The 57,671-nt window shown below is 38.9% G+C and carries 45 protein-coding genes, 1 tRNA gene, 2 pseudogenes and 1 other annotated feature (1 of these 49 running past the window's edge); of the genes and pseudogenes, 36 read left to right on the forward strand and 12 right to left on the reverse strand.

The genetic code is table 11. From position 1 onward, the window contains the following. Positions 1-120 precede the first annotated feature (120 nt). Positions 121-1,215 carry a hypothetical protein gene (locus N3I35_14030; GenBank protein ID MCX8131204.1) on the reverse strand — a complete coding sequence of 365 codons (1,095 nt, stop codon included), beginning with the start codon at positions 1,213-1,215 and terminating at the stop codon, positions 121-123. 197 nt (positions 1,216-1,412) lie between these two features. Here N3I35_14030 and N3I35_14035 point away from each other — a divergent pair, with 197 nt between their 5' ends. The 9 genes from N3I35_14035 to N3I35_14075 all read left to right on the forward strand — a co-directional run bounded on the left by N3I35_14035 (position 1,413) and on the right by N3I35_14075 (position 11,889). Continuing rightward, entirely contained in the window at positions 1,413-1,706 is a 294-nt protein-coding gene (locus N3I35_14035; GenBank protein ID MCX8131205.1) for a hypothetical protein, read from the forward strand. Positions 1,707-1,809: 103 nt separating this feature from the next. Beyond that, positions 1,810-2,054 (forward strand) — a binding site (T-box leader). 156 nt (positions 2,055-2,210) lie between these two features. Beyond that, the gene (ilvB, locus tag N3I35_14040) at positions 2,211-3,839 is read left to right on the forward strand and encodes a biosynthetic-type acetolactate synthase large subunit (GenBank protein MCX8131206.1); all 1,629 of its coding nucleotides are present in this window, start codon (positions 2,211-2,213) and stop codon (positions 3,837-3,839) included. A 105-nt stretch (positions 3,840-3,944) separates the two neighbouring features. Continuing rightward, complete coding sequence (ilvN, locus tag N3I35_14045) at positions 3,945-4,457, forward strand: acetolactate synthase small subunit (GenBank protein ID MCX8131207.1); 513 nt, start codon at positions 3,945-3,947, stop codon at positions 4,455-4,457. Between the two features lie 8 nt (positions 4,458-4,465). Continuing rightward, positions 4,466-5,461 carry a ketol-acid reductoisomerase gene (gene ilvC, locus N3I35_14050; protein MCX8131208.1) on the forward strand — a complete coding sequence of 332 codons (996 nt, stop codon included), beginning with the start codon at positions 4,466-4,468 and terminating at the stop codon, positions 5,459-5,461. 299 nt (positions 5,462-5,760) lie between these two features. After that, positions 5,761-7,296 carry a 2-isopropylmalate synthase gene (locus tag N3I35_14055; GenBank protein ID MCX8131209.1) on the forward strand — a complete coding sequence of 512 codons (1,536 nt, stop codon included), beginning with the start codon at positions 5,761-5,763 and terminating at the stop codon, positions 7,294-7,296. Positions 7,297-7,481: 185 nt separating this feature from the next. Continuing rightward, complete coding sequence (cimA, locus tag N3I35_14060; GenBank protein MCX8131210.1) at positions 7,482-9,053, forward strand: citramalate synthase; 1,572 nt, start codon at positions 7,482-7,484, stop codon at positions 9,051-9,053. 179 nt (positions 9,054-9,232) lie between these two features. After that, complete coding sequence (locus tag N3I35_14065) at positions 9,233-9,490, forward strand: hypothetical protein (GenBank protein ID MCX8131211.1); 258 nt, start codon at positions 9,233-9,235, stop codon at positions 9,488-9,490. A 533-nt stretch (positions 9,491-10,023) separates the two neighbouring features. Next, positions 10,024-11,397: an NAD(P)/FAD-dependent oxidoreductase gene (locus N3I35_14070; protein ID MCX8131212.1), complete on the forward strand. Its 1,374-nt coding sequence runs from the start codon at positions 10,024-10,026 to the stop codon at positions 11,395-11,397. A 78-nt stretch (positions 11,398-11,475) separates the two neighbouring features. Further along, positions 11,476-11,889 (forward strand): DUF3795 domain-containing protein, encoded by a 414-nt coding sequence (locus N3I35_14075; protein ID MCX8131213.1) that lies wholly within the window; start codon positions 11,476-11,478, stop codon positions 11,887-11,889. Between the two features lie 10 nt (positions 11,890-11,899). Here N3I35_14075 and N3I35_14080 read toward each other — a convergent pair whose 3' ends face one another. After that, entirely contained in the window at positions 11,900-13,771 is a 1,872-nt protein-coding gene (locus tag N3I35_14080; GenBank protein MCX8131214.1) for a sensor histidine kinase, read from the reverse strand. A 1-nt stretch (position 13,772) separates the two neighbouring features. Next, complete coding sequence (locus N3I35_14085; GenBank protein MCX8131215.1) at positions 13,773-15,104, reverse strand: ABC transporter substrate-binding protein; 1,332 nt, start codon at positions 15,102-15,104, stop codon at positions 13,773-13,775. A gap of 296 nt (positions 15,105-15,400) precedes the next feature. On the opposite strand from N3I35_14085, the gene N3I35_14090 reads away from it, so the two are divergent. The 14 genes and pseudogenes from N3I35_14090 to N3I35_14155 all read left to right on the forward strand — a co-directional run bounded on the left by N3I35_14090 (position 15,401) and on the right by N3I35_14155 (position 34,223). After that, a complete protein-coding gene (locus N3I35_14090) occupies positions 15,401-17,041 on the forward strand; it encodes a response regulator transcription factor (GenBank protein MCX8131216.1) in 1,641 nt (546 codons plus the stop codon). A 544-nt stretch (positions 17,042-17,585) separates the two neighbouring features. Then, positions 17,586-18,470 (forward strand): sugar ABC transporter permease, encoded by an 885-nt coding sequence (locus N3I35_14095; GenBank protein ID MCX8131217.1) that lies wholly within the window; start codon positions 17,586-17,588, stop codon positions 18,468-18,470. Then, positions 18,470-19,300 (forward strand): carbohydrate ABC transporter permease, encoded by an 831-nt coding sequence (locus N3I35_14100; GenBank protein MCX8131218.1) that lies wholly within the window; start codon positions 18,470-18,472, stop codon positions 19,298-19,300. Before N3I35_14095 ends, N3I35_14100 begins: the two co-directional genes overlap by 1 nt. A 65-nt stretch (positions 19,301-19,365) precedes the next feature. After that, a complete protein-coding gene (locus N3I35_14105; GenBank protein MCX8131219.1) occupies positions 19,366-20,670 on the forward strand; it encodes an extracellular solute-binding protein in 1,305 nt (434 codons plus the stop codon). Between the two features lie 145 nt (positions 20,671-20,815). Beyond that, positions 20,816-23,113 (forward strand): family 65 glycosyl hydrolase domain-containing protein, encoded by a 2,298-nt coding sequence (locus tag N3I35_14110; protein ID MCX8131220.1) that lies wholly within the window; start codon positions 20,816-20,818, stop codon positions 23,111-23,113. Between the two features lie 10 nt (positions 23,114-23,123). Continuing rightward, entirely contained in the window at positions 23,124-23,786 is a 663-nt protein-coding gene (pgmB, locus tag N3I35_14115) for a beta-phosphoglucomutase (GenBank protein MCX8131221.1), read from the forward strand. Between the two features lie 298 nt (positions 23,787-24,084). Next, positions 24,085-24,783 (forward strand): RNA polymerase sigma factor SigI, encoded by a 699-nt coding sequence (sigI, locus tag N3I35_14120; GenBank protein MCX8131222.1) that lies wholly within the window; start codon positions 24,085-24,087, stop codon positions 24,781-24,783. A 20-nt stretch (positions 24,784-24,803) separates the two neighbouring features. Then, positions 24,804-26,147 carry an anti-sigma factor domain-containing protein gene (locus N3I35_14125; GenBank protein ID MCX8131223.1) on the forward strand — a complete coding sequence of 448 codons (1,344 nt, stop codon included), beginning with the start codon at positions 24,804-24,806 and terminating at the stop codon, positions 26,145-26,147. Between the two features lie 418 nt (positions 26,148-26,565). Then, positions 26,566-28,629, forward strand: a pseudogene (locus tag N3I35_14130) (PA14 domain-containing protein). Positions 28,630-28,665: 36 nt separating this feature from the next. Further along, positions 28,666-28,935 (forward strand): annotated as a pseudogene (locus N3I35_14135) (fibronectin type III domain-containing protein). 27 nt (positions 28,936-28,962) lie between these two features. Further along, the gene (locus tag N3I35_14140; GenBank protein ID MCX8131224.1) at positions 28,963-30,066 is read left to right on the forward strand and encodes a PA14 domain-containing protein; all 1,104 of its coding nucleotides are present in this window, start codon (positions 28,963-28,965) and stop codon (positions 30,064-30,066) included. A gap of 495 nt (positions 30,067-30,561) precedes the next feature. Beyond that, complete coding sequence (gene spoIIE / locus N3I35_14145; GenBank protein ID MCX8131225.1) at positions 30,562-32,970, forward strand: stage II sporulation protein E; 2,409 nt, start codon at positions 30,562-30,564, stop codon at positions 32,968-32,970. A 100-nt stretch (positions 32,971-33,070) separates the two neighbouring features. Beyond that, positions 33,071-33,415 (forward strand): hypothetical protein, encoded by a 345-nt coding sequence (locus N3I35_14150; GenBank protein MCX8131226.1) that lies wholly within the window; start codon positions 33,071-33,073, stop codon positions 33,413-33,415. A 196-nt stretch (positions 33,416-33,611) separates the two neighbouring features. Further along, positions 33,612-34,223, forward strand: a complete 612-nt coding sequence (locus tag N3I35_14155) for a hypothetical protein (GenBank protein ID MCX8131227.1) — start codon at positions 33,612-33,614, stop codon at positions 34,221-34,223. 8 nt (positions 34,224-34,231) lie between these two features. Here N3I35_14155 and N3I35_14160 read toward each other — a convergent pair whose 3' ends face one another. The 3 genes from N3I35_14160 to N3I35_14170 form a co-directional block, all read right to left on the reverse strand. Then, the gene (locus tag N3I35_14160) at positions 34,232-34,717 is read right to left on the reverse strand and encodes a DUF2726 domain-containing protein (protein MCX8131228.1); all 486 of its coding nucleotides are present in this window, start codon (positions 34,715-34,717) and stop codon (positions 34,232-34,234) included. A gap of 252 nt (positions 34,718-34,969) precedes the next feature. Beyond that, complete coding sequence (locus N3I35_14165; GenBank protein MCX8131229.1) at positions 34,970-36,763, reverse strand: RnfABCDGE type electron transport complex subunit D; 1,794 nt, start codon at positions 36,761-36,763, stop codon at positions 34,970-34,972. Further along, on the reverse strand, positions 36,763-37,188 hold the full coding sequence (locus tag N3I35_14170; protein MCX8131230.1) for a CoA-binding protein: 426 nt from the start codon (positions 37,186-37,188) through the stop codon (positions 36,763-36,765). The genes N3I35_14165 and N3I35_14170 overlap by 1 nt, the downstream gene beginning before the upstream one ends. A 238-nt stretch (positions 37,189-37,426) precedes the next feature. Here N3I35_14170 and N3I35_14175 point away from each other — a divergent pair. Further along, positions 37,427-37,501 (forward strand) — tRNA-Arg (locus N3I35_14175). Positions 37,502-37,631: 130 nt separating this feature from the next. Here the strand turns inward: N3I35_14175 and N3I35_14180 are convergent. Together N3I35_14180 and N3I35_14185 are read right to left on the reverse strand one after the other, a co-directional pair. Beyond that, a complete protein-coding gene (locus tag N3I35_14180) occupies positions 37,632-38,375 on the reverse strand; it encodes an MBL fold metallo-hydrolase (GenBank protein MCX8131231.1) in 744 nt (247 codons plus the stop codon). Between the two features lie 404 nt (positions 38,376-38,779). After that, complete coding sequence (locus N3I35_14185; GenBank protein ID MCX8131232.1) at positions 38,780-39,025, reverse strand: hypothetical protein; 246 nt, start codon at positions 39,023-39,025, stop codon at positions 38,780-38,782. 195 nt (positions 39,026-39,220) lie between these two features. Between N3I35_14185 and N3I35_14190 the strand changes: the two genes are divergently transcribed. Then, complete coding sequence (locus N3I35_14190; protein MCX8131233.1) at positions 39,221-39,580, forward strand: LysM peptidoglycan-binding domain-containing protein; 360 nt, start codon at positions 39,221-39,223, stop codon at positions 39,578-39,580. Positions 39,581-39,653: 73 nt separating this feature from the next. Here the strand turns inward: N3I35_14190 and N3I35_14195 are convergent, their stop codons facing one another. Next, a complete protein-coding gene (locus tag N3I35_14195; protein MCX8131234.1) occupies positions 39,654-40,793 on the reverse strand; it encodes an AAA family ATPase in 1,140 nt (379 codons plus the stop codon). An 828-nt stretch (positions 40,794-41,621) separates the two neighbouring features. On the opposite strand from N3I35_14195, the gene N3I35_14200 reads away from it, so the two are divergent. Together N3I35_14200 and dusB are read left to right on the forward strand one after the other, a co-directional pair. Further along, positions 41,622-42,068: a PilZ domain-containing protein gene (locus N3I35_14200; GenBank protein MCX8131235.1), complete on the forward strand. Its 447-nt coding sequence runs from the start codon at positions 41,622-41,624 to the stop codon at positions 42,066-42,068. A 160-nt stretch (positions 42,069-42,228) separates the two neighbouring features. Further along, positions 42,229-43,194 carry a tRNA dihydrouridine synthase DusB gene (gene dusB / locus N3I35_14205; protein ID MCX8131236.1) on the forward strand — a complete coding sequence of 322 codons (966 nt, stop codon included), beginning with the start codon at positions 42,229-42,231 and terminating at the stop codon, positions 43,192-43,194. Positions 43,195-43,203: 9 nt separating this feature from the next. Here the strand turns inward: dusB and N3I35_14210 are convergent, their stop codons facing one another. Further along, positions 43,204-44,019 carry an N-acetylmuramoyl-L-alanine amidase gene (locus N3I35_14210; GenBank protein ID MCX8131237.1) on the reverse strand — a complete coding sequence of 272 codons (816 nt, stop codon included), beginning with the start codon at positions 44,017-44,019 and terminating at the stop codon, positions 43,204-43,206. Between the two features lie 269 nt (positions 44,020-44,288). Here N3I35_14210 and N3I35_14215 point away from each other — a divergent pair, with 269 nt between their 5' ends. The 4 genes from N3I35_14215 to N3I35_14230 all read left to right on the forward strand — a co-directional run bounded on the left by N3I35_14215 (position 44,289) and on the right by N3I35_14230 (position 50,408). Next, a complete protein-coding gene (locus tag N3I35_14215) occupies positions 44,289-46,562 on the forward strand; it encodes a DEAD/DEAH box helicase (GenBank protein ID MCX8131238.1) in 2,274 nt (757 codons plus the stop codon). Positions 46,563-46,669: 107 nt separating this feature from the next. Then, complete coding sequence (locus N3I35_14220) at positions 46,670-47,968, forward strand: ribonuclease H-like domain-containing protein (GenBank protein MCX8131239.1); 1,299 nt, start codon at positions 46,670-46,672, stop codon at positions 47,966-47,968. Then, on the forward strand, positions 47,961-48,467 hold the full coding sequence (locus N3I35_14225; protein MCX8131240.1) for an acyl-CoA thioesterase: 507 nt from the start codon (positions 47,961-47,963) through the stop codon (positions 48,465-48,467). Before N3I35_14220 ends, N3I35_14225 begins: the two co-directional genes overlap by 8 nt. 87 nt (positions 48,468-48,554) lie before the next feature. Then, positions 48,555-50,408 (forward strand): hypothetical protein, encoded by a 1,854-nt coding sequence (locus N3I35_14230; GenBank protein ID MCX8131241.1) that lies wholly within the window; start codon positions 48,555-48,557, stop codon positions 50,406-50,408. Positions 50,409-50,473: 65 nt separating this feature from the next. Here N3I35_14230 and N3I35_14235 read toward each other — a convergent pair whose 3' ends face one another. Continuing rightward, positions 50,474-51,874 (reverse strand): amino acid permease, encoded by a 1,401-nt coding sequence (locus N3I35_14235; GenBank protein ID MCX8131242.1) that lies wholly within the window; start codon positions 51,872-51,874, stop codon positions 50,474-50,476. Positions 51,875-52,089: 215 nt separating this feature from the next. Here N3I35_14235 and spoVB point away from each other — a divergent pair, with 215 nt between their 5' ends. From spoVB to N3I35_14250, 3 genes are all read left to right on the forward strand, one after another. Continuing rightward, complete coding sequence (gene spoVB, locus N3I35_14240) at positions 52,090-53,658, forward strand: stage V sporulation protein B (GenBank protein ID MCX8131243.1); 1,569 nt, start codon at positions 52,090-52,092, stop codon at positions 53,656-53,658. Between the two features lie 210 nt (positions 53,659-53,868). Continuing rightward, on the forward strand, positions 53,869-54,321 hold the full coding sequence (locus tag N3I35_14245; GenBank protein ID MCX8131244.1) for an Hsp20/alpha crystallin family protein: 453 nt from the start codon (positions 53,869-53,871) through the stop codon (positions 54,319-54,321). Between the two features lie 107 nt (positions 54,322-54,428). After that, positions 54,429-54,626 (forward strand): hypothetical protein, encoded by a 198-nt coding sequence (locus tag N3I35_14250; protein MCX8131245.1) that lies wholly within the window; start codon positions 54,429-54,431, stop codon positions 54,624-54,626. A 71-nt stretch (positions 54,627-54,697) separates the two neighbouring features. Here N3I35_14250 and N3I35_14255 read toward each other — a convergent pair whose 3' ends face one another. Further along, positions 54,698-56,197, reverse strand: a complete 1,500-nt coding sequence (locus tag N3I35_14255; GenBank protein ID MCX8131246.1) for a PLP-dependent aminotransferase family protein — start codon at positions 56,195-56,197, stop codon at positions 54,698-54,700. 320 nt (positions 56,198-56,517) lie between these two features. Between N3I35_14255 and N3I35_14260 the strand changes: the two genes are divergently transcribed. Together N3I35_14260 and N3I35_14265 are read left to right on the forward strand one after the other, a co-directional pair. Beyond that, the gene (locus N3I35_14260; protein ID MCX8131247.1) at positions 56,518-57,405 is read left to right on the forward strand and encodes a class I SAM-dependent methyltransferase; all 888 of its coding nucleotides are present in this window, start codon (positions 56,518-56,520) and stop codon (positions 57,403-57,405) included. A 38-nt stretch (positions 57,406-57,443) separates the two neighbouring features. Further along, on the forward strand, positions 57,444-57,671 hold the beginning of the coding sequence (locus tag N3I35_14265; GenBank protein MCX8131248.1) for a glycosyltransferase family 39 protein. It continues 1,026 nt past the right edge of the window; only the first 228 of its 1,254 coding nucleotides appear in the window; the start codon lies at positions 57,444-57,446; the stop codon falls past the right edge of the window.

Here is a 57,671-nt window from a genome sequence, read left to right on the forward strand (position 1 = left end):
CCTGATATAATATCTCATAGTTAGCTCCTTTACTAATTTTGGGATTGTATCGGTCGGGACACAAACCTAATCTTAGCCAAAGGAGTTTTATTTTTCTACCGTAAATGTTTTCCTATAAATTTAATGCAATGTTACTGAGTAAATATATTTTTTGGATTTATCCAAAAGACTGTCATAGGCATATATATTACCTTTTTCATAGTACCCAACCACCGCTGTGCGGTTTTGGTCTTTATCATACACGGTTTTAATCGGATATGCATGGCTGGCATCTATTGAATCGGTATATGCAACGAGTGTGTACTCAAGATTCTTGGAAGAGTCGTCCACACTTTTTGTCCACTTGAGGATATATGTATACATTTCCTTTCCGTCATCAAGGAAGGCTTCTTCAGCTTGATTGACAGTATCAACGTATACATAGGCCGGAGAAGGAGGACTGTCTAAAACGGGACCTTTATAGCCTATCGCGTTCAGCCAATATTGTTTGGCTTTAGGTACATTGGATGCTACCTGTATTTCACTGTTTTCCTGTGGTGAGAAATTATAAATATCTGTGCTGATGACTGCTTTGGCGGAAGAATTCTGTGAAAAACCCGAGATATCATGAAATACCCTGCTGGTTTTTCCTGTTGAAGAGCCGAAATAAGCCACATAGTCTTCTGCAGCTATTTCTGCAAGACTCCATTTATGTTCTCCGTTGTTGATCTTTTTATGATTTAAAAGACCGCGGACCTTTTGGTATTCAGTATTTTTATAGCCCGGAAGTTTGTTTTCCTTTTGAAGCATGTAGTAAATGGTAAAGTGGTGTCCATATTCATGGGAGAGGGTGCGTGCGATTTTGGGGATGGTATCCTCGGTGTTGCAATTATATAAGTTGATATAATTATTTGACTGGAGAGTTATTTTTCTATTTTGCCCCTGGGTATAACTATACCTGTAATCCCCGGATGCAGAGCCGTGTTGGTCGGGGTAAAGATAGATTTCCTTTAATTTGTCCATTTCATGACCGTGAAAGTTTTTATGAAGTTCGTCAACAACCGATTTTAGCTTTCCCACAGTATTCCATTTGGAGGAAAAGCTAATCACCTTTATTTTACCGCTGTCATAGGAAGCTACTTTTTTGTACCCATAATAGTCCTGCTTTGCGTGTGCTGCAAGTGAAGTAAGTACAAGGCATGCGGCTATAGACATAAGAAAGAGTAGTTTTTTCATAGTATTAAGCCCCCAATGCTAAGACATGTATCTTTATTTTAATATGATTTCATAGGATAGTAAATAATCGGATAAATTTGTCTTATTCTAAAGTAGGTATTCTTTCATTGTAAATTTTTACGAAAAAGTATAGTTTTTAATGGAAATAGTTAAAAATATAAATATGGTTATGAAATATGGAAAAAGAGGGGGATATTATGGCAAACAATAAAAAGTTTTATCAGCATAATGACTTTGAAAAGGTATTAAAAGAATACCTGAAATACGGGAGAGAAAGATTAGAGTGTGACTTGACAGGTACAAGAGAGGCGATAAAACTTATCGCCCGGGATAAAACAAGGGAATTTATTCAGACGATGGACAGGGGACTAAACAAAGAGGAGCGGATCTTTCTAAGTGCTTTGTTTATATCCTGTATGCATAAATCCTTTTGCTACGGGTATGGAATTGGAAGGATTGAAGGAAAGCGCTGCAATAATATTTATTTATAGTTAAAGGATTACGTATACTCAGAAAAATCTACACAATTCTAAAAATATTATTGACATGGCAAAAAAATGCTGATACAATTTAATACAATTATATGTTTATGATCTATCTGCAATGAAGGAATCAAAGATATATTCGATTGCTAAAGAGAGTCGGTGGTTGGTGAAAACCGATGCATGAGGTATATGTATAACTCATTCCGGAGCTCTACTGCCGAAAGTATAAAGTAAGTAGTAGCGGTAACTACGTTACAGTTTGAGTATTGAAGTTTAGTACTCTTAAAGTGCATATATTTGAATATATGCGAAATCAGGGTGGTACCACGAATGAGATACCCCTTCGTCCCTGCAAACAAATTTGCAGTGATGAAGGGGTTTTTAGTTTGTTTTTTCCATAGATGTGCATAATATACCTATTGGATTTTTTAAGGGTTATTCCATAAGGACCTTGATTCAAATTTTGAATATGTGATTTAAAATTTCAATTATCCGGGAGGAGGAAAATCAATGAAAATTTCAGGAGCACAGGCAATGATTAAGGCATTGGAACTTGAACAGGTTGAAGTAATATTCGGCTATCCCGGAGCGGCAATTTGTCCATTTTATGATGCCTTGTTAGAGTCAAAAATCACTCATATTCTTACAAGACAAGAGCAGGGAGCGGCACATGCTGCAAGTGGATATGCCAGAGTAACCGGAAAGGTAGGCGTTTGTGTTTCAACTTCCGGCCCGGGTGCTACCAATCTTATTACCGGAATAGCAACAGCATATATGGACTCCATACCTATGGTTGCCATTACGGGGCAGGTAGCAACTGAACAGATTGGAAAAGATGTTTTTCAGGAAGCAGATATCACCGGGGCAACAGCTCCATTTTGCAAGCACAGCTATCTGGTGAAAAAAGCGAAGGATCTGCCCAGAATCATCAAGGAAGCTTTTCATATTGCTTCTACAGGCCGGCCAGGTCCGGTTGTAATTGATATACCCATCGACGTGCAAACAAAAGAAATAAAATTTGAGTATCCCGAAGAAGTTGATATAAAGGGCTATAAGCCTACGTATAAAGGACATCCTGTGCAGATCAAGCGGATTGCCGATGTAATTCAAAAGGCCAAAGCTCCTGTTATCATTGCAGGAGGTGGCGTGGTCAATGCCAATGCATCCGAAGAACTTGTACGGTTATCGGAAAAATGCAGTATACCTGTCGCAACTACCCTGATGGGGATCGGTGCAGTGCCTTCCGCTCACGAGATGCATATCGGAATGATAGGATCTCATGGGGTTTATACGGCAAATTATGCACTTAACAATGCGGATTTGCTTATCATTATGGGTGCGCGTGTTGCGGACAGAGCCATGAGCACTGCAAATAAAATTGCGCAAAAGGCACACATTGTCCATATTGACATCGACCCTGCTGAAATCGGTAAAAATATTGAAGCAGCAACCCCTGTTGTGGGAGATGTCAAACTCATCTTAAAAGATTTGGTGGAGATTATAGCAAAAGGGGATGTAGAACCTTGGGCAAACACCATTAAAAAAATTAAAGCAGAGAAAACCCAGAAAAACCTTGAGGAAGGCGGGGAAAGCTTTGTTAGGCCCCAATACCTGTTCTCAATACTTTCGGAGGTTGTTGGCGAGGACACCATTGTTGCTACCGAAGTGGGACAAAACCAAATATGGGCAGCTAACTACTATAAGGTAAAGAACCCAAGGACATTTATTACCTCCGGCGGTATGGGGACCATGGGATATGGACTTCCCTCCGGAATCGGTTCAAAAATCGGAGCTCCGGATAAAAAAGTAATTGTTGTGGCGGGGGATGGGAGTTTTCAGATGTCCATGCAGGAATTGGGAACCATGAAGCAAAGCAAAGTGGATGTAAAAATTATTGTTTTTAACAACTCAAGGCTGGGTATGGTAAGAGAGCTGCAAAAAAACAAGTACTGCGGCCGGTACTCCCAGGTCTATTTGGAAAGCAATCCTGACTTTGTAAAATTAGTTGAGGCATACGGTTTTAAAGGAGAAACCATCCGAAGCAATCAGGAAGTCAAAGGCGCACTGGAAAGAATGCTGGCAGACGATGGGCCATACCTTTTGGAATGTATCGTAGATCCGGAAGAGCCTACGTTATAAAGAATAAATTGTTGTAGATTTGAAGTTAAAGCGGCATGAGGAATTTTGAATCCATAATGCCTAAAACATAAGATTGCATCACCTTAATGAGGGGAGAGAAGAATTATGGCGAAGCATACACTATCTGTACTTGTTGAAAACCATGCGGGAGTATTATCTAGAGTCGCTGGTTTATTCAGCCGAAGGGGATTTAACATCGACAGCCTGGCAGTGGGGGTTACGGAAAATCCTGAAATATCCCGTATTACCATTGTTGTTGAAGGGGATGACTATACCGTTGAACAGGTGAGCAAGCAGCTCAATAAACTGATTGATGTTATCAAGATCAAGCAGCTTGAAAAATCGGATTCAGTTAGCAGGGAACTGGCACTTATCAAGGTAACCGCTACAGCTTCTACCAGGGCTGAAATTATTCAAATTGTAGAAATATTCAGAGCTAAGATTGTTGACGTTTCAAAGAATACATTGACAATTGAGATATCCGGCGGTACCGAAAAGGTTGCAGCACTGGAAGATATGCTAAAACCTTTCGGAATTAAAGAAATTGTAAGAACGGGGACCATTGCCATCGAAAGAGGCAATAAGTATATAAAAGCAACCAATAATAATGAGGAGTGATTTTTAAAATGGCTAAAATGTATTATGACAGTGATTGTAATTTAGGATTATTGAAAGGAAAAACCGTAGCAATTATCGGTTATGGCAGCCAGGGGCATGCACATGCACAGAACCTTCATGATAGCGGAGTTAACGTAATTGTAGGCTTGCATCCTGCATCGGAAAAAAGACAGCAGGTTGAAGCAGATGGATTAAAGGTGCTTGATACTGCTGAAGCTGCTAAAGCAGCAGATGTAATCATGATACTTGTTCCTGACCAGATACAGCCTGATGTTTATGAGCAAAGCATCAAACCGAACCTTAAGGAAGGAAATGTATTGATGTTTGCTCACGGCTTCAGCATTAATTACTTCCAGATAGTACCACCGAAATTTGTTGACGTTATTATGGTGGCGCCAAAAGGGCCTGGACATACTGTTAGAAGCCAGTACAAGGAAGGAAGAGGAGTTCCTGCATTAATTGCTGTATATCAAGATGCTTCAGGAAAAGCAAAGGATTATGCACTTGCATATGCTGCAGGAGTGGGAGCAGGAAGAGCAGGAATACTTGAGACTACTTTCAGGGAAGAAACAGAAACAGACTTGTTTGGTGAGCAGGCAGTTCTCTGTGGCGGAGTTACAGAGCTGATGAAGGCCGGTTTTGAAACACTTGTAAATGCAGGATATCAGCCGGAAATTGCGTACTTTGAATGTGTGCATGAAATGAAGCTTATAGTAGATCTGATTAATCAGGGCGGCTACGCCTACATGAGGTATTCAATCAGTGATACAGCCGAATATGGTGACTATGTAACCGGAAAGAGAATTATTACTGAAGAAACTAGAAAAGAAATGAAGAAAGTACTTGAAGAAATTCAAGACGGGAAGTTTGCAACTAATTGGATTACGGAAAACAAATCCGGCGGAAGATCCAACTTCCTAGCTATGAGAAGAAAAGAAGCAGAACATCAGGTAGAAAAAGTAGGGGCAGAGCTTAGAAAAATGATGAGCTGGCTGAAGAAATAAAGCCTTCGGCCCGGCAACAGGCTATGGCTATTACGATAAGTAGTAAAAGATAAATATAGACAAAACCCTCATCTCCGGCCCTTCTCCCTATATAGGGGGAAGGGTGGAGGATAGAAGGGTATAAGCATGATAATAGCTTTGCAGGCCCGGCGTGATTTATCCGGTAGGTTAAGTTGATTCAACCCGGCCGCAGCGTAGATATTTATGAATATGAGATTGAAAACATAGAAAAGGACATACCTGAAGATTAGATAATAGAAAGCGGGTACAAAATGTCCATTCATGGTTAGGAGGTTTTTATGACCAGACAGATAAAAATATTTGATACAACTTTAAGAGATGGGGAGCAAACTCCCGGAGTAAACCTGAATATACAGGAGAAGCTGGAGATAGCAAGGCATCTGGTACGATTGGGCGTAGATGTGATAGAAGCTGGTTTTGCTATTTCTTCCCCGGGTGATTTTGAGGCTGTAAAGGCAGTAGCAGAAAACATAAAAGGGGCTACGGTAGCAAGCCTTTGCAGAGCAGTTGAGAAGGATATCGACAGGGCGTGGGAGGCAGTTAAAGGTGCTGAAAGCCCCAGAATCCATACATTTATAGCTACATCGGACATTCATATGAAGTATAAGCTTAAAATGTCTGAAGAAGAAGTACTTGCTAGGGCAGTAGCTATGGTCAAATATGCTAAAAAATACTGTACTGATGTAGAATTTTCTGCTGAAGACGCAAGCAGGACAAGAGTAGAGTTTTTATACAGGGTTGTAGAGGAAGTAATAAAAGCCGGGGCTACAGTAGTTAATATCCCGGATACGGTGGGTTATGCCGCTCCTGTAGAGTTTGGCAAGCTCATAAAAGGTATTAGGGATAATGTCAGCAATATAGATAAGGCGGATATAAGTGTTCACTGCCATAATGACCTTGGCCTGGCAGTGGCAAATACCCTTGCAGCTATGGAAAATGGTGCAACACAGCTTGAATGCACAGTTAACGGTCTTGGTGAAAGGGCGGGCAATGCGGCGATTGAAGAAATCGTAATGGGTATAAACACCAGAAAAGATTATTATGATATATTCCATAAAATCGATACCACCCAGATATATAGAACGAGTAAGCTTGTAAGCAGCCTCACAGGTGTAAATGTTCAGCCGAACAAGGCAATAGTAGGAGCAAATGCTTTTGCTCACGAGTCCGGAATACATCAGCATGGTGTATTGTCAGAAAAGAGTACGTATGAGATAATGACTCCCGAGTCAATAGGGCTGGCCCAAAACAGGATGGTACTTGGAAAGCTTTCCGGAAGGCATGCTTTTGAAGACCGTTTGAAGGAAATGGGTTATACGACTCTTACTTCAGATGAAATACAAAAGGCTTTTGAAAAGTTCAAGAGTCTTGCTGATAAGAAAAAGGTTGTTTTGGACAGGGATATTGAGGCACTTGTAGAAGAAAAAGTATCTCAGGTACCCGAAATTTTTGAGCTTGACAGCTTTCAGATAAACAGTGGAAACAAACTGGTTTCTACATCAATGGTGAGTCTTATCAGAAACGGTAATGCAATTACAGAAGCTGCAACAGGCGATGGTCCTGTAGATGCTGCTTTTAACGCTATAGAAAGAGCTGTAGGAATCAGCCTGGAACTGGAAGACTACGGTCTGAGAGCTGTTACCGAAGGAAAGGACGCTCTTGGAGAGGTAACAGTCAGGGTCTTGAAAGATGGTAAGATTTTCGTTGGAAGAGGCGTAAGTACGGATATTATTGAAGCCAGTGTAAAGGCATATATAAATGCTATCAACAGAGCGATAAGTGAGCTTGGTGAAGGTATAATCAACAAAGATTGACAGAAGGAAATAAATTATTAATTATTGTTAATAACTATCTGTTTAAAGCTTAGAGAAAACAAGTGTAGCTGCTCTAAGCTTGCTTTGTAATGAGTAAGAAAGTATGATTGTTCTTTACTTGTCAGGCTAACCAGGAAGGTAAATTAATTGTGATCAGCAGTTGAATTAATAGGGGAGGGGATAAAGTGAGTAAAAAGATATTCATATATGATTCGACTCTTCGAGATGGAGCTCAGGCTCAAGGGATTTCATTTACGGTCGAGGATAAGCTGAAAATCGTGGAGAGGCTTGATAAGCTGGGTGTAAGCTATATAGAAGCTGGAAATCCGGGGTCTAACCCCAAGGATCTGGAATTCTTCGACAGAATTAAGAAAATAGAATTTAAGAATGCAAAGGTTATTGCTTTTGGCAGCACCAGAAGGGTAAACATAGCGGTAGGTGAGGATGCAAATGTAAAATCGCTTCTTAAAGCTGATACACCTGCCATAGCAATATTCGGGAAAAGTTGGGATTTCCATGTGTCCGAGGTTTTAAAGACTACTTTGGATGAAAACCTGAAAATGATTTATGATACTATTAATTTCTTTAAAAATAAGGGGAAAGAAGTGGTTTTTGATGCTGAGCTTTTCTTCGAAGGCTATAGGTCAAACCCTGAGTATGCTATTAAGACACTCAAAGCTGCCTACGATGCAGGCGTGGATAGTATCTGCCTTTGTGAAACTACAGGAGGCTCCCTGCCGTCGGAGATTTATGATGTTACATTGAAAGTGGTAAAAGAATTTGATATCCCTATAGGAATTCATTGCCATAACGACAGCGGAATGGCAGTGGCAAATTCAATAATGGCTGTTCAGGCCGGTGCTACTCAGGTACAGGGAACAATTAACGGATATGGCGAGAGGTGCGGTAATGCAAATCTGTGTACACTGATACCTAATCTACAGCAGAAGATGGGGTTTGATTGCATACCGGAAAAAAATGTTGCATATATAACTTCAGTTGCCAGATATGTGAGTGAGATAGCAAATGTCATACTTGATGAGAGAGCTCCATATGTAGGAAGATGTGCCTTCGCACACAAGGCGGGCATGCATTCCGATGCAGTCAGTAAAAATCCAAAAACTTACGAGCATCTGGATCCTGAATCTGTGGGCAACGAAAGGACATTCCTGATGTCAGAGGTTGCCGGACGCAGTGCTGTGCTCAGCACGATAAATCAAGTAGATGAGAGTATTACGAAGGATTCTCCGGAGACCAGACTTATACTGGAAAAGCTAAAGGAAATGGAGTATCAAGGGTATCAATATGAGGGGGCAGAAAGCTCTTTTGAACTCATAATCAGGAAAGTCCTGGGGCGGTATGAGCCTTTGTTTGAACTACGGGAATTCAAGGTTATTGTAGATGAGCCATCCCTCGAAGGGGTAAATTCATCGGCTATGATAAAAATCAAGGTTGACGGGCAGGATGAGATTACTGCGGCGGAAGGCGACGGTCCTGTAAATGCTCTTGACAGGGCAGTAAGAAAGGCGCTTGAAAGATTTTATCCTAAGATAAAAGAAATGAAATTAACAGATTACAAGGTTAGGGTTTTGGATTCGGATCAAGCTACTGCAGCAAGGGTTAGAGTTCTTATTGAATCTACGGACGGATGCGAAGTATGGACTACGATAGGTGTATCAACTGACATTATTGATGCCAGTTGGAAGGCACTTGTTGATTCTATTGAATACAAACTTTTAAAGGACAAGGGAATGTAAGTTAGATTTTAATAAAGGATAATACCTGCTATACCTGGCAGTTTGTTACTGTCAGGTTTTTTGTTTATATATGTGCTTATTGCTAATAATATTTATATAAACGAGGTTGTTTATATATGCTGTTAATACTATAATTAAAGAAAGATGTGGTAGCAAATCTTTTTTAAGGAGAAAAGCTTTTGAGGTTGACTGGGAGAATAGTAAAGGACAGGATAACATTAAAAGAAGCGGTTGTTGAGAGTAAGGATGATAGTCTTAGCTATAGAGATGCATTGGAATATTGTCTGATACATCTTTGCAGGGAACTCGACATACAGGTTCCAATGTGGCTACGGAACAATACTGCAGAATTTGTAAATTACAGGAGAGCGATTTTTACAGAGGAGCACTTTGTTGAAAAAATCAACTTTGATAAATTTGAGATAAAAGTGATGTAAAATAAAAAATCCTGTCGGGCTTTCCTTTAAGTACTCCCTACAGGATTTCTTACATTTTTGTCTTTGTTTTTTCATATCTCTTTTGATATTGTTGTCATGAACCCTGGTTTTGGGATTTATTTCCCAGGTTTTTCTTGTTTCCAGCATGAGATAGATACTGCTTCTGAACTTTTTCATGGTAATACCCCCAATTTTATTAAATTTGTTATATTATAATATTAACACATATTTCGATAGGCTAAAAGCTCTGACATATAAAACGCGCGGTTTTCCAATCTGGATTGCAAGAAAGGCTTTTATCCCATACAAAAACAAGCCGGATCAAATGCCAGGATTATCTTTTTGAAGTGGCTGGAATGGAACTTTAAGCTAACCCTTTTCAAGTCCGATATTCTGTGCTATACTTAACAAGGTTTTGTTCAATTACATCAATGTGCGCGTATGCATAGATTTTACTCTAAAGTTGGAGCTGGTTTTGACTTTAGAGTTTTTAATGTGTAAAAACCAATGAGTAAAGATGGGGGTATAAAGATATGTATGATGTAGTAATTGTAGGAGCAGGAGCAAGCGGTATCTTTACTGCTTATGAATTAACGAAGGTAAATCCCGGCTTAAAGGTATTAATGATAGAAAAAGGACATGCCCTTGAAAAAAGAAAGTGCCCCATTGATGGTAAGAAAATAAAAGCGTGCCTGGATTGTAAGTCCTGCAGTATAGTAAATGGCTATGGCGGAAGCGGAAGTATGTCCGACGGTAAATATAATATTACAAATAACTTTGGCGGAGAGCTATATAAATACGTGGGTAAGGAAGAAGCACTAAATCTCATGAATTATGTTGATGAGGTCAACTGCAGCATGGGAGGCGCTGGTGCAAAGCTTTACTCCACAGCTAATTCCAGGCTGAAGACCGAAGCGCTTAAAAATGACCTACACTTGCTTGATGCACAGGTCAGACATTTCGGTACCGACAGAAACCTGGTCATACTGGAAAATATGTATAATCACCTGAAGGATAAAATTGAGATACTTTTTGATTCAGGAATAGAAGATATAGAAAAGACAGACAATGGATTTGCAGTATACACTAAAGATAAAAGTTTTAACTGCAGGGACTTGGTTTTGGCGACAGGCCGTTCAGGATCAAAATGGATTTCCAGCATCTGTGCTAAGCTGGGTATAAAAACCAGAAGCAACAGGGTTGATATAGGTGTACGTGTAGAATTGCCTGCTGCTGTGTTTGCACATATAACTGATGATGTTTATGAGAGCAAGATTGTATATAGAACCAAGAAGTATTCCGACCTGGTCAGAACTTTCTGCATGAATCCTTACGGGGAAGTGGTAACAGAGAATACCAATGGAATTGTTACGGTAAACGGGCATAGCTATTCAGACCCAAAGCTTCATACTGAGAATACAAACTTTGCGCTGCTTGTATCAAACAATTTTACCGAGCCGTTCAAGGATAGTAATGAATATGGTGAATCCATAGCCAGGTTGAGTAATATGTTGGGCGGAGGGGTACTGGTACAAAGATTTGGTGATCTCGTAAAAGGCCACAGGACAAATGAGCATAGGCTGATGCAGAGCTTTACTGTTCCTACACTTAGTGCAACACCGGGAGATCTGAGCCTTGTTATTCCGAAAAGGCAGCTTGACGATATCATAGAAATGATTTATGCATTGGACAAGATAGCACCCGGTACTGCAAATGAAAGTACTTTATTATACGGGGTTGAGGTTAAGTTCTATAATTCAAAGGTAGAGGTAGACAAAAACCTTGAAACGCAAGTAAGGGGTCTGTACATTCTGGGAGACAGCTCAGGTGTTACGCATTCACTGTCACAGGCATCAGCAAGCGGGGTACATGCTGCAAGGGTCATAGGAGATAAATACAATAATTGATTTTGAACGGTATGCCGAACAGGAAAAAACGGTATACCGTTTTAAAGTATGATAAGTAAGAAAAGAGAGGCAAATAGTATGAAAATGCCTGATAAAATCGGAAGTCAGATGTTTGCACCATGCGGAATAGATTGTATGGTCTGCTACGTACACCTCAGGGAAAAGAAACCCTGCAACGGATGTTTGGGCAGTGATGAAAACAAAACGGAGAGGTGCAGGCGTTGTGCAATCAAAGAATGTGCAAAAGAAAAGGGAATAACATACTGCATGAAATGTGGTGAATTCCCTTGCAGACAAATAAAGAATCTTGAAAAGAGCTATGTGAAAAGATATAAGACGAGCATTGTTGAAAACAGCATAATGGTGCGTGAAAACGGGTTTGATGCTTTTTTCTCAAGGGAAAGGCTGATTTGGACGTGCAAGGAGTGTGGCGGAGTATTATCCCTACATGATGCTGAATGCAGCGAATGTCATGACATGATAAGACGGTAAAATAAAATACTTACTCGATGACAGGAATTGTCACAGTTACAACCGTTCCTACATCCAGTTTGCTCTTGTAATTAATGCCATACTCGTCGCCGTAACTCAGTTTTATTCTTTGATTGACGTTTCTCATGGCATATCCGTGACTACCTGCAGTACTTTCAATTAGGGGGTTGGTTACAAGCTTATTCAGGCGTTCCAGCTCTTCTTCAGTCATTCCGGCACCGTTATCGGTGACTTCGTAGATAATAGTGGAATCGTCCTTTCTCTTTCCTAATATTTTAATAAAACCATGACCTTCTTTCCTGTTCAGACCATGTAGTATGGCATTTTCAACAATCGGTTGAAGTATGAGTTTTGGTGTCTTGCAATTCTCCACTTCTGAATCTATGTCTATCAAGTAATCCATAGTATCGCCGCATCTTATTTTCTGAATTGAAAGGTACTGCTTTACATGCTCAAATTCATCTTTTACCGGAATTTCTTCCCTGCCTCCGCTTAGGCCTATCCTGAAAAAGGTTGACAGTGAAGCGATCAGCCTTGATGCTTTTTCGCCATCGCCGGAAATTATAAGCCATTTTATTGAGTCAAGTGTGTTATACAAAAAGTGAGGATTAATCTGAGCTCTGAAAGCTTTCAGCTCTGATTTCCTTAGTGCATTCTGCTCGTCAACTATCCTGTTCAGCAATTCGTTTATCTTGTCCAGCATAAAGTTGAACTCGGTACTTAGTTGATTTACTTCTAAGCAGCCTTTTACATCGACTCTCTGGTTAAGGTTGCCATTCCTGGTTTCTTTTATATACACAAGTATCTTTTTCAGCGGATTTGAAACGTTGTTAATAATAAGCGCACTGACAAATATAATCAGAAGGAAAGCTAGTAACCCTATAATAATTACGGAGAACAAAGAGTTTGACAGAGAGTTGTCCAATTCTTTCACCGGAGCTGTTAAAATCAGTTTCCAGTTGTTAATGGAAATCGGAGAGCTGAAAATGAAATACTTCTCTCCGCCGATAAATCCCTCAAAAGAAATTGAACTGTTAACCGCTAACTTACTGATTGAATTGTTGTCGAAGTTTATTGTTTTTAGTAGTTGTGTCCTGTCCTCACTGGCTATAACAGTTCCTTTTTCATCAATAATATAAATATTACCTCTTTTCCCGAACTTTATATTGTCAATGAGCGTAGATAAGTTCTCAAGGTTGATACTTGCAGCTATGTAGCCGACATCCTCAGAAGTTTGGGGGTTGACCATATATCTTATCAGCATGAACTGATTCAGACGAGAACTGAATTCTTCGAGATTATTTCTAAGCATTTTTTCTGACGTACTGTTGTAGAAGTGGTCGGTCCATATTAATTTGCCTTTGTTTTCATAAGCTTTTTTAAACCAGGGATTGTCCAGCCCCTTGTTGATATTGTATGTGGTGAAATGTAATCTTCTTGCTACTACGGTGCTCCTGTCATTAATGTATATGAGATCGTCGACAAAGTTTTGAATATAGGCCAGGCCTTCCTGGTATATATCATACTTATTAAAGTCTATACAGTTATTCAAATACTTGTTTATTTCACGTTCACTTGTATCTTTCGATACAGAACTATAATTTATTATCCTTGAATCATTGGAGATCATAAGTATTGTATTTTCTACGATTTTCAGTCTGGAATTTACCTTATCGACAGTTTCCTGAAGAATCATATGACCGGATTCTGTGAAGTTGGCTTTTACCTGGCTTTGTGTCTTGGTATATGCAAATGCCATGACAGAAATCATAGCAGCAAGGATAATCAAGCCTATGACAATATTGATCTGTACATTAAGTGGGGATGAAATATATCTTTGTTTTATATATCTTACTAAACCTATTTTGGCTGTAATCTTCATGCTAATCCCTACTTTTTTTATTATAGATTCTTAAGAGATCTTTTTCTATGTTTTCTATAGCTGTTTTAGCATCAATCTTCTTTACCAGAGCACTGCTGAAATTCACCTGCATCGACTCGGAAATAGATGAGTAGCCTGGTGATACAGGTCTTAGCTTTGCAGTTCCGATAGAACTCTTGAATTGTGAAATCCAGGGATTTATTTTTAAAACTTCACTATTATTATAGGCAGATTGCCTCGTAGGGATATATCCTCCCATGACACTATCCACTATCTGCATCTCGTAAGAACTTGCCCATTTTATAAACTTCCATGCAAGTTCCTGGTTTTTTGTATGCCCGTTCATCATATAGTTCCAACCACCGAGTGCCATTATGCTTTTTTTGCCCTTTGGCCCCAGAGGCAGATTACAAACACCCACATTTCCTTTTACCTCTGAATTGTACATATTGTTTAGCTGCTTATATGCAAAAGCCCAATTCCTCATAAATATTGCAGTACCATCCTGAAATGCCAGCCGGGCATCTTCTTCTTCGAAAGTCAGGACATCGGGAGAAGTAATGTTTGAATTTGCAATATCTATAAATATCTGCAGACCTTCTATAGCTTCAGGAGAGTTAATGACTACCTTCCCGTCTTTGACTATTTCTCCGCCGTTATTCCAGATAAATTCTAACGCATTACACACAAGGCCTTCATATGACTTCCCCTGAAAAACGTATCCATACTTGATTCCTGGGGTGCTCATATATTTTTTTGACATATCTATAAGGTCTTTGTAAGTCTTTGGAGGGTTAAAAATAATATCACTTCTATAATATAAAAGACTTGCATCGGTACGATGAGGTACAGCATATATTTTATTATTATATGTGCATGACTCTATAGTGTTCGGCAAAAACATCCTGCGGTCCCCACTAATGAAAAACGAATCAAGTGGTAATATCCAGTTAGCAGATGCAAACTCAGCAGTCCACACAAGGTCAGCGTTGAAAACATCAAAGCTGTCATCTCCCGAAGACAGGGCAAGCTTGTAGGCATTGCGCTGATAGTCGGTAGAGCTTGGAAGCTGTTGAAGCTTGACCTCTACATCGGGGTTTTCTTTCTGAAACAACCTGACAATTTCCTTAACTGAGCCGCCATGGTCTGTCCCGCCGTAAGAGTATACAATGGTCTTTTTTGTGTGCGAATTTGTGCTGGGTACGTGCGTTTTAAGAGGCTTATCCCTGAAGTACGAATCAATACCGGGATTTGATATATATAGTTTTATTACTGCAAAAACTGAAATAGCGGCAAAAACTATAAAAAAAACTATTAAGCTCCTTCTTGTCAATTTTACCTCCAGTCCCCATTGTGCCAAGTGAATTATCACATTCGGCACACAAAAAACATCAAGATGTTTTTTATAGGCTTATATTTATTTTATAGCATCTGCTATCCGGCAGATGTGAATCTTCTTTCAGTAAAATAAGACTTCAAGCAAGTTAGACCAAAAATTGGAAAAAACTTTTCTAAATTTGATAAGACTACACTATTTAATTTTATATTAATACATGCTATAATTCAACTATATCAATTCAAATTGCACTCTCATACTATCTTTATTTCCGTGCTGGAGGTGTTTTCCTGGTGCACAGTATTATGATCGTCGATGATGAGAAGATCATTAGAGAAGGACTTATAAGATTCATAGATTGGGAAAAGTATGGTTTTAATATAGTAGCAGATGCTGAAAACGGTAAAAAAGCTATTGAGATCGCTCAGAAAGTCAAGCCGGAAATTATTCTTTCAGATATTTATATGCCCATAATGGACGGAATAGAGTTTGCCAAGGAAGTCAGGCAGTGTCTCCCCGAAACTGTTATAATTTTTTTAAGCGGATATAATGAATTCAACTATGCTCAAAGAGCTATTGAACTAGGTGTATTCAGGTATCTTGTCAAACCTATTCAGGAAAGCGAGCTGCTGGCGGTTCTCGGTGAAGCATGTGAAGAGCTTGAACACAGGGAGCTTGAGAAGACACAGGTACAAAAGCTTAAGATGCTCATAAAAGACAGCCTGCCGCTTTTAAAAGAAAGGTTTTTTCTCAACCTGGTAAGAGGGAAGCTGAAAGAAAACGAGATAAACAATAAGCTGGAGTATCTGAACATAAATCTTGACGCTGACAGGTTTTCCTGCCTGATAATCAGCCTGGATGATTATATAAGTCTCGCTGAAAAACAAAATGAGGATGAAATAAACTTGATAAAATTTGCTGTGCAGAATATATCCGGCGAGGTTTTTTCAGAAACAGAAGGGCTGTTTTTTATGTTTGAGGAAAAACCAAGTGAGCTTGGAGTTCTGGCTTGTCATAACAGCAGAAACCAAAAGAAATATATGTCCAATATTTATCCGTCTTTGCAAAAAATCAAGGATTGTGTCTGGAGATATTTTAAAACTACTATATCTATCGGTTTAGGCAGGAGTTACAAAAGTTTAAGTGAAGTTAGCAAATCGTACCGGGAAGCTGAAAGCGCTTTAGAGTTCAGAACTGCTTTTGGCAAGAATAATGTGCTGTTTATCGGAGACATCAATCCTGCTGACAGGTATTCGCCACTATCATGCAGCTTTGAAAAATTGAATGAACTGGTTAAAACTATAAAAGGGGGGGATCTTGAATTATCCTGCAAACACGTTGATGAAGTACTTGACACCCTTAAATCTGATCAGAACTTTAAAAAAGATCATATGCAAATATTCGCAATCGAACTTTTGGTAAAGTTAGAGCAGATTGTACTTGAGTTTGATGGCGACGTGGTTGATATATACGGTGAAAAATTTTCTCCCTTAATGCTTATGAATTATGACACACTGGAAGGTGTACGGCTTAAGCTCAAGGAACTGATAGAAAGCACCTTAGACTTTATAAACTCTAAAAGGAAGGCTGTCAACAGGAATTTCATTGAAAAGGCGAAGGATTTTATAGACAGGAACTATGCCCTTGAGGATTTGAATTTAGGTATTATTGCAGATAACGTATATGTAAGTCCGGGGTATCTGAGCCAGTTGTTCAAGCAGGTAGTAGGAGAGTCATACATAGAGTATCTAACAAAAGTCAGGATTAACCATGCTAAAAGACTTTTGAAGGAGACAAATCTAAAAGCTTATGAAATTGCTGAAAAGGTGGGTTATACAGACTCACAGTATTTCAGTACCTGCTTTAAAAAAGTTGTAGGAGTGTCGCCTACAGATTATAGGGATATTATTTCTAAGGATATCAGCTTGTTTTAAATATTACTAGTTTCAATAAGACTCAAAACACATTCAAAGCCACCTCTTCTCAGCTTATATGAACTTCGTATGAAATTATTTTAAAAAGAATTCTTACAAGCACCGGATAATCTGTTCTTTCCGGATGAAAGAAGTTTCATCTGGATTATTATGTGGTGCAAATAAACAGTAAGATTGGAAGACGCCCCAAATGTCGGATACACTCAGTCATTCGAGGCGGATTTCATTGACACATTATTCCAAGAAAATTTAGTTCGGAAATTGTATATATTTTCATATATATATTATGTGAAAAATTTAAACAAAATCATTATATATTCTATTAAATTCAATATCAGAAAGCTATAAAATAAAATAGTGAAGTGTGAACGCAATGCAGGTTGATTAAAGTATTAATTGTAATATGCTAAGAGGTGGAATAAGACTGTATACAGCACATCTTATGTAAGCACAAGATTATTACTATTACTGTATTGGCAGTAATGATGAAATGTTTTATAAAGAATTTTGCAGGTAATTTTTCTCGGGAAGAGAGGAGAAACACATGTTGAAAAAAATGAAACCGCGTGAGTGGCTGCTACAAATTGCTTTTACAGGTCCAGCAATATTTTTCTTCCTGATAATAATGCTCATTCCATTTTTCATGGGCATGTATTATTCGTTGACAGACTGGAATGGAGTTTCTGACAGTAAGACATTTGTAGGGCTTAGCAACTTTGGGAAAATTATTCAAGACGAAAGCTTTTTAGCTTCATTCTGGTTTACTATCAGATTCAGTGTTGCAAGTGTATTGATTTCCAATGTTCTTGCATTTGTACTTGCTTTAATACTTACTTCAAACGTATTTTTCAGAAATATTCTGAGAACAATCTTTTTTGTTCCTAATGTAATTTCGGGTTTGTTGCTAGGTTTTATCTGGCAGTTTGTTTTTATTAAAGGTTTTGAAACAATAGGAAATGCTACGGGAATAGGATTATTCTTGTTGCCTTGGCTCGGCACTGAAGCTACAGGATTTTGGGGAACTGTCATAGTATTTGTTTGGCAATTTGCCGGATATCTGATGGTAATATATATTGCCGGAATAACAAATAACGTGCCGAAAGAATTGATGGAAGCGGCAGATATTGACGGAGCCAGTTATTGGCAGAGGTTAAGAAGTATAATAGTACCTATGATAATGCCCTCTATAACCGTTTCCTTGTTTTTATCACTCTCACAAGCGTTTAAGATGTTTGATCTGAATTTCTCGCTTACAAACGGAGGACCCTTTAATTCGACTAAATCGGTTGCGTTAGACATATTCTTTGAGGCATTCCAGAGCAACAATTTTGGTCTTGGTTCTGCAAAAGCCTTTGTTTTCTTCATGGTTGTAGCAACAATAACTATTTTCCAGGTGTGGGCTACTAAGAGAAAGGAGATTCAGGTATAATGACAGCGAAACGTACAAAGATTCTTATAATTGCAGGAATATTGGCAATCACTTTAGCGTTGGTGTTTTTGATTCCGTTTTACTTCGTATTAGTGAACTCCTTTAAGACTTACAAGGAAATTTCCGTTAGTACGGCTTCACTCCCAAGTGCATTAAATTTACAAAACTATTATGAAGTATTCCGTATACTAAACTATCCCAAAGTATTTATGAACTCGCTGATAATAACGGTTACAAGTAATGTAGGTCTTGTAATCATAAGCTCTATGGCAGCATACTGGATGGCGCGCCATCCAAACAAGTTCAACTCACTTTTGTTTGGACTTTTTGTATCAAGTTCGCTTATTCCCTTCCAATCCATTATGTTACCAATGGTAAGGGTTGCAAAAACTGTAGGTTGGCAGAATAACTATTATGGGATACTGTTTTGCTATCTGGGATTTGGTGTAGCATTTACATTGTTCCTCTATCATGGATTCATCAAATCAATTTCAGTTGAAATTGAGGAATCTGCAAGTATTGACGGGTGTACAAGATTTGGCGTGTTTTGGAAGATTGTCTTTCCTCTGTTAAAGCCGATTACGGGAACTGTGGTAATATTGAACAGCTTATGGATATGGAATGACTTCCTGCTTCCTTACCTTATACTGTCGGCACCAAAGTTAAGAACAGTGCCCCTTGCAGTAAATTCTTTCTTCGGACAATATACAAAGCAGTGGGATTTGGCTATGGCAGCACTGGTAATGAGCATAATTCCAATAATAATACTATTCTTAGCACTTCAAAGATACATAATTGCAGGGATTACCCAAGGGTCTGTAAAGGGTTGATATGTGTGATCCATGCCAGTTAATATGGCATGTGAACATAAAAAAAAAATGGGAGGAAACACAAAATGAAAAAAATTCTGTCTTTTGCCTTAATAGCTGCTATGCTATTAACTCTAAGCGTAGGTTGCGGTAAAACAACCGATACCACAAGTACTGATGCAGGAACTAAAACTACTGCAGAAAACACAACAAAGCAAGAACCAGCTAAAAAAGATGTTACAATTAAGATGTACCAGCTTAAAGTAGAAATCAAAGATCAGCTTGATAAGATGGCTAAGGATTACGAAAAAGAAACCGGTGTTAAGTTCGAAATTGAAACTGCAGGTGGTGGAGTAAACTATCAGGCAATGTTACAAACAAGGTTTGCTTCAGGCGAAGAGCCGGATATTTTCAACTGTAATGGTTATGCCGATCTTGACAAATTGATTGACAAATGTGAAGATCTTACTAACGAAGCATGGGCAAAAGATTTAGTAGCAGGTGTTGCAGAGCCCATGATGAAGGACGGAAAACTCTACGGTCAACCACAGTGTATAGAAGGCTATGGATTTGCTTACAATAAAGACTTGTTTGCAAAAGCTGGAGTTACTGGTGTACCAAAGACTCTTGCACAGCTTGAAGATGCTTGTAAAAAGCTCCAGGCTGCAGGCATAACTCCTTTCTCAAACGGATACAAGGAATTCTGGGTATTAGGAAAGCATAACATAAATGCTGCTCTTGCAAATCAGGCAGAACCACGTAAATTTGTTGAAGGTCTGAATGCAGGAACAGAGAAATTGAAAGGAAATGCTATTGCTGAAGGTTGGGTAAAATTATTTGACTTAACTAAGAAGTATGGGCAGAAAAACATGATCACTGCAGACTATAACACTTCAGTAAATGATTTTGCTACTGGAAAAGCTGCAATGATTCAGCAGGGTAACTGGATCTGGGGTAACATTGAAAAAGTTAACAACAAGCTTAATGTAGGATTCTTACCAATGCCTGTTTCAGATCAGGAAGTTGAAAAAGTATTTGTTGGTATGCCACAGGCTTGGAGCATAAACAAAAACTCCAAGGTTAAAGATGAAGCAAAAGCATGGTTAAACTGGCTTGTAACTTCAGATACTGGTAAGAAATACATAACTGATGAATTCCAGTTCATACCTGCTTTCACTACAATCCAGTCAACTAAATTAAACCCACTTAGTGCATCACTTAGTGAATATGCTAAAGACAGTAAAACATTAGGATGGTTCTTCGATTTACTCCCATCAGGAACTGACGTTGATATAGCTGCTGCTATGCAGGCATACCTGGCTGACAAAGCAAACGGCGAACAGATGTTGGAGCAGATCGAGAAAGCAATAACAGCAAAAGCTAAAAAATAAGTAATACAAAAAATATCTTAATAGATAGATAATTTTGGGGCTGTTGTCGACAACAGCCCCAAAATTTATAAAGAAGCTATTCAGAGAATTGTTTTTATGTTATATAATAAGTTTTAGTTCAATTTAATTAGGGGGAAGTTGAGAAATGATAGAATATTTAAAAGCTAAAGAATGGAGCATAGTTGAGGAAGGGTTCGATCCAAAGTTGAACCGCTTTTCCGAAAGCATACTTAGTCTAGGTAATGAGCATATGGGGTTAAGAGGATTCTTTGAGGAGGGGTACTCAGGGGACAGCTTGCAGGGGACTTATGTGGCTGGGGTGTATTATCCTGATAAAACAAGGGTAGGATGGTGGAAAAACGGCTACCCTGATTTCTTTGCAAAGGTTATTAATTCAACAAACTGGATAGGCATAGAAATTTACATAGATGGAGATAAGCTTGACCTTGCGGGATGTAGAGTAGAAAACTTTACAAGAGAACTGGATATGCGTAATGGTACTCTTACACGGAGATTTACAGCAGTAATGGACAATGGGAAAAAAACCGGATTCTGCTTCACCAGATTTCTGAGCATGGCGGACAATGAAATTGCATGTATTTCTGTTGGAGTAGAACCGTTAAACTATAGTGGAAAACTGACTTTTATACCTTTTCTTGATGGGGATGTGTCAAACGAAGATTCAAACTATGGTGAAAAGTTCTGGATAGAGGTAAATAAAAAGGCGGATGAAAGCATTGCATTACTTACTATGCAGACAAAAAAGACCGGCTTTGTGTTAGCAACAGCTGCGAAAACAAAGATATTTAAAAGCAACCAGGAACTGAGTATTGCGGTGAAGCCTCTGCTAAAGGAAAAATATGCCGGACAGCAAATTGAAGTGGAAGCTGAGCAGGGAAGTGTTGTAGAAGTTCAGAAATTTGTATCGGTATGCACCTCAAGAGATCATAAGGAAACTGAACTGGAAGCTGTTACTTTAGAAAAATTGGATTTTTCTTACTCAAAAGGCTATGATATCTTATTCACAGAGCACTGCGCAGAAATGGCCAGAAAATGGGAAGACAGTGATGTGGTAATAGAGGGGGATGTAAAGGCTCAGCAGGGTATCAGGTATAACATTTTTCAGCTTAACCAGACATATACCGGAAAGGACCCGCGGTTGAACATCGGACCTAAGGGCTTTACCGGTGAAAAGTATGGAGGAAGTACATACTGGGATACTGAGGCGTACTGTTTTCCTTTCTATCTCTACACTAACCAGGAAGTAGCAAGAAATCTGCTGTATTACAGATATCTGCACCTTGAGAGGGCTAAGGAGAATGCAGCTAAACTCGGATTTAAAGGTGCTCTTTACCCTATGGTAACTATGGATGGGCAGGAATGTCACAACGAGTGGGAGATAACCTTTGAAGAGATTCATAGGAATGGAGCTATAGCTTATGCTATATATAACTATACAAGCTATACAGGAGACACATCATACCTTAAAGAGTATGGAATAGAAGTCCTTGTGGAAATAAGCCGCTTCTGGGCTGACAGGGTGAATTACAACCCGCGTAAAGACAAATATATGATTCTGGGGGTTACAGGCCCGAATGAATATGAAAACAATGTAAATAACAATTGGTATACTAATACTATGGCTTCATGGACGCTCGAATATACAATCGAATCGCTGGAACTGATAAAAGGGGATAGCGCGGAAAGCTACCGGAAGGCTGTTGGAGCGTTCAAAATTTCAGAAGAAGAGCTAAATAAATGGAAGGATATTATTAGCAAGATGTATTACCCGGTTGTAGATGAATTGGGGATATTTGAGCAAAATGACCTGTACATGGACAAGGAGCAAGTACTTGTAAAGGATCTGCCTTCTGATGTACTGCCATTAAACAAACACTGGTCATGGGACAGAATTCTGAGATCGTGCTTTATCAAGCAGGCGGATGTGCTTCAGGGTATTTACTTCTTTCCTGACAGGTATGACACGGAATGCATGAGAAGAAATTTTGACTTCTATGAACCTAGGACAGTGCATGAATCATCACTTTCACCGAGTATTTATTCCATAGTTGCAAGCTGGATAGGATACAAGGAAAAGGCTTATGAGCTTTACTTAAGAACAGCCCGTCTGGACCTTGACAACTATAATGATGACACTGACGACGGTGTGCACCTTACAAGTATGTCTGGAAGCTGGCTGGCTATCATCCAGGGTTTTGCAGGTATAAAAGTAAAGGGTAGCACCCTTTACCTAAAACCATACCTTCCAGAGCAATGGAAGGGCTATTCTTTCAAGATTACTTTCAGGGGAAGCAAGCTTAAAGTACTTGTAAATCCCGGAAAAGTAACTATTGAAAACATATCGGGAGAGCCAATAAGCATAAACCTGTTTGAAAGAGGCTATCAGCCTTGCGCAGGCAGCAAAATTGAAGCAGAGATGTGAGGGGGTTAATATTTTGGGGAAAAAAGCTGTTATTTTTGATTTGGACGGGGTAATAACGGATACAGCAGAATTTCATTACAAGGCTTGGAAAAAACTTGCCGATGAACTGGGGATATATTTTGATGAAAAGATAAATGAACAGCTTAAAGGTGTAGACAGATTAAGCTCGCTTGAGATAATACTAAAGAGGTCTCAAAAGCTATATACCAGGGATGAAAAGGATGCAATGGCCTACAGGAAGAATGAGTACTATAAAGAGCTGGTAGAGGGGATGACTCCGGAAAACATACTTCCAGGGGTTGAACACGTATTGAAAGAGCTAAAAAGCAGAGGAATTAAGACAGGGCTTGCATCAGCCAGCAAAAATGCTTTTACGGTACTTGACAAGCTTGGCATAAGAGCATATTTTGACTATGTTGTAGATGCTTCAAAAATAGCCAAAGGGAAACCTGACCCGGAAATATTTCTGACAGCTGCATGCAACCTTGATGTTTCACCTTCTGACTGTATCGGCGTAGAAGATGCGGAGGCTGGTGTCAAAGCAATCAAAGGTGCAAAAATGTATGCTGTGGGTATAGGGGACAAAGATATATTAGCTGAGGCGGATGAAGTAATTTCAGGACTGGATAAATTTGAAATTGATAGATTCTTTATGTCATCTAATGAGAATTAATCTGTAGGAGAAGTGTTCTTCAGGACTTTAATATACAGATATTTCTTCAAAAAGATGAGTCGGTGGGGGAATGTAATATATTGGCATGGTTTTGTCATACTTTATACCCTAAAAAAATAAGCTAAAAATCCGAATAATATAACAGGCTGTACTTTTCACAGCCTGTTTTGTTTTTACTATGTCATCAAAGTGAATATGCTTGAGGGTTTTATGGTATAATTATGGAGCGTATATTCATTCATCACAGTTCAACCTTAACTTGCGTATTCCATACGCTTCAAGCCTGGGAGGCTCAAAAATGCAACCTGTTTCTATAAATGAAAGGGTAGAAAAAATCAAAAACAACGAAGATGAAATAAACAAGCTTGTAGAGGATTATAAGCCCTTTATTGCTTCATGTGTGGAAAAGGTTACAGGCCGGTACGTGCGATATGGTGAGGATGATGAATTGAGTATTGCACTCATGGCTTTTGTTGAGGCCGTAAAATCTCATGACAGTGCAAAAGGCAATTTTCTAACCTTTTCTCAGAATGTGATTAAGCGACGTTTAATAGATTATTACAGGAAAGAAAAAAGACACACTAATGTTATATCCCTCACAGAATATTACAATGACGAAGATGATTCAGTAGTAGACCTTAGTGCCGGAGAAGCAATAGAGAATTTTACCAGAGAAGAAATTAGCGAATACAGAAGACTGGAGCTTCAGCAGTTGAAAGACGAACTGCTGGCGTGGGATATAAGCTTTGTACAATTGGCCGAAGCTTCACCAAAGCATGATAAAACAAGAAAAATGTATAAGGATATAGTAAGATTTCTACTGACAGAGCCTGAACTTATAAAGCTTATAAAGCAAAAGAAGTATATACCAATAGCGGAAATAGAAAAAAGCTTGGATATACCCCGAAAAAAAATCGAAAGAGCACGAAAGTATATAATAGCAGTAATAATCATATCGACTGGAGATTACCAGTACATAAGAGATTACCTGGAGTAGTAATCAGGGGGGTGACAGGGATGAAAGCAGTTGTAGTAGATGTTCAGGGGAAATACGCGGTAGTTTTGAACAAAAACGGGGATTTTATAAAAATCAAAAATGGGAAGCAGTACAGGGTAGGCTATGAAATAGATGTTCCGGCTAAAAATCCTGTTAATATATACTCATTTACCAGGATGGTGTCTATTGCGGCTGTTATTGTTCTGTTTTTAGGCATAGGACTTGGAACATATGCTTATTTTACCCCGTATTCATATATAAATATAGATATTAACCCAAGCATCGAAATCACTACCAATATATTCGACAGGATATTAAGCGCTAAAGCATTAAATAAAGACGGGGACAAAATTATTTCCCGGGATAAATATAGAAACCTGAAGATAGAAGATGGAATTGAAAATATTTTGGAAAGTGCTGTGGAAAATGGTTATCTTAAAAATGTACCGGGTGAAGACGGCATCAGCGTAAAGGATTTGACAAACGCAGTTATGTTTACAGTATCAAGTAAGAATGAGAAGAAGATTGCTGCAATTAAAGAAAACCTTCAGAAGGCTGCGGTTAAAGAACTGGAAAAAGAGAGGATCCAATCGGAAGTAATATTTGAAAATGTTAGTATCGACAAGCATGATAAGGCTGCCGACCTGGGGATATCTCCAGGCAAGATACTCTTGATAGAGAGGCTCCAGAAAGTAGCACCGGAAGTGAAAGCAGAAGAATATAAAGATGCTCCTGTCAGAGATATTATGAATGCGATAAAGACAGGAAAACAGAAAAAAGATAAAAAAGATGATTCCGGTAAAGCAAAAAGCAGCCCGGGAAATAAACCCGGAAATATACAGGATCCCACTGTGGAAACAAGTAATCCGGATGATTCAGCAGTAATGGAAAAAGGCAAAACTAAAAATGTGAAACCAGAAAAGGGTAATAAAGGCAACGAATCTTCAAACATGGAAAATAAGCTGGATAGAAACAATAAAACAGATAAAACCGGTAATGGTAATGATAAACCTAAGGCAGACAAAGCGGGGGAAGCTTTCCCTGAAAAAAAAGATAAAAAGATAGGAAAACAAAGCAGCGGCATAAACAACAAAAGTGAGTCCAATCCGTTAAATCCCGGTAAGGGTAAGGAAAGTTCAGGAAAGTCTGATAAAGATAAAAATTATAAGGAGCAGGGTAAAGCTCCAAATTCACCTGGGGAGAAGGATACAACTGATAGTATTTCTGATCCTCAGGATGAATTGAATAATGATGGAAAAGGAGAGGCTGAAAATTCCTCGGGGAATGAAAACAGTAACAAAAATGCGGATAAGGGAAATGACGGAAATAATAGCGACTCAGGGCATAAAAGTAAAAAGAACTGATATAAAGATGCGGGAGAAAATGATCTTCTGTTTTTTGCGTTAGTTAATGTATACAGCAACTTTACCCAAAGCTTTAGTATTTACTCAATTTAGAAATAGAATTAATTTTTATGGGATGATATACCAGTGGAGCTGCCGTTTGAACGGTAGCTTTTTTCATTATAATTACATATATGTTACATTGTTACAGCAAGTTTACACTTAAATTACAAATGAAAGTTATACCAAAAAAGTATTATATAATACGAATATACTATACAGAACATGGAAGTTAAGCTGAACAATTCTGTATAATAAGTTGAAATTTTAGTCCAACTTGGAATTTTTCAGAAACACCACTATAAATTTATGAGGGGGTTAAGTAATGAAAAAGGTAATTTGTATTATTATTGCCCTGGTTTTTTTAATGTCTACAAATATGGCATTTGCAAAAAACTATAAGGGCAATAACGGAAGAGGAAAGAGCAATTCAAAGCACAGTTCAAATTCAAACTATGTTAAGGAGATAAAAAAGCTTAAAGACTTGCTTAAAAAGTATGTTGAGTATGAAAAGGATGACGAAGACGAGGATGAAGACATTGATGAAAAGATAGATGAAATCATAGATGAAATACTTGACTTAAAAGATGAGTATAATGATGAATCAGATATTGTTTTCATAAACGGCGTAGAGTACTCCTGCAGCCAGGAGCCTATAATAAGACATGGAAACATACAATTACCGACAAAACCGGTTACAGAAGGATTGGGAGCAAAAGTTGACTGGAACTCAAAGACCAAGACAGTGACAATAACAAAAGGCAATATTACCCTGGCTATGAAGCTTGATAAGAAGACAATAACTATTAATGGTATAGAAGTGAAAAGTGATGTATTAAAGAGTTCTAAGAATGGCAATACAATACTATTGATTGAATTCATCGCACAGGTGCTTGGATATAATGCGGAAGTAGACGAAGATTCCAGTGTTGTTATCATAGACGATGAAGACAGTACAAGTATTAACGATAACATTACAGGAAAAGGACTGAATCAGTTTGATTACAGGGGTAAATGGGTTTATGCATTAAAGAGCGGGGCATTCCTGGATGATGTTCACTATTCAACCAATAAAAATGCATACTTTAATGTCAGATTCAGCGGCTCAAAGATAAAATTATATGGTTCAACTGCTTCAAACTATGGTATAGCTGCAGTTTCCATTGATGGCGGGTCTGAAGTGAAGGTAGATTTTTATTCAAAAAGAAGTGCAAATGACGTTCTACTTTATACAAGTCCAACACTATCCAGTGGTCAGCATACCTTGAAGATCCGTGTAACTGGTACAAGAAATAAAAAATCCGGAAATACGGCGGTAGTAGTGGATAGAGTGGTAGTACCCGAAGATGGGAATATGCCCCAGGCATCAAATCTGGCTTTGAACAAGAATGTACTCTGTGATAGTGTACAGACAGAAAATACTGCCGCTAAAGGAAATGATGGCAATACAGCAACACGCTGGTGTGCAGCCGATGATTCAGTCAATCACTGGTGGACCGTTGATCTGGGCAATAATTATAATATCTCTGGAACCGAGGTTATATGGGAAAAAAGTAATAAGATATATAAATATAAAGTTGAAGTATCTTCTGATAATTACAATTGGACGCTAAAGGTTGATAAAACTAATAATTCAAGTATACAGCAAACACAGACTGACAGCTTCAATGCAAATAGTGCTCGTTTTGTAAGAATTACTGTTACTGGGCTGGAGCCAGGCTGCTGGGCAAGCTTTTATGAATTTAGGGTTTTTGGTACAGGGATAGATACCCAGGCTCCGACTACTCCTGCCACTCTGACGGCAACTGCACATGCTTCCAGTGAAGTTGACTTGAACTGGAGTGCGTCTACAGATAATGTAGGAGTAACCGGCTATAAAATATACAGAAACGGTACACATATTGCTACAGTTACCAGCGGCACTTCATACAGGGATAGAGGGTTGAGTGCAGGTACAGTTTATGTTTATTCTGTTTGCGCATATGACGTAGTAGGCAACAATTCAAGCCAGAGTTCGGCTGTAGCGGTTACTACTCCGTTAAGTAACGGTAGTGGAACAGGACTTTTAGGGGATTATTTTAATAATAAGGACTTATCGGATCTGAAAGCTTCAAGGGTAGACAATACAATAAATTTTGACTGGAACAATAACAGCCCGTACACAAATATGGGATCCGACACGTTCTCGGTGAGGTGGACGGGGCAGATACAGCCGCTATTTACTGAAGACTATACTTTCTATACAAAATCCGATGATGGTGTCAGACTATGGGTTAATGGGCAAAAGCTTATAGATAACTGGACAGAACACGGTTCAACAGAAAACAGCGGTAGGATTGCACTCACAGCAGGACAGAAATATGATGTGAAGTTGGAATACTATGATAATACAGGAGAAGCTGAAATAAAACTGTCATGGTCAAGTAAAAGCCAGCAAAAGCAGATAGTGCCGCAAACCCAGCTTTACCCTGCAGCATTGGATACGCGGGCTCCTACTGCGCCTGCAGCGCTTACAGCTTCTTTAATTACCACAGATAAAGCATATTTGTACTGGACAGCTTCAACTGATAATACTGGGGTCGCCGGATACAAAATTTACAGAAACGGTAACTATCTGGCATCTGTATCTAATGGTACAACTTATACGGACGCAGGGCTCATGGCAGGAACAGCATATGTATATGCAATATCGGCCTATGATGCTGCAGGAAATATTTCAAATCAAAGTACTCCTGCTATAGTTACTACAGCCTCAAATAATGGAAATGGTACAGGTCTGAAGGGCGAGTATTACAATAATATAGACTTTACTGAGCTTAAAGTTGCACAGGTAGACAGTAGTGTTAACTTTGATTGGGGTAATAATGCTCCACATTCTGCTATGAATTCAGATACTTTTTCTGTAAGATGGACGGGGCAGATACAACCGCTATATACAGAAAACTATACTTTCCATACCAATTCTGATGACGGTATCAGATTGTGGATTAATGGCCAAAAGGTAATTGACAACTGGACAGATCACAGCTTAACTGAAAATACCGGTACAATTTCTCTCACTGCTGGACAGAAATACGAAATAAAGACCGAATACTATGATAAGGGTGGAGATGCTGTAATCAAGCTGCATTGGTCTAGTCCGAGCCAGACAAAACAGATTGTGCCGAAAAGCCAGCTTTATCCGTCTGAAATAGACACTCAGGCGCCATCTGTTCCTTCAGGCTTGACTGCTTCAGCAGTATCTTCAACACAGATTAACCTGAGATGGAATTCTTCTACAGATAATGCCGGCATAGCCGGGTATAAAATTTATAGAAACGGTACTCATATAGGCACTGTTACGAGCGGAACGTCATATTCAGATGGCGGACTTACTGCAAATACTACTTATGTATACACAATACTTGCATTTGATGCTTCAGGAAACAGCTCTGCACAATCTGCACCCATAGTTGCAGCTACGCAACAATCCTCCGTAATAAATGTTGCTCTAAACAAGGCAGCCAGTGCAGATAGTCAGGAAGCAGCAAATCCTGCATATAAAGGAAATGACGGAAGTACATCTACACGCTGGTGTGCGGCAGATGGGAGCTTTAATCACTGGTGGAAAGCAGATCTTGGTGAGTTGTATAATATTACAGGCTCTGAAATTACATGGGAACTGAGTGGAAAGGTGTATAAGTATAAGATAGAAGTATCGCAGGATGATAGAAACTGGACACTGGTATTGGATAGAACAAATAACACAAGTACACTCCAAACTCAGGCAGAAGGTTTTACAGCAAACTCTGCAAGATATGTACGCATAACTGTAACCGGGTTTGATTCCGGCTGCTGGGCGAGTTTTTCGGAATTTAAGATTTTTGGGAGTGTTGCGTAACCCTGGTTAATGATAACACTACAGAACAGGGAACAGTCAGTCCAACTAACTATAATGTAACCGCAGACAGAGCAGAAATAATCGGTTAATAAATAAAAAAGTCGCCTGTGCCTTAAGCATAGGCGCTTTTTTTGTTTAGTACAAAATATTTGTGACTAAAAATTACATATTAATTTCCGGCATAGGTGATTTCAACTTAACCCATGCTCAAAATGGTGTTTGGGTAAATTACTTGAATGTAATCCCAGGTAATGTTTTGGAGATAAGTGTCAGAATAAAATTACCTGCTGCAAACCTAAAGCGACAAATAATTTTATTGGTAATAATTATAATCAGTGATGCGGATAAAATAAGCCGGAACAACATTATATACGGGCTTATATAAAATACTCCGGCTAATTTTGCAGGTTGAGTCAGTTGACACAACGAGGTGGTCTATGTGAAAAAAATTAGCTCTGGAGCGGATTCACTAAATTTTTTAGGGGGTTACAAAAGATGAAAACTGATATTCTACCATACCAAAGATTAGTTGGCTTAGGGGCAGCTTATGGAAAAGAAAAAGGAAAGAGTCTGTTAAATCTTGTTTTGACTAAAGGGAATGTAATAGTTATTTCTCTAGCCTTCCTTCTTGGAAGAGCGTCTATAGCAGGGAGCATAATGCCCTTTGGTACAGCTCTATATGCATCAACCATGGGTACTAATGTTAACAGGATAATAACTGCTGTTTCTGTAGTATTCGGTATGCTGACTGCCGGTGCAAGGGAGCAAATATACGTGACTATTGCAGGAATGCTCTTATTTAATGCATTTAACATACCTTTTAAAAATCATAACAGGTCCAGAATAAATTTCAGGTACGCAGTTATCGGTTTTGTAAGTACTCTGCTGCCCGAAATGGTTATGGTATACCTTCAGGGCTTTCTTTTATTTGATTTGCTAAAAGCTTTATTTCACGGCTTTATAGTATTTTCCCTAATGTTCATTTTTAGAAATGCTCTTCCATTTATAACCGATACAAAAAGAAATGGAGTGCTGTCAAATGAAGAACTGATAAGCCTGTCGATAATTACGGCACTTGCACTGTCGGGGTTGTCTGATTTCCAGCTTTTCGGTTTCAGTATGAAAAATGTATTATGCGTCCTGCTTATTCTGTCTTTCAGCTACAAATGCGGTTCAGGGGTAGGTTCTGCCATCGGTGTGACAATGGGTTTGATAGTCAGCATGTCTTCTACTGCTACACCCCTTATCATAGGATCATATGCATTATGCGGCCTCCTGGCGGGCGTTTTCAGGCATCTTGGGAAGATAGGCTCGTGCCTGGGCTTTGTTATGGGGAACACAGTACTGACCCTCTATATGAATGGATCAGTAGACGTAATCATTTTTTTGAAGGAAATTGTTTTGTCTATATTTGTTTTTATGCTAATACCAAATAAGCTATTGGAAAAGGTTATGGATTTATTTAGCACCGAGTTGGTTAATAGTCCGGACAAAATAAGCTATAGTGAAAGAATGAAGGAATTGACTGTAGAGAAGCTCAATAAATTCTCAAGATCCTTTAAGGAGCTTTCGAAAACCTTCAGTGAAATATCGGAGACGAAAGTTGTTACGGAAAAACAAGATATTTCATCTCTGATAGACAGAGTTGCGGACAAGGTATGTAAGGATTGCAGCCTCTGTTTACACTGTTGGGACAGAAATTTTTACAATACTTACCAGGTTATGTTTAAGGTCATAGAGAAGCTGGACAACAAAGGTAGAGTTGATGAAAGCGATATACCTGAATACTTTATTAATAAGTGTGAGAGGGTTGTAGACTTCGTAAAGGCAATAAATAACGCTTATGAGATATTCAAGGTCGATATGGTATGGAAGAGCAAAATAGGTGAGAGCAGAGAACTCGTATCCCAGCAGTTGGAAGGCTTATCAAACGTTGTTTCAAACCTGGCGGCGGAAATCAATATGAATGTGCGTTTCAGGGCGGATTTGGAAGACATTATACTATCCGAACTTAAGAAGGCAGGTATCAAAGCATCTGATGCAGTCGTTATAGAAAACAAATGGGGTAAATATGAAATAAGCATCTTCCATAAAGGCTGCGGTGGTAAGCGTGATTGCATAAGCAATATAGAAAAAATAGTTTCCAATATAGCCGGTAGAAAGATGGTTAAGGAAGAACCCGAATGTCATCAGAGGCTGAAAAACAATCTATGCACATTGAAGCTTGTTGAACGTGAGTCGTACAGAGTGACTACGGGAGTCGCAAAAGTTTCAAAATATGACGGGACAGTATCCGGAGACAGCTATACTTTTATGAACACCGGCGAAGGGAAATACATAGTAGCTATAAGCGACGGGATGGGAACAGGACAGAAGGCTGCCACACAGAGCCGGGCCACTATAAATCTCCTGGAGCAGTTTATGGAATCGGGATTTGATAAAGAGACGACAATCAAGATGATTAACTCCATACTTGTATTGAAGTCCAGTGATGATTCTTTTACAACCATAGACTTATCAATAATAGATCTGCACGAAGGTGAGATAGAGTTTGTAAAAATAGGTGCAGTTCCGACTTACATAAAAAAAGCTGAGAAAGTGGAGGCAATAAAATCATTTACTCTGCCTGTAGGGATTCTCGAGAATGTTGAAATGGAATTGGTCCATAAAAAGATCGAAAGCGGAGATTTTATAATAATGATGAGCGACGGCGTTGTAGATTCCTTTAACCGTAAGGAAGATGCAGACACTAATCTCCCAAGCTTTATCGAGGAAATAAAAAGTATAAATTCCCAGGAAATAGCTGATTCTATTCTTGATAAGGCGTATGAAAACTGTGATGGAAGGCCTATAGACGATATGATGGTAGTAGTAGCAAAGGTTTGGAAATCGGGCAATGTATAAATTCTGAAATTTTATCATAAACTACCTCCAATAGGATTAGTAGAATATTTTGGACTGGCTTGGTCAGTCAACCAGCACTAAATTTCTGTTGGAGGGGTTTATGTTTAGCGGTAGTTCAAAAAGGGTCGTGGTTATAAAAGACATACATTCAAACCTGATAGAAGAAGCCATACTTATACTGAAAAGTGATCCCGAGTCAGGGAATAGCAGGAGAAAACATGATGCTCACAGGAATGTAAAAAAGAATAATGACTTCTTGCTAAAGGAAGCAGAACTGATAATAAATAACTATATACGGGATAACAAGCTTGATATGATTAACGGGAGAGATATGAAAAAAAAGCTGCCCCCCCAAAAAAATAAAAGGACAACCGGTATGATGATCAACGCTGTACTGGTTGGCAGTATTGCATTACTATTGTTTTTGGTGTCAAGAATGTTTTGAAACACATATGGATATAGAATTGTAGAATGCGTCTCAGGCGTAGGGTATCTCAACAGACCGGAAATTTGTTGATAATTTGTAGTACGCCCAGGGCGCTTTTTCAATGTTAGGGCAGTAATGAACTTATATAAACGGAATTACATAATCTTGATTTTATTTGCACCAGAGTATATTATACATGTAAGGAGAAATAACAATGAATATTCTGGATGTTTTGCTATTACCTAAAAAAGTATACGAGAAGCTTACAGGAAAGCGTCATACTCTGGTATTGGGGATTGTGTTATTAGGCGTTGCGGATTTATTGTTTGATTTATTTGAGAGTCGTCAGAGAATACTGGTAGGAAAAGTGCCGTCTGTATTATATTTCAACATTACATTGACCATTGTAGTGACTATATTGGTAGGGCTTATTGATGTCCTGTTTTTTTCACTGCCGTTATTTGATTTGTTCAAGTATTTTAAAAAGGAAAAGAGTATCAGCAACACTGGGGAACACCTGGTCAAGCTGATGAAAATATACATATGTGCAAATATGCTTGTTATACCAATCAACACTGTATTTCACCTTATATTCTCAAGGGAGGGGTTTGAACAGAATCCCATGGCTTCAGTACTGCTTAGCATATATATACTGATAATCCCTCTTTGGATAAGCGCAGTCGTATCAAGAGGGGCAAATGCCATTTACGGGTTTGTGCCGCAGCTCAGGAAAATGGTATTTCTGGCAGTTTTCATCTGGAGCTCGATACTATGGCATGTTTTAGGCTATATTGTAGATACTTGGCTGATTGTATTAATTAAATAAATCACATATTAAAGAATACCGGACAGTACTTTTTGTCTTCTCAGGATTGCCTGAATTTCTGTTTTAGTATAAAATTCACGGTGGGGCAAATTGATTATTTCAATATCGGATATTACCAGTCCAACTGAATCGGGACTATGATCCAGCAGTATGACTGTTTGCGGCTTAAGGCTTAATTTGTCGCACACCACAAAATCAGCAGTCATATTATTGAAGGATTTCAGCAGCTTTAGATCTGGATTTGCATGTGAGGTGGAAAAAATATTTTTAAATGGGACTGCATAAAAGAGACAATGCTTATCAGTGTCTAATACTGATTTCAAGGTAATATAAAGATCATGCTCACGTCTTCCCATTATACATTTCTTTGCGTTCAGCAACAAATTGCCATGCTCTTTGCTGCGTTGAGGTTTCAGCATATATACAACAGATAGTATTATTGCAATAATCGCAGTCAGAGAAGCTGCTATCATCAGAATAAGTTTCAAATTCAAAACATATCACCCCACAAAAGCTTCTTTTCTGATTATATTAAATTATGAAAAAATTTACAAGCAATAATATAGCATGTATTATTTATTTTATTAAGAGATGGCTAAGGATAATCATTACACTTGAAAATAACCGCCTTCCGGCAGCTTGAATAGAATAAGTCAGGATAGTTTAAGGGAGTAACTCCATATGAATTACATCCCGTTACCTATTCAGATCACTATACGGAAAATTGCCAGGCCGGATTCCAACATTTACTGCCCTTTCGTTACAGGATTCAAATGGATATACTCCTTTGCAGTTTTCATGCGCGCAGACAGGTTTTTTCCTGCCAGACATACAAAACTGCAACTGCCACAGCCCATACACTTTTCAGCGTGAAGTGATTTTGCTTCCTTAAAACGTCCGGCATCAACCAGATGGGCGATTTCATTAACCTTTAGGCCGGCGGGGCATCTTTCGACACAAAATCCGCATTTTGAGCATAAGACGGATTCCTTATAGTTTGGGAAGTTGCCTACTGCTATAAAATTGACGGATTTATCAACTATATCTTCATCACAAACACTTTTTGACTGCATCAGGCCTCCACCACAGAAGGCATGTCCGCTACCGGGGTATACAGAAGCGGCTACATCGCGGATTTTTGTTCCAAGTCTTACTTTCACTATCTGCCGGGACATATTCCTGATATCTGCAAGAGTAAGAAAGCGTGAATCCGCTTTCTTGTTTTTGCATACCGCTTCATAAATGTAAAACAAGGTTTGTACATTGAGAACAAGAATACCTGATTTGGCAGGAATTTCATTATGGGGTATGGTTTTATCCAATACTGTTTTTATTAAAAGTCCTTCTGCTCCCACAGGATAGTAACCGGGTACCCTATGTATCTTCAGATCCTCAGGCATAAGCAAGCCCTTTGCATCTTTTACGGCAAGCGTAACAGATGCAAAGCTTTCACATTTACAGACAAGTTCTATACCCTTACATATTTCTTCCGGATACTGTCTTAACAGCCATTTATCATGTATTAATCCAGGGTCACATTCAACGCCATTTATAATAAGGTGCTTTTCAGGAGCATCTGAGTCCATGACAGTCCTGATTTTCTTGTATACAGGGAAGGCTGCCCCCCCAAAACCAAAGACTTCATTAGCTTCGATGCGCTTAAGAATAGTGTCCTTCGAATCGGAGACGACATTATCCTGGCAAGGATCTTCCTCCCGGACCAAATCCTGAATATGTCCTTTATTTTCAGAGAAGGATATGTATTTGTTTATATTAAAAGGTATATATAAAGAATCATTAGAGGTTTTATCAAACTTATCCAGGGCATATGACACAATATTTACCCCGAGAATACCTGCAGCTAATGCAGTAGTAGTACCAAAAAAGTATACAGGCAGGAATCCTGCTGCGAGACCCGATATAGCTCCTAGTAAAGGACGCATTGTAGTAGTAACCGGATCTGTTATTACCACACAGCCCCAAAAGAATATACCATAGGAGATAATTGCAGATATGCTTAACTCCTGATTAAAAAGCAAAGCTGTAGCCATGCCTGCCATAAAGCTTATTGCGGCAAATGGTCTGAACCTTACAAAGGGCAATGAAAGCAGTATTGCAGGTATTAGAATATATGAGGGCTTAAAGGAAGCAATACCTATATCAAATAGAAGGCTCATTAGTAATAAGCCTGTTATTGCGGGATTTATAGGGTTTCTACCGGTTCCGCCCCAAATATGCTTTCCTATCAGGAGAGCAGCGGCCGCACCGAAAAGTTGCCCCAAAAGGGGAACTTCCGGTGCCAGAATCTGCAGAACGGCTGCTGAAACAGCAGCCGAAACTGCACATGTTGGTTTTTTATAGCGTACAATATTAATAACCGCATCCAGTACCAAGCTAAACAGTAAGACTGCCAGGAAGCTTAGAATATTCTTTGGTGAATCAATCCATAATGGTGACAAATATAAGATCAAAACCACAAAAAGAGCGGCCATAACATGCTCGTTCGACCATTTTGCTCTTACAAGCGGAAATGTTTTCATTAGCGCACACCTGCAAAGAAACCGTGAATTTTATGTAAGCCTGAACCAAAAATCATCAGAGGACAGGCAACAGCAGTTTTTATACCCATTTTATCGCATTCTGCGAGTGTATCTGCATCAGCGATTTTCTTATTATGGAACAGTATTTTCTTAACGCCGTTTTCAGCCAGTGCCTTAACTGCCTTTTTTGTATTTTCCGGGCTCAGTAGTATATATGCGGTTTCCGGTATTTTTGGAAGCTCGCTGAAATTCTTATACACTTTTACGTCATAGCTGCCGCCTGCCTTGGTATTTAGGGGATATACCTGGATACCGTTATTCGTATATGCCTGATAAATAGTCATGCAATACTTGCTGTTTTTCTCCGAAAATCCTACAAATAGAACTTCATTGTTAGAAAAGAATTCTTTGTTTAGCTTTGTCATAAAAAATCCTCCTGTTTGGTATATATTTTACTAATGCTATATTAATATATTAGTAACAAGTCTACAACGATAATCTTGATGATTATCAGACTTCCGACTGAAGATAATGGAGTAATAGTGAACAATATATTCACATTTAGGGTATAATATGCAAGTTTCTTTGTCAATGAAAAATTTTCCTTAACGAAGAGGTTGTAAATACGTTTATTTTTGCTATAATATATTGGTAGAAGTTTTTGTCCCGGTGGCCTAATGGATAAGGTAATGGATTCCGGTTCCATTGATGCGGGTTCGATTCCTGTCCGGGACGCCAGAATAGAGAAGGGTTTCAAGTTTTACGGCTTGAAGCCCTTCTCTACTAATACCAGTTAGCAAGCCTTAAGATTCAAGCTAACCGCTTTTCCCCATATAGCCCTTGCTGTACCCTATTAATTCTGCATGAGCTATTCCTTGTTATTGGCTAACTCTGCAATACGCTTGTTGGCATTATCTTTAAATATGCCTCCGTGATAACAGATAACTGTTTCTATATCAAACTGTGTGAGCTTTTCCAATGATTTTAGAGCCATATCATTATCTGAATTGGTGAATACGGGAGCGGGGGTGAGTGTTCCGCCTTCAGCAAACATACTGTCACCTGCAATAAGTATTTTAAACTGCTTAAGATAAAGGGAGATATGGCCGGGAGTATGCCCGGGAGTATGAATGATATTGATTCCGCCGCAGACGGGTAACTCCTCATTATCTTCAATTGTTTTGTCTACGTGTGAACTATATTTCTGGTATGCAGATTTCATATTCTTGCAGAGTACTTTAGCTTCAGGGGGAAGGGATTCAAATCGCGCTTCCATTTGAGCTATCTTGATAGGGCATTGCTCACCCTGTATATACGGCTTTTCTTCTTTATGTGCCAGTATTTCAGCTTTTATGCCGAGTTCGTTCTGAATCCCCAAAATACTTCCTATATGATCCATATCATGGTGAGTAATGATGATCTTGGTCAGATTATTCAGAGGTATACCGGCTTTAGACATCGCATCCTTGATGTGAAGCGATTGTCCAGGATATCCGGCATCTATGAGTAGTACATTGTCACAATCCCAAACTAATACCGGATAAATAAAATTTGTTTTGCCCATGACATCCATGGAAAGTTCAAGCATCTCAACTCCATTAACTATTCTCATCTTCTTTCCCCTTTCATTAATAAAAAAATCTTTTGCGTATTGACAATAGAATCATTTTGTGATATAGTAAGATTGGGTATTACTGTGGTACGAAGGAATTCTTATATCTGTCTAGTATATTCCAATCATAGGAAGTATACAATGTTGAAGCTTTCCTTTCTGGAAGTGTCTGGCCGGATTATCTTGGTTTTTCTTAAGAAATTAAGGTTAATCTACCTATTACTTCATAAAATTTTCTGTTTTTTGCTATTATTATTTGACTTATTTATTTTGGCGAATAAAAAACACCTATTACCAAATCGTTAAGAGATAAGATAATAGGTGCTTAGCATATATCATTTTTCACCAAATCGTCCGAGAGAGGGAAATACGCCGGAAAGGCTAAAAGGGAGAAAGCTCTGATGTTATGATTCAGTGCTTTTATACTCTTCTTCATACTTTATTACCGAAGGTTCTGAATACCTGTCTATATCAGGTCTGCCGCGCAAATCGTCATATATTCTTCCTATTGCCACATACTGATCTATAAAGCGCCTGTTACTGTCATCCAGAAGGAAGCTTTCTATATCCCTTATACTTGAGATTGTCTCGGGATAATCCGTATCTGCCAGCATACCGTTGATTTTATCAAATGCTTGTTTTTCATCCATAATATTACCTCCTGTCGGTAATATTATGGATGAAAAACTTAATTTTATGCGTAGTCCGTCTTACTTTCCATTAAACCGGGGAATATGCAAGGTACAATGTGAAATATTATCAGGGAGTCAACATAAAAGGTTAGCACAAATAGGGGAAAAGAACAGTATAATGAACAAGGATAGTTTATAGTCAGGAAAAAATATATGAACTGGGAAACTAATAACCAAGCCAGACTTGTACCGAAGCTGGGATCATTTAATTATACTGTACAACCTGGAGATAATCTTTTCAGGATTGCCAGGAATTTCAATACAACTATCGAAATCCTAAGAAAATTCAATTATATTCCTACACCACAACTGATTTTTCCCGGGAGACAGCTGATAATTCCATATTCTCCTGCGGAAGCAATCATATATACAGTGCAGCCGGGAGATACCCTATCTGATATAGCAAGGAAGTTTGGAACCTATGTTCAGAATCTTGTAGATTTCAACTATCTCGATGATCCTGATCTGATTCTTGTAGGACAAAACCTGGTTGTAACAGCGTCTTTAAGGTAATGGCAAGATAAAAGGAGAAGAAAGTATTTCTCCTTGGTACATATACCCGGTTGGATGATTGGCGGTATGTAAACTAACTGCTTTTTCCAAAAAAGCTCTTAAATTTATTTACAAAACCTGTGACAGTACTTGCAGGTGTATCCCTCAATGAGCTTCCTATTTCGGAATTTACGATTGTTTCAAGACTACGTGCTATATCGCAAGTAGGATATGAAATACATAAAGGAACCTGCTCCTTTATTGATCTGCTAACATATTTGCTTTCAGGAATATAACCACATGGGACTATATTATAGTTGAGAAAATTGCGCACTACACTTGTTATTCTGCTTAAAACGGCCTCACCTTCCTGTGAGGTTTCACATTTGTTTATTATCAGCTTTAAATGTATGTCCCTGCTTTTATCGAGAATGACCTTGATTATGGAATATGCATCTGTAATTGCATGGGGCTCCGGTGTTGTGAGTATTACTGTTTCGTCAGCCGCATATATGAAGTTTGTGACGTTTTTTGAAAGGCCTGCCCCTGTATCAATAAGAACATAATCAAAATTTTGCTCGAGAAAGCTAAAGCCTGCAGTGATTCTATAAAATTGCGGCGGCGTTAAGTTTGCAAGATCCTGAATACCACTGCCGCCGGGAACCAGCTTTATTCCTCCGGGCGCTTCTATGATTACTTCCTGGATGCTTTTAGAGCCGTCTATGACATCAATTATATTGTACCTGGAGTTCACCTTCATAAGTACATCTACATTAGCCATTCCAAGATCGGCATCCAGGACAACTACTTTTTTTCCTTTCCTGGCCAGTGTTATGGCATAATTTATTATAAAGCTTGTTTTCCCGACACCGCCTTTGCCGCTGGTGATAGTAATGAACCTGCAAAAGTTTTCCCCCGATATTCTCCTGTTTTCTATACTATCTGTACGTTCGCTATTGAAAGCAGAAGGCAGCTTTACCACAAGCGAATGTCTGCCTATGTTACGGTCAATAACCTCTGTAGTAAACTCACATATTCCTTGATATGTACTGATTTTCAGGTTGAGAATAAAACCTACATTCAGGGGGACGTGGAGACCCTTGTAATATGGGGTGCTGATTTCCAGAGTATTATTGCTTGCGGATAATAGGGTGCTTTCATATACATTCTTATAAAACATGGAATTGGTTGTAAGCTGAATAGACTGACCGGCTTCAAATTTATATGCTATCATAGGGAACCTCGTCTTTTGTTATATATGGGTAAATCTGAAAACTAAGAGTTTATATATTCAGTACGTGCTTTTCATTCATATCTGAGTTTGTCTGCTGAGGAAGTTTGACTCTGTGAGTAATTAGGATCTGTCATGAAGGAGAACTGCAACTGAAGCTGTATTTCTCCATTTCTTTCGCTGTAGAGGGTTAATTTCGGATTATGCGTAATGAAAACTGATCTACAATATATTTTATATTATCACATTTTTTGTGTCAATCAGACATTAAGGAGTGGGTCTTGAAACCCGCTTTATAAGGCACTTTGTTAAAAATATAACCCTCGACTTCCGAAGGGTGTTATGGTATAATAAAATTACAATTTATACAAGTAGTACTAAATAATAACATTACAGTTATACAAACCAATTTGTTGCATCAATTCATTAAGTTTATAGACAGACATATGAAGTGAGCATTTGTTCCAAGAGAATCCTGAAGATACAATGTTTTTAACTCGAAAACATATTGATGCATAAGAATATCATAAACTGAGCTTTAGATTATGATATCTTGTCTGACTGCAAAACATCTTCAACACGTCAAAATAATATCAGCCTAAAATACTAAAGAATTTTGTTAGTAGACTCTAAGACTTTCCAAAATGTTTCTACCGGGAAAAGTAAATACGAAAACAAATATACGGGCATATGCAAAATACGTATAAGCATGATAGAACAGCATGTTTTGTAATTGTAACCACAACCCAGACGGAAATATGATCTTATTTGCCAAAAGCAGCTGTTTTGTTGCTGTTTGGAACACTAATAAAAAGATTGGAGTGTGATGTTATGACTTACTTTTCCGAGAGGAGAAAGTATCAGAGGTGCAGCGGCGCTGTTTGCAAAGCGATGGTTATGACTGATAAAATGAGATGGAGGGATATAGAATTATGTGACATCTCGGCAGGTGGATTGAAATTCGCTGCAAGCAGCCCTTATGATGCTGTAGCACCGATTAACCTGCATCTTACTGTACATAATATGCTGTCTGAGTTTGAAATGAAGCTTGAAGGACATATAGTAAGGATGGAGGAGAGGAAAGGCGGATATACGTATTCTGTAAAGTTTGACCGGATCAATAAATACAATCAGGTTCAATTGGATGAAGTAATCAAATCTAAAATATCGGTTTATACCAACAGACAGCCTGTGGCGGAGGACGGAATATATACATTTCTATTTCTTCCCCGTATCAGACCCTCATCCTTCCGTGGCAAATTGAAATTTTTCAAATAGAATCCCCTGTAATACAGGGGATTTGCTTTATATGTAGGGAATTAAGGTTTCGGAATTCCCAATAACAATTTTATGGATTTAATCCTGTTACCTGTGGTAAAATAACTGGCGAAGCAGATGTAAAAATATTTTGCATTTAGTGGGTTTACGGAGGAATAGGATGAAAATCGGAAATGTAGAGCTGGACAATAATGTATTTCTTGCACCTATGGCAGGCGTCACAGATATGCCATACAGAATCCTGTGTAAAGAGCAGGGCTGTGGACTGGTATACACCGAGATGGTAAGTGCAAAAGGCATGCACTATAATGACGAGAGAAGCTTCAGGCTTACAGAAATTGATGATGCTGAGAAGCCGGCAGGCATACAGATATTCGGTTCAGACCCGGCTATTATGGCGGGTATAGCAGAAAGACTGAATTTCTCGGACGCTGCTATTATTGATATAAATATGGGATGTCCCACACCTAAGATTACGAAGAACGGTGAAGGAAGCGCACTTATGCTTAAGCCTCGTCTTATATCTGAAATTGTAAGATCTGTGGTAAAAGCATCTGACAAACCTGTTACCGTTAAGATCAGGAAGGGTTGGGATGATGAAAATGTCAATGCAGTAGAGATTGCAGGGATTGCAGAAGAGAGTGGTGCAAAGGCAATTGCTGTTCATGGCAGGACCAGAGAGCAGTTTTACATCGGAAAGGCTGACTGGGATATAATCAGACAGGTGAAAAGCAGTGTAACTATTCCTGTAATAGGGAACGGAGATATTGGTTCTCCCGAAGATGCCAAAAGAATGTTAGAGTATACAGGGTGCGATGCCATCATGGTAGGTCGGGGTGCACAGGGTAACCCATGGCTGTTTAAAAGGATTTTGTACTATTTGAATTCCGGAGAGCATTTACCTGAGCCTACAGCTGACGAAAAAATCAATACTATAATAAGACATATGCGTATGCTTGTTGATTTGAAGGGTGAGCATACGGGGGTATGTGAAATGAGAAAGCATATTGCATGGTATATTAAGGGAATGAGAAATTCAACCTATGTTAAAGAAAAAGTATTTCGTATAAATTCAAAGGATGAGATTATTGAATTGCTATATGAATATCTTCATAAAGGGATGTAGATTCATCCTTTATTCTTTTTTACCCTTGTATACTGTCATTTTGATCAGTGATTTTCTTATACCTTCTGCAATACCTTCAGCAGCCTTTTGCTTGAAATCCCCGGAAGCAAGAAGCTTTGCTTCCTTGTAATTGGATAAAAACCCTAGCTCTACAAGTGCAGTAGGCATATTTGCATGTCTCAGTACAGCAAGATCGGTTCTGTCCTCTATACCAAGATCCTTAGTACCAAGGGATTTGGCCAGCTCGGACTGAAGGAGTTTTGCGTAATCTAATTCGCAAAGAAATCCTGCCCTAAGGTTTTCAGATGGGAAATACAAAGTCATTACACCGTTTAGGTGTTCGTATTTGAACCAGTTACAGTGTATACTTACAAATAATGCCGCGTTTCTTTCGTTAGCTGCTTTAATCCTATCGTAAAGCTCTATAAACCGGTCATCATTTCTTGTAATATACGTTGGTATGTTGTATGACTTCAGTAGCGTTTCCAGCCTTAATGCCACATCCAGATTAATATCTTTCTCCAGGATTTTTCCGGAATTTGCTCCTGGATCATCCCCGCCATGTCCGGGATCAATAACAACAAGCTTTGATCCTTTCCAGGGATTTAAGACAGCACCACCATTTTTGACAGTGCGGGAAGGGAATTTGAAATCTGAAGCTTTATTGAGCTTATCTGAAATGGTATTCTTTTTTTCTACTGAGGCTGCTTCCAGAGGGTATCTGCTGCTAACAATGTCTGCAGCATGCATCTCTGAGGATTCTGAAAAAAGCGAAAAAACAACCATTACAAAAATACAGGACAGTGTTATTAATAAATTTCTCATAAGTATTTATAATGCCCCCTAATAGCATTATTATCTTTTCTTTAGTAAGTTGTTATAGACATTATACAACAAAATCCATCTGTATACATAAATATTTATGATATAAAGTGCATTAATTTTGAAAACATCCTGCAGCCTATATTGACTATTGTGCAGAAAACAATCTACTAATCTTCATAAAAAACTGTATTAAGCTGATTACTTTACTTTTATATCCTGTTATTATAAAATGAATACAGAATATACGTTCGGTAGATGGAGATAAAGGTATGAATCTTGATCAAATGCTGCAATATTTTAAAGCATCCGAAAGGATGATGAAAAACATCACCAACTGGGTTGAAGTTCCTGAAAGGGAGGCATGTTATAATGAGTTTCCCGGATATATGGATGTTAGAATTATAGATGCCTTAAAAAGAAGAGGAGTATATAAGCTGTATTCACATCAGGCTTCTGCTGTTGAAGCTGTCAATTCTGGAAAGGACATTGTGGTTGTTACACCTACGGCATCAGGTAAAACCATGTGCTATAATATTCCTGTCCTAAATGCAATTCTTAGAGATGATGAATCAAGGGCGATATTTCTTTTTCCTACAAAAGCCCTTTCGCAGGATCAGACGACGGAACTGCACGAGCTTATTACAGAGGCAGGCGTTGATGTCAAAACATATACTTATGACGGGGATACGCCACAATCGGCAAGGAAAGCAATAAGGCAGGCAGGCCATATAGTGGTCACCAACCCTGATATGCTGCACAGCGGTATACTCCCCCATCATACCAAATGGACTAAACTGTTTGAAAATCTCAAATTCATAGTTATAGATGAGGTACATCATTACAGGGGTGTATTCGGCAGTCATCTGGCAAATGTAATCAGAAGGCTTCAGCGGATATGCAACTTCTATGGTTCCAATCCCCAGTTCATATGCTGTTCTGCAACGATAGCCAACCCCGCAGAGTTAGCAGGTAGAATCACCGGCAGAGAGATGGTATTGGTAGATAACAATGGTGCGCCCTCCGGCAGGAAGCACATAGTTTTTTACAACCCGCCCCTGGTAAACAAGGAACTTGGTATAAGGAGGAGCAGTACACTGGAGGCCAAACAGCTGGCTGAGACTCTGATAAAAAACGATATCCAGACAATAATATTCACCCGGAGCAGGCTCAATGTTGAAGTATTGGTTACATACCTCAAGGACATATTCCATGGCAAAATGGGAAATGAAGGTAAGGTGCGCGGGTACCGGGGAGGATATTTGCCAAACCTCAGGCGGGACATAGAAAGAGGATTGAGGGATGGAAGCATCACTGGTGTAGTAAGCACCAATGCGCTGGAACTGGGAATCGATATAGGAAATCTTGAGGCTTGTATAATTTGCGGCTATCCCGGAAATATTGCCAGCACGTGGCAGCAGGCCGGACGCGCCGGAAGAAGAAACAGTGTGTCGGCTGCATTCCTAATTGCAAACAGCAGTCCGCTTGATCAGTACATTGTCAATAATCCTGATTACTTTTTCGGTAAAAGCCCTGAGAATGGCCTGGTAAACCCTGATAACCTTGCAATATTATTTAGCCATATGAAATGTGCTGCTTTTGAGCTTCCTTTTGAGGATACTGAAATTTTTGGAGTAGCTACAACCCAGGAAATACTGGGCTTCATGGAAGAGGCAAAGCTGGTCAGACATGTAGGCAGCAGGTGGTACTGGGCATCAGATGTTTTCCCGTCTGATGAGATAAGCCTAAGAAGCGCGGCCAACGAAAATTTCATTATCATAGATATTTCTGAACCTCACCACAGGGTCATTGGTGAGACTGACAGGTTCAGTGCGCCTATGCTGCTGCATGAGGAAGCTATTTATATACATGAGGGACAGCAGTATCAGGTGGAAGAACTGGATTTTGAAGAAAAAAAAGCATATATTCGCAAGGTGAATGTTGACTACTATACAGATGCCAATCTGGCTGTGGACCTGAAAGTCATAGATGTATTCAGGGAGCAAGATTACGGGGATATTTCAAAATGCAGTGGAGAAGTAATGGTTTCAGCTCTTGTAACCATGTTTAAGAAAATCAAGTTGTATACACATGAAAATATAGGGTCCGGTCCTGTTAATCTGCCTGAAATGGAGATGCATACAACTTCCTACTGGACCAGTCTTCCGGAAAGAATGCCAGGAGTAGAGTCTCAAGGGGAAATGCAGAATGGGCTGCTGGGACTGTCAAATATTCTGGCACATGCAGCACCTGTGTATCTAATGTGCGATCCGGGAGATATAAGAGTGGTACACCAGGTAAAATCAACCTTTACTCAAAGGCCGACCCTATATATATATGACAGCTATCCGGGAGGAGTAGGTTTCAGTGATAAGCTGTACGAACTGCATGATGAACTGTTTGTTACATCAAAGAGAATGATAGAGCAATGTACCTGTGATGAGGGCTGCCCTTCGTGTGTAGGACCATTGACTGAGTTTCAGGGGAGTGGAAATCCGAAGGAAGTGACTTTGAAGCTAATTGAATTCATTTTGAACAAAAGGTAAAATAAAGGCAGGCTATAAAGCCTGTCTTTGTTCATTTATAAAGCCTTTTGAGAGCCTGTATTCCCTTATTCCAAAAGAATTTATTTTGCGTTTAGAGAGCGTTGAATATGAGAAATATTAAAATCACAAAAAAAATATGGTATACTGTAAAAACAGGATACGGCACTGTGCACGCCATGGGAGGGTTTATGGATCTTAGGAGCAAACTTGAAATGTATAAAAGCAGTCAGGTGAATAAGATAGAAAAACCTATCAGCAGCAGACTTGATATACATGAGGTTTTACAGGTAACCCCATGCGAAAATGAAGCTGGAAAGTACTATGTTATAGAGAAAAGGTATCCCCTCTTTCACAATCATGGGGGATATGGCCTTGGACAGCTTTTTGATATAAATCTTAAGTCCATGACATGCATTTTTAGCGGCCTTGACGAGGAAATACCTATAAAAGAGTTAGTTTTTCTGGATACCGAAACCACTGGGTTATCAGGCGGTGTAGGTACGGTAGCCTTCCTTATTGGGACAGGCTTTTTTGAAAATGATTGTTTTGTAATGAGACAGTTTTTCATGAGAGATTATGATGAAGAGCTTGCCGTACTGCAAGGACTAAATAGCATGCTGTCACAGTTTAAAGGCCTTATCACTTTTAACGGCAAAGCTTTTGACTGGAACCTTTTAAATACCAGATTTACGTACAACCGTATAAGGATTGACATGAAAGATCCTGTACATTTAGATCTCTTGTTTCCCTCAAGAAGGATCTGGAAGATGAAGCTGGAAAGCTGCCGTCTGACTAGCTTGGAGGAAAATATACTGGGTGAATACAGACAAGACGATATTCCGGGGGCGTTAATACCTTCTATATATTTCAAATACCTGGAGGACAGGGATGCTACTGAAATAAAGCAGGTAATCAAGCATAATGAACTGGACATACTTTCTATGGTTGCGTTAATGATAAAGATAAACAGTATGCTTGAAAACCCTCTGTCTGAAACCGATGGTGATAAGGAATTATTAAGTATCGGCAGGATTTTAGAGGGTAACGAACAGTATGAAGCTATGGCTGATTGCTATAAAAACTGTATAAAATCAGAAAACAGTTTTGTAAAAGAGGCGGCAGCCCGGAGGTTGGCCACAGTATTCAAGAGGAATAAAGATTACGAAAGCGCAGTAAGGCAGTGGGAGCAAATGCTTGCCGACACAGAAACACTAAGCGCCTACCCTCTGATAGAATTGGCTAAATACTATGAGCATAAGGCAAAAGATATGGGAAAAGCATTGGAAATGGCAGAAAAGGCGGCGCAGCTAATATCTAAGATCGGATTGAATAATAGGATGCATTATGCTGACATAAAGAAAAGATGTGATCGGCTAAAAAGAAAGGCAGGCAAAATTGATGCATGATATTTCAAAGGACCATATTAACAGCTTTACACCTAAAACCCCAAGCATGTCAGTGGTAGAGATGACCGAGCTGGTTTTACCGAATGATACTAATCTTTTGGGAAACCTTCTTGGAGGGAGATTGATGCATTGGATTGATATTGCAGGAGCTATGGCGGCATCCAGGCATTCAAACAAAGTTGTTGCCACTGCTGCAATGGATAGTCTGGATTTCAGGCATCCGGCGCGCATGGGTGAAATGGTAATACTAAGGGCTAAGCTGACTTGGGTCGGACGCACATCTATGGAAGTAACAGTAAAGGTTTATGCAGAAAACATGAGAACGGGAAATGTAATAATGACAAACAAGGCGTACCTGACATTTGTTGCACTTGATAGTGATGGAAAGCCCACACCGGTATCCCCTCTTACACCTGAGACTGACGATGAAAAGAAGGATTATTTAGAAGCTGAGAAGAGAAGAAATTCACGCCTCAGCCGCAGAAATTCAGGAATTTAGACTTAATTAAGGTATATAACCAGTCAGGTGCAGGAAATAAATATCTATTGAGATGAGAATGACGTTTAAGGAACTCTGGAGGTATCGATGAAGTTTTTACGTACTAAGGCTGTAGTAATATTTATTACAGTGATATCTATCCTGTGCATTATTGCAGCCGGTATTGCTATTGAGGTGTCAATAGTAATGATAAAGAAGAAGGATCAGGCACTGAAGCCTTTGGCAGCTCAGCCCACAAAAAGTATTGAGGCATCGGTTAAGCCGGTGAAGGCCAATAAGCTGGAAGAACAAGCCTTTTATTTCAACGGAGAAGTTATAGAAGGGCTGAAAGCTTACTCAGATGAGAAAGAAAGCTTTTTCATTCCTATGGATTTGCTGCTTCAAAAGCTGGGTATCGGGTTCAGGTTCTTTTCGTCTGATGATATATTTGAGTTCAGCATACACAATGAGAAGGTCAAAATGATTTTGAACAAATCCGAAGTAGAAATAGATGGTAGAAAGGTAAAGCTGGATTCTGCTGTTTTGACAGCTAAAAACCATATTCTCGTTTCTACGGAAATATTTGATTTTCTTAAAGGTTTTAGCGTGGACAAATATTTGAGTAAGAATACTGTTTTCATAAATTATTTCCCGGATTTGAAAAATGGTATAAATGGAATAAGATTGTTAAGGACAGAAAATGAGACAGTAGAAATATCTGATTTGCTTAATGAAAAACAATTCTGGAAGAGTGAGGGAAAAAATAGCGATAATGTTAGGATAGAGACTTCCAAAGAGAATACAGGCTATACCATTAAAAGGGATAACAAGGTATATGTTTTTTGTCCGGACGGGATGAAAAATCCGCGTCTGACTGATATAAGCCAATCAGCAGCATGGTCGGCAGACGGAAAGTATCTTTACTGGATAGATCCGGTAAAAGGGATTTCATATTTATATGATGTCAGGGAAGGTATCATGAGGAAGCTGGGTGATTATTTTCTCAGAATGCGCGATGCAAAGCCTAAGGACAGAAATTACAAGCTGTTTAGCAATGGCGGGATACTATATGAATACAAGCAGGGAAAAAGATATAAACGTATTACCTTCACCGACCCGGAATACCCTGTAAACTATACTTTCATTGAGAGAAGGGGAAAAACAGTAATAGAAGGTAGGGTGTCCTTTTCTCCGGATGCTGACAGGGTGCTTTACTATAAAGCAGGAGAAGGATATTATACAGCGGTTGTCGATGGTACCAGGCAGGCATTTATAGGCGCAGGCAGCGGGGCTGTATGGATTAGCAGCAATAAGATTTTGCTCTATACTGCAGAGGATAAATTCCTGGTAACTTCAGATGGCATGTACAGGGAAAAAACTGCAGGCATATGGAAAGTGTTGGGGCAGTCAACCGATGGGGCTGTTTTTTATACAGATGGAAGAACACTTTATTGCGAAGCAGAAAAAGGCGAAGTACAAGTATTTAAGCTGAATATTTCCCTGGACTATGTATTTGCACTGGACAGACAAGGGCCATATCTGGGTGTTTCAAAAGCTGATGATAAAACATATATAATCAGCAAGGGCAAGACAAAAGAGATTGGTAACAGCAGCTTGTTAAGAAGTTTTGGCGGGAAGGGAATAAATGAATACGGGTATAGCATATCCGGTTCTCCCGGAGGGAAATACACTGCGGCTGTCAGAAGTCTGGAGGGATTTTTAGGTATTGACTTGTTAGATAATAAAAAGGCAGAGGTACGGAGATTTACCCTGAATTATAATGTTGAAAACTTATCTCATTTGGATAAGTGTAATATGACATGGGTGAGTGACGACACACTCATACTGAGTACGGCAAACAGGGGCTGGTTGATAGATTTAAAGGACAAACCCGGTATTTATGACTGGGTTGAGGGTAGTGGAAGTAGAATTTATGGTATATATGTTAATAAAAAAGGCTAGATATATACGCATGCCGGCTTTTCCCCAATACTGCGGAAAGGCACAGGAGCAGGACAAAAGTGGTGTTAGCCACTTTTGTCCTGCTGCAGTTTGCTATGGTTTTTAGAGTATATGAAGTATACTATTACTCCTATTATCAGCCAGACAAAAAATCTCAACCATGTGAGAGGGTCAAGGCTGATTATGAGATACGTGCACAATGCCACTGATAACAGCGGGATCAAAGGTACTCCCGGGCATCTGAAAGGTCTGGGCTCCTCTGGTTTCTTGACTCTCAGGACAATTACTCCGATCGATACTATGATGAAGGCTGCAAGTGTGCCTATATTAGTGAGTTCTGCTACTACATTGATAGGTAGAAATGCAGCAGTCACGCCTGTCAGCATTAATGTCAGCAGAGTACTTTTGACAGGTGTCTTGGTTTTTGTGGATACTTCACCAAAAACCCTGGGAAGTAAGCCGTCTCTTGACATGGCAAAGAAAATTCTTGTTTGCCCAAGCATCATTACGAGAAGAACACTGGTAATACCGGCAATAGCACCTAGTGAGAGTAATCCGGCAGCCCAGTTTTGGCCGATCCTGGTTAGTGCATATGCAACAGGAGCACTTTGGTTTGAAAGCTCTGTGTACTTCACCACACCAGTTAGGACAGCAGCAACTGCTATATACAACACTGTTGCTACAAGCAGTGATACCGTAATTCCAATAGGGAGATCCCTTTGGGGTCTTTTCACTTCTTCTGCTGCTGTTGAAACGGCGTCAAAGCCTATATATGCAAAAAATACTATGGCTGCCCCTGCTACTACACCTTTGAAACCGAATGGCATGAAAGGCTGCCAGTTTGCGGCGTTTACACTGGGAAATGCCAATAATATGAACAGTATTATGACAGCAAGTTTAACTACCACAATTACGTTATTTACCCATATACTTTCCTTGATTCCTTTTATAAGAAGATAAGAAATTATTGCTATTACTATAACCGCAGGAAGATCTATAAAGCCGCCTTCTTTTGCAAGAAAAGAAGTTGTGAGAGCTGTCGGTAGATTTATACCTACTACTTTCAGCAGATTTGTCATATAGCCTGACCATCCTATTGCAATAGCGCTAATAGCTACAGAATACTCCAGTATAAGATCCCATCCGATTATCCATGCAAAAATTTCACCAAGTGCAGCATATGAATAAGTGTATGCACTTCCTGCTACCGGAATCATTGAAGCAAACTCTGCGTAGGCCAATGCCGCCAGAGCACAGGTTACAGCTGACAGAATAAATGAAACTATAATTGCCGGGCCTGCGTACTGCGAAGCGGCGACTCCTGTTATTACAAATATTCCCGTACCAATGATTGCACCTATCCCCAGCGAAATCAGATCCCTTGCGCCGAGAACCTTCTTAAGCTGGTTTTCGCCTTGAGTTTCTGCTATCAGATCACGGATTGACTTTGTTCTAAATATTCCCATAAAAACTCCTTGTATTGCACAGTAATTTTCGTATTTTATTTTATTTCGTATCAGTGCGAATAATACATGTGTAATATTGTCATTATGAAATTTTGCAGAAGCTTGACCATAGTATGTCATTAAAGCTATTTATTTCACCTCATCTTTCTTATACCGTCATAAGCTTGAGTTTTTCAAAATATTAATAATAGAGATTTTTTCTTTAGGGAGTCTAAATGTCTAAAAAGTCTTTTATAGGCGGGGCAATTATACTTATGCTGGCCGGGTTTGTTGTAAGGATATTGGGATTTGTTTATAGAATATATTTATCAAACCTGATAGGGGCAGAAGGAATGGGACTATTTCAGCTTATTTCTCCTGTCTATACTTTGGTTATCCTCACTTTGACATCAGGTATATCTATTGCGGTTTCAAAAACCGTAGCAGAGGAATTGGCCAAAAATCATATTGTAAACTTGAGAAGAATTACCTCCTGTGCTCTTATGCTTGTAATTGGAGCCGGTACTATCGTTTCTGTGTTCATGTTTTTAAATGTGAGATTTATTGCAGATGTCTTGCTGAGGGACAGCAGAACCTATTATTCACTTCTGCTCTTAATACCTTGTATTCCGGTAATAGCCGCAGCAGCTGCGATCAAGGGGTACTTCTACGGTATTCAGGATGTGACACCTACAGCTGTTTCTCAGATAGTAGAGCAGATTGTAAGGATAGGCCTTGTAATGGCTATGGCATCTTACTTTTTGAATATAGGGTTGGAGTTTGCCTGTGCTTTGGCAACTATCGGTATGGCTTTCGGAGAGATTTCCAATCTGGCTGTTGTATATATAGCTTACAGGATCAAGCGTAAGAAAGATATTCAGAACAAAGGAAAAACAGGTGCTTTGAAGAAAAAGTCGATCATAAGGAGCTTGTTGAACATTTCTATACCCATATCATTAAATAGATTCATCATATCGATAATGACTACGGTAGAAATGATTCTCATACCAAGAAGGCTTCTGACCGGGGGGCTGGATTATCAGCTCAGTATGCAGGAATACGGGCGGCTTGCCGGTATGGCTATGCCGCTTATTTTCTTTCCGTCGCTTGTAACTTACTCACTTGCTACAACTCTTGTTCCTGCTATCTCGGAAGCAATGTCCCTGAAGAATTACAAGTCTGTAAATTACAGAATATCAAAATCAATTCAGATCACATTTATCCTGGGATTCATATTTACAGCTGTATTTCTGGCTTATCCGGATGAAATCGGGAATTTGATATATAAGAAGGAAAATATAGGCGGAATGTTGTACCTGCTTGCCTTTTGCTGCATATTCATTTACTTGCAGCAAACTTTACTGGGAATACTTAACGGCTTGGGTAAGCAAGGGGTTTCGCTCAGGAATTTTGTAATAGGAAATTTTATCAGAATTGCTTTCGTATATTTTATCATCCCTATATACGGCATTCCCGGATATGTAGTAGGAATAATTATTAGTTCAGCACTTGTATGTATTCTGAATCTGTATTCGGTCATAAAAACAACAGGTATGGCGCTTGACATAAGGAATTGGTTAGTAAAACCGGGTTTGGTAGGTATAGTGATGCTTTTTATAGCCAGGTATATTTACAGTTTTTGCAGAATATTCGATATGGGGCATAATTGGAGTGTAGTTTTGACTATAGTAATAAATGTGATTGTTGCAATATCCTTAATGGTTGTTGTGGGGGCTTTACAGAAGGATGAGATACTGAGGCTCTTCGGAAGGGTACCTAAAAAAATAACAGCTAAAAAACGCTGAAATATGATGTAAATTTAAGAATGATGAGTATAAATTGCGTAAATATGATTTGGTACAGACAGAAGGTCAAAGATAGTCAAAAACAAATTTTGATATCCGTTAATAATATATGGTATAACATTAGTATAAAGTCAAAGATAGTCAAAGTAAGGGGATGCTTAAATCCGAAGATCCCCAGTAAACATTATTTAAATAATAGGAGGTATTTATATGTTTGGAATGACACCTTATAACAGAAAAAATCACGGAATTGCCAGAAGCAATAGTGTCTGGGATTTACGGAGCGTTTTTGACAATTTCTTTAATGACCCGTTTTTTTCACAGTTTTCCGGTAGCGGACACCCTATAAGAGCAGATATAAGTGAGAATGAGAAAGAGTATATAGTAGATGCAGAAATCCCTGGAGTTCAAAAAGAGGACATAAAGCTTGATCTTAGAGATGATGTGCTTACTATTTCAGTAGAACACAATGAACAAGTGAATGAAGAAAGGGACAACTTCATCAGACGCGAGAGGAGAACCGGTTCCTTCAGCAGGAGCTTCTATGTGGAAAACGTCAGAAATGAGGCTGTAACAGCGAAATATAACAATGGTATTCTTACAATTACTTTACCAAAACAGGAAGGAAAAAAAGAAAGCAGGCACAATATTGAGATTCAATAACAGAGTTTTTTGTAATAATTTTTTAATACTTAGTTTAAAACTTTTTAATAATTGTATCGTATAATTCTATGTAAGGAAGAACGATATGATTATAAAAGGGGTTTTCTATGACAGATAATTACAAAGAACTTGAAAAGCAGATAGTAGAAAAGAACACAGTATTGAATTCCCTTAGAGGTAATAGAAATGAGGACAGGGAAAAGGCAAGCCACATAAAAAATGAGTTGGATAAGTTGTTGTTTGCTTATTATAAATCACTTAAGTGCAGATATACTGGAGCACTGTTCCTTAGACCACTACTATAGTGTTTATATAGAAGCCTTGGAGGTTATATTACCCCCAAGGCCTCTTTGTGTGTATGGGAAAGCGTGAAACGCTATAATATCGGTATATTGAGGTTGGAATCCTGTTTTTGATTTAATGCCGATATAATTTTGCATAAGCTTCTGATTCCGGATTTGATTTGTTTTTCAGGAACTGCTGCAAAGCTAATCCTTATATTGTTTAACTTTTGACAGGAACTGTTGCTGTAGAATATTTTTCCGGGAGCGAAAACTATATCACTTGAGGCAGTCCGCTTCAGGAGGTTGTTTATAGGAAAGCCGAAGGGCATATCCAACCATATGTTTAGTCCTCCACCCGGTCTGAAAAAACTGATATTGTCCGGGAGATTTTCCTCCAATGCTTCCAGTGTCTCAAAATATCTCTTTTTATATATATCGTACATGAATTTAAAATGCTTATCCCAGTAGCCTTTCCGGATATACAGGTCAAACGCTCTCTGTATCAGTCCCGAAGTGGATATGTCAGTTGTATGCTTTGCCTGCAGAATGGTGTTTTGCATACTTGGCGGCGATATCATAAATCCAAGCCTTAGACCGGGCATAAATATCTTTGAAAAGCTTTTTATGAAAATAACCCTGTTATTTTTATCAAGTGCTTTAATAGGGGGATATTTCTTCTCTTCAAAATCCAGATCACTGACATAGTCATCTTCAATTACATAAGTATCATATCTTTCAGCCAGTTTTAAGAGCTCCAACCGTTTTTTATGTGAGTAGGAGTACCCTGTGGGGTTTTGAAAGGAAGGTATTGTATAAATGAGCTTCGGCTTGTATTTTTTAAGGTTATATTCGAGAAGGTTTAAATCCATACCGTCCTTATCTATTTCTATATCAATTATCTCAGCACCTCTCGACTTGAAAACAGCAATAGCACCTGTGTATGTGGGGCTTTCAGTTATTACGTAATCACCTTGCCTCAAAAAAGCCTTGGATATGATATCTATACCTTGCTGGGCACCGGAGATTATCTGAATACTTCCAGGAGAACTCTCAATATTATTCAGCGACAGAAGACCGCATATGCATTCCCTCAAAGGTAAAAAACCCTGGCTTTCCTGATAGCTGAAGGCATTTCCTTTATCTCTGTCCAGTGTTTCATTCAGTGCAATTTTGAAGTTGTCAACAGGGAAAAGATCCGGGGTAGGTGTTGCACTGGCGAAATTAATCGTATTTTCGCTTATATTCACCTGTCCGCTGCTTATCAGGGATACATCATCCTGATTGTACAGCTCATCGTTAATTACGCTTTCATCCGCATTACTGCCGATTTTTATGGGAAGCATACTTGCCACATATGTTCCGCTTCCGGTTTTGGTATATACATAACCTTCACTTTCAAGTTGCCTGAAAGCAGATACTACTGTTATCTGATTGATGTTAAGCGTTTTCGACATCTGCCTTACGGAAGGCAGCCTGTAATCAGAAAGAAGAGAACCGCTGACAATAAATTCTTTAAGTTCCATATAAAGCTGGAGATACAAGGGCTCTTTCAATTTTTTATCAAGCTTTATGCTACTGAATAATTCCAGCATTTTTTACCTCCGTCAATCTATATATAATAACTTAACGCATTGTGCTGACTTGATAAGTTTTATGGATAAAATATATGAGTAGAGTATATAGAGATTGTTAATCCGATAGTTCTAGGAATAAAATTTATCAAGTATAGTGAAATTTTTATTTGCAGTTTTATTAATTTTATCAAAGTAAAGAGGCTTTGTCACACAATTTCACATTCTTGTATATGAGTATCTACTATGCTATAATTTCCTCAGTAGATATTAGGCTTAGACAACCTTATTCAATTGATTATTTTACAATAATAGATAACCGGGATGAAAAGGGTGGAAATATGAGATGTAATCTATGTGGGTCGGAGACTCACAAAAATATTGTCAGGTTTGAAGATATAGCTGTGGTAAAATGCCGCGAATGCGGTTTGGTTCAGATGGACCCCATTAAAATAGGTGAATGCAAAGACGATTATATAGAATTGGAAGTTGATGAGTTTATTGACTATATCGAGTCAGTACGGTTACCCCAGTTTGAAGCTGAAATGAAGGATATTGTAAAGGTGGTAAAAACGGGCAGAGTGCTGGATATAGGATGCTCCACAGGCTTATTCCTGAGTTTGGCAAGAAAACACGGGTTTGAAGCTTATGGAGTAGAGCCTTCTGAAAGCATGTGCAAAGTAGCAGGATGCAGGCATGAAGGGCTCAATCTGCATAATACGGAGTTTACCAAAGAATTATTCAGGGGTATTGAGTTTGATTTGGTTACCGTATGGTCAGTACTGGAACATATACCTGATCCGAAGAGATTTCTCAGTGAATGCAGGGCAGTGCTGAAGAAGGACGGTGTTTTGGCTGTGAGAGTTCCAAATTACAGCGGACTGATTCCAAAGCTTATCATATGGGCATATAAGCTGAGCTTCGGTTTGATATCAGCGCCTGCAAAGTCATTATATGAATACCATTTTGTGTACAAGCACTTTTATCACTATACTGAAAAGACACTTTCAAGGATGATGGAGAATACAGGATTTAAGGTTTTTCAGGTTAAACGTGAGAACAGTATAAATATGGGAAATTTCAAAAAGCGGATAGAATCATCAAAAAGGAAGAATGATCTGGGCTGGGCCAGAAATCCTTTACTTAGAGCAATGATATCTGTTGTTCTGAAGATTTCAGACATACTTAAGCTGCAGGATGAAATAGTTGTTTTCTGTAAAAAGATATAGGAAAAAAGTGCTGATATAAATATGAAAGGGAATTTTGTATGATAAATAAACTTAAAGGAAAGAGTGTATTTTTGATTCTTTTAGCAATAATCATACTTGGACTGGCATTTCGTGCCGTGGTTTTTTATAAATTCTTACCGAATTTCAAACTGGCCGGTGATGCAAAGCACTATTGGCTGATGTCTCATCAACTGGTAGATAATGGTATATACGGCTACTGGAATGAAGGTATGGATGTCGGACCACAGAAGGGAGAACCCAATGCG

The sequence above is a fragment of the Clostridia bacterium genome (assembly GCA_026414765.1).
In the GTDB taxonomy this organism is placed as follows: Bacteria; Bacillota; Clostridia; order Acetivibrionales; family DSM-27016; genus SKW86.

Coding starts and splice junctions, on each gene's coding strand:
- N3I35_14030 (MCX8131204.1), bottom strand. CDS start 1,215: ATGAAAAAACTACTCTTTCTTATGTCTATAGCCGCATGCCTTGTACTT.
- N3I35_14035 (MCX8131205.1), top strand. CDS start 1,413: ATGGCAAACAATAAAAAGTTTTATCAGCATAATGACTTTGAAAAGGTA.
- ilvB (MCX8131206.1), top strand. CDS start 2,211: ATGAAAATTTCAGGAGCACAGGCAATGATTAAGGCATTGGAACTTGAA.
- ilvN (MCX8131207.1), top strand. CDS start 3,945: ATGGCGAAGCATACACTATCTGTACTTGTTGAAAACCATGCGGGAGTA.
- ilvC (MCX8131208.1), top strand. CDS start 4,466: ATGGCTAAAATGTATTATGACAGTGATTGTAATTTAGGATTATTGAAA.
- N3I35_14055 (MCX8131209.1), top strand. CDS start 5,761: ATGACCAGACAGATAAAAATATTTGATACAACTTTAAGAGATGGGGAG.
- N3I35_14070 (MCX8131212.1), top strand. CDS start 10,024: ATGTATGATGTAGTAATTGTAGGAGCAGGAGCAAGCGGTATCTTTACT.
- N3I35_14075 (MCX8131213.1), top strand. CDS start 11,476: ATGAAAATGCCTGATAAAATCGGAAGTCAGATGTTTGCACCATGCGGA.
- N3I35_14080 (MCX8131214.1), bottom strand. CDS start 13,771: ATGAAGATTACAGCCAAAATAGGTTTAGTAAGATATATAAAACAAAGA.
- N3I35_14095 (MCX8131217.1), top strand. CDS start 17,586: ATGTTGAAAAAAATGAAACCGCGTGAGTGGCTGCTACAAATTGCTTTT.
- N3I35_14100 (MCX8131218.1), top strand. CDS start 18,470: ATGACAGCGAAACGTACAAAGATTCTTATAATTGCAGGAATATTGGCA.
- N3I35_14105 (MCX8131219.1), top strand. CDS start 19,366: ATGAAAAAAATTCTGTCTTTTGCCTTAATAGCTGCTATGCTATTAACT.
- N3I35_14110 (MCX8131220.1), top strand. CDS start 20,816: ATGATAGAATATTTAAAAGCTAAAGAATGGAGCATAGTTGAGGAAGGG.
- sigI (MCX8131222.1), top strand. CDS start 24,085: ATGCAACCTGTTTCTATAAATGAAAGGGTAGAAAAAATCAAAAACAAC.
- N3I35_14125 (MCX8131223.1), top strand. CDS start 24,804: ATGAAAGCAGTTGTAGTAGATGTTCAGGGGAAATACGCGGTAGTTTTG.
- spoIIE (MCX8131225.1), top strand. CDS start 30,562: ATGAAAACTGATATTCTACCATACCAAAGATTAGTTGGCTTAGGGGCA.
- N3I35_14150 (MCX8131226.1), top strand. CDS start 33,071: ATGTTTAGCGGTAGTTCAAAAAGGGTCGTGGTTATAAAAGACATACAT.
- N3I35_14155 (MCX8131227.1), top strand. CDS start 33,612: ATGAATATTCTGGATGTTTTGCTATTACCTAAAAAAGTATACGAGAAG.
- N3I35_14165 (MCX8131229.1), bottom strand. CDS start 36,763: ATGAAAACATTTCCGCTTGTAAGAGCAAAATGGTCGAACGAGCATGTT.
- N3I35_14170 (MCX8131230.1), bottom strand. CDS start 37,188: ATGACAAAGCTAAACAAAGAATTCTTTTCTAACAATGAAGTTCTATTT.
- N3I35_14180 (MCX8131231.1), bottom strand. CDS start 38,375: ATGAGAATAGTTAATGGAGTTGAGATGCTTGAACTTTCCATGGATGTC.
- N3I35_14185 (MCX8131232.1), bottom strand. CDS start 39,025: ATGGATGAAAAACAAGCATTTGATAAAATCAACGGTATGCTGGCAGAT.
- N3I35_14190 (MCX8131233.1), top strand. CDS start 39,221: ATGAACTGGGAAACTAATAACCAAGCCAGACTTGTACCGAAGCTGGGA.
- N3I35_14195 (MCX8131234.1), bottom strand. CDS start 40,793: ATGATAGCATATAAATTTGAAGCCGGTCAGTCTATTCAGCTTACAACC.
- N3I35_14200 (MCX8131235.1), top strand. CDS start 41,622: ATGACTTACTTTTCCGAGAGGAGAAAGTATCAGAGGTGCAGCGGCGCT.
- dusB (MCX8131236.1), top strand. CDS start 42,229: ATGAAAATCGGAAATGTAGAGCTGGACAATAATGTATTTCTTGCACCT.
- N3I35_14210 (MCX8131237.1), bottom strand. CDS start 44,019: ATGAGAAATTTATTAATAACACTGTCCTGTATTTTTGTAATGGTTGTT.
- N3I35_14215 (MCX8131238.1), top strand. CDS start 44,289: ATGAATCTTGATCAAATGCTGCAATATTTTAAAGCATCCGAAAGGATG.
- N3I35_14220 (MCX8131239.1), top strand. CDS start 46,670: ATGAGAAATATTAAAATCACAAAAAAAATATGGTATACTGTAAAAACA.
- N3I35_14225 (MCX8131240.1), top strand. CDS start 47,961: ATGCATGATATTTCAAAGGACCATATTAACAGCTTTACACCTAAAACC.
- N3I35_14230 (MCX8131241.1), top strand. CDS start 48,555: ATGAAGTTTTTACGTACTAAGGCTGTAGTAATATTTATTACAGTGATA.
- N3I35_14235 (MCX8131242.1), bottom strand. CDS start 51,874: ATGGGAATATTTAGAACAAAGTCAATCCGTGATCTGATAGCAGAAACT.
- spoVB (MCX8131243.1), top strand. CDS start 52,090: ATGTCTAAAAAGTCTTTTATAGGCGGGGCAATTATACTTATGCTGGCC.
- N3I35_14245 (MCX8131244.1), top strand. CDS start 53,869: ATGTTTGGAATGACACCTTATAACAGAAAAAATCACGGAATTGCCAGA.
- N3I35_14250 (MCX8131245.1), top strand. CDS start 54,429: ATGACAGATAATTACAAAGAACTTGAAAAGCAGATAGTAGAAAAGAAC.
- N3I35_14255 (MCX8131246.1), bottom strand. CDS start 56,197: ATGCTGGAATTATTCAGTAGCATAAAGCTTGATAAAAAATTGAAAGAG.
- N3I35_14260 (MCX8131247.1), top strand. CDS start 56,518: ATGAGATGTAATCTATGTGGGTCGGAGACTCACAAAAATATTGTCAGG.